The organism is Candidatus Omnitrophota bacterium (genome assembly GCA_030650275.1).
Classification (GTDB): Bacteria; Omnitrophota; Gorgyraeia; order Zapsychrales; family Fredricksoniimonadaceae; genus JACPXN01.
Genome location: JAUSEK010000015.1, coordinates 1 through 57,671, shown reverse-complemented (window position 1 = coordinate 57,671; position 57,671 = coordinate 1). Strand labels below are relative to the sequence as shown.

General features: G+C 53.3%; 7 protein-coding genes (1 of these 7 running past the window's edge). 5 read left to right on the top strand and 2 right to left on the bottom strand.

The genetic code is table 11. From position 1 onward, the window contains the following. The 4 genes from Q7K71_04085 to Q7K71_04070 form a co-directional block, all read left to right on the top strand. A protein-coding gene (locus Q7K71_04085; GenBank protein MDO8675280.1) for a hypothetical protein crosses the window boundary here: on the top strand, positions 1–1,295 show its 3' end. It extends 1,798 nt beyond the left edge of the window; 1,295 of the gene's 3,093 nt are visible here — the last part of the coding sequence; the start codon falls outside the window, past its left edge; its stop codon occupies positions 1,293–1,295. Continuing rightward, positions 1,273–1,623 (top strand): hypothetical protein, encoded by a 351-nt coding sequence (locus Q7K71_04080; GenBank protein MDO8675279.1) that lies wholly within the window; start codon positions 1,273–1,275, stop codon positions 1,621–1,623. Before Q7K71_04085 ends, Q7K71_04080 begins: the two co-directional genes overlap by 23 nt. Before the next feature lie 29 nt (positions 1,624–1,652). Then, the gene (locus Q7K71_04075; GenBank protein ID MDO8675278.1) at positions 1,653–2,507 is read left to right on the top strand and encodes a type II secretion system F family protein; all 855 of its coding nucleotides are present in this window, start codon (positions 1,653–1,655) and stop codon (positions 2,505–2,507) included. A gap of 103 nt (positions 2,508–2,610) precedes the next feature. Next, positions 2,611–3,531: a type II secretion system F family protein gene (locus Q7K71_04070; GenBank protein MDO8675277.1), complete on the top strand. Its 921-nt coding sequence runs from the start codon at positions 2,611–2,613 to the stop codon at positions 3,529–3,531. A 17-nt stretch (positions 3,532–3,548) separates the two neighbouring features. Here Q7K71_04070 and Q7K71_04065 read toward each other — a convergent pair whose 3' ends face one another. Both Q7K71_04065 and Q7K71_04060 read right to left on the bottom strand, forming a co-directional pair. Further along, entirely contained in the window at positions 3,549–4,352 is an 804-nt protein-coding gene (locus Q7K71_04065) for a nucleotidyl transferase AbiEii/AbiGii toxin family protein (protein MDO8675276.1), read from the bottom strand. Beyond that, entirely contained in the window at positions 4,349–4,987 is a 639-nt protein-coding gene (locus Q7K71_04060) for a hypothetical protein (protein ID MDO8675275.1), read from the bottom strand. Before Q7K71_04060 ends, Q7K71_04065 begins: the two co-directional genes overlap by 4 nt. A 483-nt stretch (positions 4,988–5,470) precedes the next feature. Here Q7K71_04060 and Q7K71_04055 point away from each other — a divergent pair. Beyond that, positions 5,471–57,671, top strand: a 52,201-nt coding sequence (locus Q7K71_04055) for a cysteine peptidase family C39 domain-containing protein (protein MDO8675274.1), incomplete at its 3' end; no start/stop codon positions are given.

Genomic DNA, 57,671 nt, shown 5'->3' with positions numbered 1-57,671 from the left:
ACTGGAATTCAACCAATGATGTTCGTTTCAAGACATGCAAGGATGCTTTGGATGCCCTGTCTTGTGCGACGCCCAGCTGTGCCGCCTCGTTTGATCCATGCGACGCAAGCGCCAAGGCCGCGGTACTTAACGGGATCGCACAACAAATTGCCGATGTGTCCGCCCAGATATGCACCGGCACCCAGGCACAGATCTCTGCGTGCGAAACGGCCAAGCAGAATAGTCTTGCCGATCTTCAGGCATGCGCAAGCAGCGTGTCGGGCGTTCTGTGCCCGTCATTGCCGGCGGTCTGCCAAGAATTGCCGCGGTCTTTGGTGTGCGAACCCGCTCCTCCTGAACAGCCACAAAATTGCCCCGTGCCCGCCTTTGACCCATGCGCGACCCCATCGCTGTATAAGAAATGGGTGGATGACAGCTATGATCTGTCCGGGCCGCAGTCGGCGCAATTCACGGCCAGGAAGGAACATTTAAGAACGATCAAGGGCAATACCAAAGCGGCGCTGGGAACGGTCGCTCACGGCAAGATGATGCTGGATAATTTTCTGTATGGGACCATGCTTGCCGACGGAACGATCGATCCGGACCAGCGGCCGGTGCCGTCTTTGTTCCTTGTCCTTCAGGACTATCAGCTGTATCTTGACAAGATGCCTAATTTTCTTGTGTATGGCTGGCAAAGCCCCGTTGATCCCAAAAATCCGTCAAGGGCACAGCATTGGCATATGGTCCGGGCCGAAGGCATGGGGCCTGGCAAATGCCCGGTGGCGGGCATGTGCGAGTATGGCACGGGCAACCGTGACAATCTGCCGCATATTGAAGTAGACACCGACGGGTTTTTGTGGACGAGACAACACTCCGAGTTAAAAGATTACGACGGCCGGGTCCTGACGCGCGTCACCCGCTGGGATGAAGAACGCCCGGCGACAACGACGTTCAATAATACGGTTCCGGTGTGGAATTTTCATTTTGGCAAACCCGGCACAGTGCCGGGATCGGCCGCCGGGCTGTCCGCCTGCCAGAGACAGGGTTTGGGTATTGCGGGAAATTATGTTATCAACAGCGGGACCGCGGCGGACCAACAATCGGTCGGGCAGGCGTTCATGCTCAATACTGTTGGCAGCGATCCCTTCAATACGATCCCCGCGAGTTGCTGGGCCACGGTGGATTCATTATTGAGCCAGGGGACCAAGACCACGGTATGCGCCGTGTATACAGGCAACCGGTCGACGAATCACATGGAAGTCAAATTCGTCCCCTGCCCTGCCGGAGCCTTTGATGAGAACACACTGGGTCGCTAGAAATCGCGGTCGCGCCGTCATTGAATACGCGCTTTTGATCGCGATCATTTTAGCGGCGCTGTTTTGGATGAAAGGCCCTATTGTGCGCGCCTTTTACGGACGATGGAAAACCGCCGGCGATTCTTTTGCGTTCGGCCGGCAATACGATCCCAAACGCACCGTTGAGTGCGCCCACGATACGGCCACAAGGACATGGTATGATGAGCGTTGTTTCGACAACGGCCGTCGCGCCTGCGTCACGGCTGTTGATGTTGCCGCGTGTGAAGCGGGCATTATCCAGGGATGTTCCGGCAATTGTCGCGAACCCAACAGCGACCCGTATTACTGATGAAAACACATGTTTAGGAGCGCGGTATCATGTTTGAAATGACCTTGTTTTTGTTTTTCATTTGTGCCGGCGTGCTGTCTTATACCCTTGTTCCCGTGGTCATTGCCAAGACCAGGGAAATGAATGAAAAGAACGCCAAGGACCTTGCTTTAAAGGTTGACGTTCATTTGCAGGGCCGGGATTTTCAAAAGGCCTACCGCCTGCAGATCATCGCGCCGGCCGCCCTTGGTCTGGCGGGGTTTGTTTTTTTTCATGACGCGCGGGTATTCGGGATCTTTGTCGGGATCGCGCTGGGGGCCATTATCCCGCGGCTGTATGTCGCGAAGATCATCAGGGACCGCAAAGCGAAATTCAACGATCAATTGATGGACGCGCTGATGATCATGTCCAGTTCTTTTCGCGGGGGCTTGAGCTTGATCCAGGCGGTTGAGGCGGTCACGGAGGAAATGCCGGAGCCCATCAGGCAGGAATTCGGCATCGTGCTCGGCGAGAATAAAATGGGCGTTGCGCTCGACGAGTCGCTCAACCGGCTCTACCAGCGCATGCCCTCCCCCGGCCTTCAGCAGATGATCACCGCCATTTTATTAGCGCGCGAGACCGGCGGAAATTTGCCGCTCATTTTTTCGCGCATCGTCACCACCATACGCGAACGCAGGAAGATCGAGCAGAATCTCCAGACCCTGACCGTGCAGGGCAAGATCCAGGCCGCGGTCATGACCGGGTTGCCGGTGGTTTTCGTCTTCGGCGTTTCGGCGACCAATCCCAAATTTTTTGACCCCATGCTCCACACCCCCGACGGACAGAAATTGGTGGCCCTCTGTCTGGTTTTGTGGGTGGTGGGGGCGTTGAGTATTTTGAAGATATCAACGTTCAAGGACATTTAATATTAGCGCTGTCACCCCCGAATGTATTTGTCGGGGGTCCAGACACTAATGCACTGGATTCCCGACAGAAGCATTCGGGAATGACAATTACCGGGAGATAGCCATGCTCGTCTTGTCACTGATGTTCGCCTTTTTTGCCGTCTTTGCCCTGGCCCTGGCTTTGATGCCTGTCAAGGGCCGCCCGACATTGAAATTAAACCCCGTTGGCAGTTTCACCGTTGAAGGCATGGAGCCGCCTGTTACGGTCAAGCCGAAGAAAAAAAAGCCGCTGCAGCTCATTTTTAGCATGATCAGCAAATTGGCTTTTTTTAATAAGCCGTTGGCTGTTTTGCCTTTGGGCAGGCGCATGGCCACGGACTTAGGAATGAGCAGGACCGCTATTTCCGTCGAGGAATTCTTTTTGATCAAGGAGATCCTGGTCCTCATTTTTTTGTGGACCAGCGTGTCCTACGTCGGCAAGGAGATCCTGCTGTTTTCTGTTCTGATGAGCATCGCGGCCGGATATATGCTTCCCGAGTTGTGGCTGAAGGCGCGCATCAAGAAAGTCAGGGACACGATTTTGCGCGAATTGCCGGATACGGTGGACTTGCTGGGGCTTTGCGTCAACGCGGGACTGGATTTCATGATGGCGCTCAAATACGTGGTGGAAAAGTCCCACGGTTCGGTGATCATTGAGGAATTGAAAAGCATGATGCAGGAGATCAACGTGGGCAAGCCGCGGCGCGACGCCTTGCGCGACATGGCCCGCAAATATGAGATGCCGGATCTCTCCACCTTTTCCCGCACCCTCATTCAGGCCGACCGCATGGGGACCTCGGTGAGCGAGGCCCTCAACATCCTTTCCGAAGATATGCGCGAGGCCCGTTTCAGGCGCGGGGAGACCGTGGCCTTAAAAGCCCCTTTGAAAATGCTTATTCCCCTCCTGTTCTTTATCTTCCCGGTGGTGGCTATTTTAGTGGCTGGCCCTATTTTCCTTGATTTCATCCAAAATAACCCCCTGCAGGCCTTGGGCGCCGGGAAATAATAAACAGAGACAGCGTCCTATTCTGCGAGCAATCGAAGAACATTCTCTTTCGTCAACACCTTCAGGTCTTCTGGCCGCTCGAGGAAATTGTTGACGTCCTGGTCCACGATCTTCCAATCCGTTTGTTCAACCCGCGCCGCAAGAACGGACCGCCAGTTTTCCCCGGTCACGGCCGGTCCTTTCCAGCCCGTTTGTTCCAGCGCGGCGGAAAGCAGGGCAAGATTGGGTAGCAGGTCTTTGCGCTTAGACAGATACCACGCGATATCGTAATAATCCCGTCCTTTGACGTATTTGCGGCTCAGGACGGCGTGCATCTTTCCGGCGAACAACGACGGCAGGTCATACGTTAAAAACGCCATGGGGAAGAATTTATTGATGACCCTTGTCACAACGACCGCGCCGCCGGGCGGCCTGGTATCGATCTCGATCTTGATGGAGAATTTTTCGCTCTTTAAGCGTGAAAGCCCGGCCTCGAACAACAGCCCTTCAAATTTGATAAACGCCGAATGAACGGTTTTATCGTCGCTGTAGGTGACGCTGACCTCATAGCCGGCCAGGACCAGCTCCTGTTTGATCTTGCCCAGGAGGTCAGCGAACACAAGATCGTATGGGCCGACCGCACAGAAGTCCAGGTCTTCTGAAAAGCGCGGAAGATCATACAGAAAGCGCAGTGCCGTTCCGCCGACGAACACGCAAGACCGCAGCGCCCCCGCCTCCTGCATGATGTTGAGAACATAGGCCTGCGTGTATTCCCGCAGGACATTATATTTTTCGGAAGGACCGGACTGTTGCCGGGCGAGCTCCAGACAATGGTCTTTCATAGTTTTTTCTCCGTGGATGCCGTTTTTTTCATATATGCGATGATCATCCCGGCCGCGTGAAGCATGCGCGGTTTCTTGAACCTGCGGCCGTATTCCAGCAGCCTACCGGCGTTGATCTTTTCAAAATTTTGCAGCCGCAGCCCCTCCAGATAATTTTTGGTCAGTCGCGGCGCCTTTAAATAAATAAGGTCCAGAAGCGCTTTTTCCGGATGGGCCATGGATCCGGACTGGTCCTCAAGCAGGACTGAAGCATACCCCCAGAACAATTGCGGCCGGACGTGATTGTAGCTGAACCTCCCCAGCGGTGTTTCAAACCGGCCCGGCCTTTTGGTGGTCACACATGTGACCGTAAAAACCGCCTCCGGAATGAGCCCATGGAATTCTAGGGCTTTTTCCAGGCTCACATAGGATGGCCGGGTCAGGACTGAAGCGATCAGATAGGGCGAAGGGAGAATTTTTTGAAAGTGCGGCGCAAAAGCATAGACTCCCCGTTTCAATCGAAAGAGATGCCCTGCTTTGACCCAACGCGACAGCTGGACCCGTAATAAGCGGGGATCCGTTTCTCCGGTCAAAAGGAGATCAGTATTTAAAAGCGGCAGGTTTTGGTATTTTTTGAGAAACTCATTGAATTCCATATCAAAATAATAACATAAATGTTAAATTATTGCAACAATAATTTAAGATATGATCCGATGATAGCCACTTCATTCAGAACAGCCCCATTCAAGCAATATTTCTTCCATTCTTGTAATTTCCAATCTGAATTCCACACATAAGTTTCCATTCTGATAATTTCCATTCTGGAATTATGGGGGCATAATGCTTAATTCCTAGGCTTTGATCGCTGAATTAAGTATTGTGTCCCCATAATTCCCGTAAGTCATGTGCTCACAAAGAAAACGCTTTCTTAATATTTTTATTACTTATAAGAACAAAGTTTTGGAATATATTTAAAAAATTTTGGAGAAAAGACGTAACCTATTGCAATATAAGCAAATAAATGCGTAAAAAATTTTGCAAAAATTTGCCGCTTATATATAATGTGTTATACTTCAGTTATTGACAATCCTTTATCCAAAAAATAGCAAAAACTAATGAGCCAAAACGACAGAATCAACATGAATGAGTACCCCGAAAGCGGGGAAAATTTGTCTGAAGCCGCCCAAACGGCTCCGGAGTCCGTTGTTTTGGCCACCCCCGTTGTCAGCCGCTTCCATTCCTGGATCAGGACCGTCGCGATCGTGGTTTTGGCCATTTTTATCCCGGACCAGGTCAGCTGGGCTTTCAGCTATAACCCGGCCGTGCTTTGGGGCAACAGCATCCCGGCCGTGCGCATGATCGAGCCGGGCCTGACCCTGCCTGATGCCTCGTATCAAGCGTCCCAAAGCGTTGAATATCTGCTCAAACAGATCATCAATAAACCCAACGCCCGTTTGCAGGTGAATCTGGGCACCCCCTCCCCGACCCTCCCCACAAAGGGGGAGGGAGCGCTGCTTTTGGAGGCCAATGGCACGTTCACCCGCGAACGCATCCGCGCCATTACCGAATGGCTGGGCAAGCCCGGGATCCATCCTTTTAATTGCGCTGTTTACGGCCTGAAAGATATTTTGGACCACGAAGGCGTTGTGCGTTCGGTGGAAGAATTGGCTGTGCTGACTGTTTCGGTGGACTTGGTCAGCGATGTCATCAAGGTTGGTGATCTGAAATTAAAAACTTCGCTGTATGCTCTGGATAAAGTAGCGCAGGCGCTGGGCGTTTCTTATCAGAGCGTGAAGATAACACCCGCGGATGTGGTCAAATTGCCAACGCCATTTCTGGCCCATTTACAGGATGAGCATTTTGTGACCGTGACCGCGGTCAAGAACGATACGGTGTATTTTAATGATATCGGCATCGCGGGTTCTTTGCCGGCACAGGAGTTCATTCAAAAATTTGACGGGTTCGTTTATATCAAGGATGTGAAGGCCCTTCGACCAGGCTCAGGGCAAGCCGCGGGCATCGCGTTTGAAGAAGTGCCGGAGCCGTTGAGGGCGTTTGTCTGGGGGGACAGGTGGCGCGACAATTCCAAAGATCTGCCGGGCCTGACCTGGAAAGCGGCCCTTGGGCAGATCGGCATGAATGTGGGGCTTGCCCTGGTCACCGCCGGTATCGGCACCGCCGCCAAAGCCGGCACTGATGTGGCCATGGCTTTTGCTATTTCCATGACGGCTTCGCAGATCTCCCAAGCCATCGCGACGATGTGTGTGCAGGCGGGCGTGTGCAACGGGGTGGGGGCGTTTATTTTAAGCACGGCCCTTTCGGCAGGCATCACTTACGGGATGGGGGCCGTCACGGGTCCGGCGACCGGGGTGACCCCGCCGCCTCCGCCTCCGGCGCCTACGGGATTTTTGGGCTTCATTGCCAGTTTGGGCCAGAAGATCAATACTTTTTTTAATAAAATTTCAAGCGGCATTAAACGTGTTTTTGGTTTTGGTTCCAAGGCGGTTCCCGGATCAGCGCCGGTTTCCGTGCCGCAGGTCCCGCCGGTGCCGGTAGTGCCGTCAATGACTACGTCGCAGGCCATTGTTGTATTTTCCAAGGGCTTTGCCAAGGGGATGATGTATGGGACGGTCAAAGGCACGGCGGAATATCTGGTGGTCAGGGCCATTGACAAGGCCATGGATTGCAAGGATTCCAACGGGGCCTGCGCGATCATCAAGGAAGCGGTCACGCAGGTGGCTTCCTCGTTGGCCTCCAGCATGGCGTTGACGGCGTTTGCCGAGGTCACGGATAAAATGATGCACGGCACTAAAGATTTTGAGGATTTGGGGCATTGGAAAGATGAGAAAGCGGCCGCGGACGCCAAAGCCAAGTATGAGGCCGACCATACCGGACCAGCCATTGATAACAATCAGCGGCAAGAGTGGAATGCGGGCGCGAATGAAGCATACAACAGTGCGTTGAAAAATACGCCGCGTGAGTGGGTGCCCCACAGTTTCAGCGCTGCCATGGGCGCGGGTTTGAGGAATGAATTGCCCGGCATGGTCGGGCAATTTTCGGGCATGGGCGTGAGGTTGCTCGCGCTGAAGGCCGGCCTTAAGGTCGATAGCACGGCCTCCAGGAGTTTAAGTCAGGTCATGAGTTTGGAGATGCAATCGGCGATGTCCAAAGACAGGCGGATGTCCTTGGAAGGAGCGCTCCTTGAGGGTGCCGTTCGCACAGGGATGTACATGGGGCTTGACCAGTTGGAACAGATTATAATCGGCAAGGATGACAAATCATACGCATACCGCCAGAAAAAGGCGGAGATCCGCACGCTTTTATTTTTCACCACGGCTTTGGCCGCGGGCGGGCTGGTGACTGCTTTGGACAGAGAGCCCCAATCGGTAAAGGACGAGAAAGCGAAACGTCAAGAGGCACAGGAAAAATGGTATGCGGAGGGCAATGTGGGGCCGCTACCGCAGGGTGGTGCCAAAATGGGCCCTTGGCAAACCGCGGGGCTGGCCGGCCTTACCTATATGAAGCCGGGGACGGATGCTTTGTATGGCACGCCGTATCTGGAGCAATTCATCGGCACCGGCAGTTGGGGGTCGGTCAAAAGTTTTGTTTCTTACAGCGATACGATCGGCAGTGCCACCGGCTTTACCACCCAGAACGCGCTGGCGATGGATAAACTGCGTGACAGCATTAAAGCCGACCATGCCTCCGGTGGCGACGTCAACGCGTATACGCGCGTGGCCGGCGGACTCATCGTTCCCACCTATGATCAGGGCGGCGGCCCTCTTGCCCCGAAAGACCTCGAACTTCAGTATCAATACGCCCTCATCCAGAACCATTTGCTGACGCCCGGGCTCATCAACACGGAACATGTCATCAGTTCTCTGGGCAATCCGGTCATTGATAACATTAAGGCGCTGGCAATAGAAATTCCGGTGTCGGCAAAACTGGATGAAAGAAGCGCCGGTGCCAAGAAGTTTATGGATTTGAGATTTATCTACAGGACAATTCGGCACTCTGTGAATAGTTTGGGCCACGACACTAAATTGGTTTATGCCAAATCTTTAGAGAATGGTCAGTATGTCGGAAGGGGCATCGGCAAATTCAACGGCAGGGGCGAAAACAATGATTCTTTGACCAAGATTGATATTGCGGATACCGAAGGGTTAAAGACATTGGACTTCATGATGGATGTGCCAAGTTATAAAGGAATCTGGCAATTTAATAATGTGGAATCCAGTCAAATTTTAAACGGTGTGACAGACAAAGAGGGCAGGAGCATTGTCCTAACAAGCGGACCCGATGTCCTTTTGACCGGCGGAAGCCCTCTGGGCCTGGATGAACTCGGATATTATCAGCGCCAGGGGACAAACATCAGCGTTCGTGGCAATGACGACCATGGCATAAACGTTGCTTACGCATGGACGCCTTCCCAAGGCCCGACCGCGCACTTAAACCAGGGCAATAGGAACGTGGACCTTTTAAGTAGATACGTGGGCGCGGGCGACAGCAAGCAAATATTGCTTCAGTTTTATGGTTTTGGCGGGCAGGGACGTGCCTTGACGGGCGATGAAGGAGTTACATATCAGAATGGTGTTATAAAAAATCATAATGGTTCTCTCAAATTTACCGGTGGCAATGCGGAGGACATTTTCAAAGATGTTCAAGCCATTAGAAACACGGAGCAGAAGAAGGGTAGTCAAAGCGATTTTGATGAAATGGTTAGAGCCGCATCGCTTGGTGATGAAGAAACTACAGGCGCATGGCTTGGGATGAATGCCAGAGCAAATCTTTTTCAACAGCGTTCCAACACCCTAAATAATGAAACTATTAAAACCGAAGATGGCAAGGAGCAGATTGTCCCCAAGGGCTCTGTTGCATCGCAAATTGATTTCGTCTCTTCCGGAAGTACGGGCGGCGTGGTTTATGAAACACAAAGAACGTACAATCCTTTGGCCAGAACGAGTGATTATAAGGACTGGATCGTTAGATCTCTTTTGGGAGACATTGCGACGGTTGCTCAGCCGGTTCTGTTGAAGGACAGGCCGTATTCTACGGTACAAACTCTGGCCGCCTTAACTGGACAAGACGGGAAGAAGTTTTTTGATCAGACACAGGCGTTTGTCAGCAGGACTGGTACGACCACATTTCAATTTAATACATTAAAGGCTGTGACCTTGGGGTCTCCCAGTCACGTAAGCGAAAAAGACGGCACGGCAACCAGGACATATAAAATCGACTTATCGGACAATGATTCTGTTGTGCGTACGTTTGTTCAGGATGGTGGACATATAGAAAGTAGCGGGGCTTTCCTGGGCAGCGGGGCAGTGTATAACCCACAACAGCCGCAAAAAAATTTATATGGCAATCTTTTTGCACCGACCGGACAGGCAACACCAGCAGGTCCTGGTTTCAGCAATATTAAATTAAATTTCTCCGGCGATGACAAGACACCAACGGTCAAAGCTCCAAGTTTCGTTTTGTTCGCTCAAAAACAAACGCAAATGGAAGTGACCACCCAGAACGATAGAATTCAAGGAATGAATTTTTCCGGGTATTTGGTCCGCAATGATGCTAACAGGGACGTTGGCGGGATAACCAACAGTTTTATGTTCAATCGGTCTTTCGGGGATGAAACAGGCGGGGGCGGAAGAGACGCGGCCATGACCGTGGCCCGGTACGGACTGTTGAGCAAAGATCTGTTGTTAAAGATCAACCCGACACTGGCTGTTTTGCATTTGGACCCAGAAACCCCAACCGCCCAAATCGCCGTCAAGGACTTTCAGGTTGAATTCGGCAATGGCAGCGTCGTGTATTCTAACCAGAACGGGGGCATTAATCCGAACCATGCGCCGGTATGGAATGGGAACGAATATGTCAACCAGGTGGAGCACAACAGTGTGATCAGCACCACTCAGAACGCTGATGGAAATTTGGTGCGCTATCGTACCGGTCTCAATGGAGCAACGCCGACGGCGTCTTCACTGGCTGATATTACCCGGTACAAGCTGGATACAAAGGTTTCTGTGAACCGGCAGGGGAACTATGCGGGCCAGATGGACATGGTCGAAATTGTGGATGCCTATGCCATCAAAGGTCAGAATGGAGAGACCTTTAAGTGGAAAAACGGTTCATGGGAATTGCCTGAAAGCACAACAGACCGCCGCGTGTTGGACGTGCACCGCACCACGATCGCCAAGACAAGCGACGATCTGCTTTTCAACAGTGATAAACTTCGGGAGATCAACAGGGTTTTGAAGGAAAATGGATTTTCCGAGATCGCCGGACTCGGCGCGTCCAAATATGCTCTGGCCAATGCCGGCGAGGGTTACGCGGACGCGAAAGGACTTTTATATTCAAGCCCCACGGCATCGGAAGGGGAGCGCAACACCCATCTGGATTCCATCTGGATCCAAAGTATAACGCGCGACATGATGGACAAGGCCAATCCCGAAGGACAGGTCCATACGGGCTGGCAGTTGAACATGCTGGAAGGCGGTATGAAATTCGGGGGGATAGACCAGGTGGGCGGCAACAGAACCATTGAAACGATCTTGGAGGCAAAGGCGCAGCAACCCAATAATAATTTGTCTTCCGGCGGGAATGAGAACAACAGTGTTCAAAATGCCGATCAAAACCCCGATAATATTAAACAGGACTACTTGTCCGCCGGTGAAAACGCGCAGGTCACGATCTCTCCCATATTAGACGGCTACGTTAATGAGGTCAGCGGCAAATTCGATTCCGTGTTCATTGGGGAAAGTTTTGTGTCGCTCTACGGCAATATTGCCGAACGCGGCATCACATTGAAGGACAAACCGACGGTCATTGTGCCTTGGCAATGGGCCAGCACAGACCAGAATGGCATCAGGCATGAGGGCAGGGGCGGGGTCATGTTGAAGCCCAACCAGGATATTGTCACGGGTGGCCTCAATATTGCGGACGAAAAAACAGGAGCAAGGGCATATAGTTTCGGAGCGGGATCGACAAAAACGGACGTAGTGAATAGTATTAATGCAACAGAGATCCAGATCGCCCAACCGGTAACGGGTTTTGTCAGCGGCATTGGAGAGGCCCATATGATGGGCACGGAGGATAGATTCGCATTCGATAAAAACACAAAGCAATGGAAATATAAGGGTAATGATCTGATAGATGTCGCGTTGAAAGGGGACATGGGTTTTGATAAAGGCGCGGTGCTTATAGCGCATGAGGATCAGATCGAACGGGTCAGGGGGATACAAGCCGGGTATGAAGTCAATAATAAGGATTTGATGAAACCCACAGAATGGGGACGGAGATTTGATAAAGACAGGACAGCAGAGGGAATGGCTGTCGGGATGACTGAAGATGGGCGGGTCAGGCTTTTGGTGACCCCGCAGGCAAACCCCCAGGGCAGCATGGCGCCGTTAAACCTTTCTTCGATCGCTCCGTTGGCCGGAGGCGGAGAGTCAAATAAGAAGCTCAATAGCAAGGACCCTGCCGGAATAGGCGAACTGAAGGCCGATCATGATATCTTTGGCGTGAAAGTTGTCAACGAACAGGCGTTCAGCGTTGTGGATGACAAAGTTCCCGGCGGTAATGCCATACAACGAGTTGCCCTGACACCCAACGGCCTCGAAGAAAATCCCGAATTTGTCGCGTACGCGCGCGGGATCACGCGTGATAATTCTCTGCCGGTGACGAATGAGAAGACCGGCGCGTTGAATAAAGACGGCTCGCCGAATGAAAATCCTCTTACTAACAAATATTATCATACGGAAAGCCTGTCCGCGTATGCTCAAGATGGGATGTTCCTCGTCCGTCATTCCGGTGGAGATATCCGGTGGAGCAATGGATGGAAGGCGGACGACCGTGAGATCAAAGCCGATATGCCCGGTGTTATAGAGAAGACGGACGAGAAGACCAAGAGAACTGCCAGGGTCTTAGGATATCTTAAAGATTTGGAAATGCATGGAAGGGCTGCCACTCAAGACGGGCAATGGGATTGGGCCGCTGCCCCCGCGGCTGAAGGCACGTTCATTACTGGTAAGAATACGGCGGCCATATCCGGTACCCGGCTGGTGAGCGTCGAGGGCCGAAACAAATATGCCTTGAATTTGGTTAAAGGCACGCTGCTTCATCCCGAGTTAAGCGGGTCTACGCAAGAGCAAGCCAATGCCGGAGGGGAAAGCAGCTCCAGAAATACGATCAAGGATAAATACAAAGGGAAAGAAGGGCAGGAATTCAATTCATCCCCATACGGCCCGAATACACGTTTGTTCAATGTGGGCACAACAAACGATCAATTGAGCTATGCCCTTATTCCCTCCGGCATCAATGATAAAGGCCAGATGGTCTTGGGGCCGACGGACAGCTTTAGGGGGAACACGATCCATAAAATTGATTCACTGCCTTCCAGCGTTTTGGCTCCGCCGGAGACCCGCCGCGGCGCAGAAGGCCAGCTAGTCATTGTTCCGCGCAGTCAGCCGCCGGATGAAAGCGTTCCGGTTGAATACATTGTTTCCATCAAAGAAGACGGGACCACGGACGTGAGCGCCCCCAAGGCGATCGTCAATGGTCAAAAAGTGGACGCGTATTTTTATAAGGACATCTCGGGTCATGACAGGGTATCGCTTGGAGGCAGCTATTGGGAAAGCAGGGAAGCCCTCGACAGTAATGGAAAGCCCGTTTCCATCTTTGCCCACGTGAATATTGAACACCTCAACGGTAGAACTGTCGCGCAAACCACGGATCTGATGTACGACGGCCGCCATCAAGCAGCCATTGTTAAGAATGAGAACGGTCAGGATGTGGTTTATGCGAACGGGTCAAAGGTCGGGACGTTCGTAGAGACCATTGTACGGCTGGGGGACCAAGACTCCTACCCAGGGTATGAAAAAAAGAATGACGAGGGCAAGGTCTTTTATCAAGACAGGAATGGCAATGAGATCGAAGCATCTCCCGATCAGGTCCATAAAATCCGATACACCGGAGGAGAAGTCCAGGATGGACAGGTGGTCAATTTATTTATAGGCAATGGTGAAAACCGTATCCAGAACGTGGGTTTTGACAGGGACGGAGCTTTGATCGGGACGGAAACCTCTTCGCGCAAGAAATACGCGATCGAGATAAAGACGGGCGACGGAAGGACCGTATCCAAGGAATATGTTGACGACACGGGTGACGGGACCGCACTGAAACTGGCACAAGCCAAGGTCGATGCGTTGCAAAAGGACTATAACAACTCCATAACTGCTGATACCGGCGGAGCAGGCATACAATTCGTCGAACTGAATGCGTCTTCCGATTATGTCCCCCAAAGGGATGTGCGTCTTGCTTTGAACAGTAAAGGAGATGCGCAAGTTATCGGTGTTGTGGATGATGCGCACCCCTCCACACGGGTGATCCCGGAAAATGCCGTTCTGAATAATAACGGCACCGTTGTTGAACGTATCAGCACAGTCACAAGCCGCGGTTATGACAAACTAGGCAATCCAGTTCAGGATGTCCACGAAGTACGGAATCTGTATGACTCACAAGATAGAGATAACCGCCAGCTTCTGCGGTCGGTCATAAGGGACGTCGCACATGACGGAACGATCACTAACGCGAAGATCAAGGACTTTGTTACAGGTCAGGAACGCGAGATCGCCGGCAATTACGATCACTATGTGATCACAGAAAAGACGGGAAGCGCGACAGATTTGGCGCTCAATAATGTGTTCCCGACAATGATGGCAGTGAATATGGCGGGGATTTCTTGGTTGCAAGCATCTGCCAAGGCAGAACAGCATGTCCAGAAGAACATCAATGTCATGGATTTGAATACATTGCAAGATGTTGTTGAGGGAGAAACTACCAAACCTTTTAAAACGGCCGATGGCACATCGTGGATAGCCACCGCACACGGAATAACGCAGGACCACACAGGAAACGGTGTCATCAGCGCTCTTTTTTCCAATGGTATTTGGGGCAACGGTTCCATGACCACCCTTAAGGTATATGGACACAAATGGACGGGGCTGTCCTATAACACATTGGACGCTATCGACGTAACAAATCCCACCCCCTTTGGTATTGTGACAACGGCGTTGATGGTGACCGGTATCGGAGAAATAGCCACCGGCGGGAAAATAGCACAGATGGGCACAACCGCCAAAGCAATATCAGGCGTGGGCAAAGCCGTGGCGTGGGCAGTCCCGATCGGTGCCGGCATAGGCGGGGTAGGATATGCCGCACAATATATGCTGGATCCCAGCGCGAGATTCAATGGTTATGAACTCGTCGCCGCTGCTATCGGCGGCGCGCAGTCGAACGCGAAATTCACGGCAGCCTTTGCCGGAGGGTCGGTGGCTTTAAGTCCTGTGGTCGGAGTGTTGGGCAGGAGCTCTATGGTAGCCAAGATTTCTTCTTCACAATTGTTTCCTGTTTTGTCCAGCGTAGCGGGTGGCGGCGTGGTCAACAGCGTCAGGGGAGGTATAGATTTTTACAGCAATAATTCGACAGGCAGTTATTTTACGTTGTCACATTTGGGAAGAGATTTTGGCATTGGCCTTGGGTATGGGGCAGCTTATGGCGTATTGAAATCGTTTGGCGGACAAGCGGTCAAGGGAGTTGCGGGTCAGTGGGCGAAAAATCCTAAGGTTATCAGTACTGTCAATGCTTTAAGGCCATGGACCAATGCCGCGGGGTACGGCGGTATTTCAGTTTTGGGCGGCATAACGAATAAGGGGTGGTCGAATTATTCGGGACGGATGGGGCTTTCTGATTTCGGGATCGGTTTTGTTTCCGGACGCTTGCTACAGGCGATCCCTAAATGGGCTAACGTGGCTTATAATGGAGAACAAAACGCAGGCGGCACAATGTCTCGCTTGTTGTCTCTTAAGGGGTCTGCGGTTGGCGCCGGCTTGGGCGCGGCGGGCGGGCTCACGCTTGGGTTAAGGGATTCTAATCGCAGTTTCGGCGGCGTCCTGAAATACACTGCTACCGGCGCCGCGTTGGGCGGCATCGCGGGCTCTGGAATTTTACGACTCCCATTCGGTCAGGTCAAAGTTGGTGTTAAGGGAGGCGAATTCTGGGCACGTGCTGCTGTAAAAACTTTGTCAGGCGCGGGCATAGGCGCTGCCGGCGGATATGCTGTTTCTCTTTATGATCCCAGACTCAAGGATCAAAAGTGGTCTGACTTTTCAAACCGCTGGGGTTACATTGGATTCGGGGCTGCTGCTGGCGGGTTGGTGAGCGCTTTGGGCGTAGCGCGGCCGTATATGCAAAGTTGGGCCCAGACCGGTAAGTGGGCGGCCATTGACGCGAAAAATCCGTTAGGCCGCATAGGGATCAGACATATTGCCGAGCATCCGATGATATTTCCGCGGCTTGCCCTTGTCGGGGCCGCGGATTTCGGTGTCATTATGCCGGCATGGAGCATGATAAGCGTGCCAACGCATGCGGCTGTTACCAAGATCTTGGATGGTCAGGCAAATTGGGTCGAGGCCTTTGAGCCCATGCATAAAGGCGCACAAGGCCAGGAGATTTCTTTGGCAGGAAAGTTTATCAGCGATTTCGCCGGGGGTATGCCGCTGGGTTCCCGTGTAGGACCCGGCTTGGCCGTGTTCCAACTGCCGGTGAGCGCTTTGGTTAGTCCCGGAATCAGCAACTTGGAACGGAAGGCTTTAAGATGGGTCGCTCAAGGCACTCATGGTATGTTGCCGACAATCGCACAACTGGACGTCGTTCAAGTCATTAGCCAGAGATGGTTGGAAAGACAGCCAGGGCTGCAGCAGCGTTGGATCAATGAAGGAATGAAACAGGCAGAGAGCCAGGGCATCGCTCCCGAGAATACCGCTGAATTTGTCGGAAATTACGTGAAGAGCAAAAATAATGAAGTCAGCCACAGCATTGCGTTTTGGAGTTTACCGCTTAAACCGTCGGGGCAATTGCCAGGGGATTTTCATGCCGCTGAAGGAGCACAATATTTCCGTAAAGGCGATCTTGCTAAGGCCGAGGAATCTTACAGAACCACATTGGCACTGGATCCGCATAATGAGAATGCTAAAAAAGGTTTGGCCCAGGTTTCGCATCGGCAGAGTAACGAATTATTGAGGCCATCTGTAGAAAAAGGGGCCAAACCAGCGCCTGTGACAGCCGAGTCTGCGGCCAAAGCGGCGGCTTTATCCAGAGAAGCGGTTGCTTTAGATCCCAACAATGGCGCGTATCATGCGTCGCATGCAGATGCATTGATCAGACAGCATGATGCTCAAAGGCAAGATGGTGCCGCACCGGACACGGGACTGATCGACCAGGCGAAGGCGGCGATAGAAAAGGCTGGCAATGCCAAGGACCCGGCGACAAACGGTGACTTGGCTAATCTTCATGCACGAGTCAGTGGAATTGACAATGCATCAGGTGATCACGCGGCAGCCAGAGACCATGCGCAAAAAGCGATGGATTTGGATCCTAATGAATGGAGACATCCTTTATTGGCCGCTTATGCCGAAAGTAGATTAGGTAATGACGCCGCCGCAGATGTTTTAATTGGTAGGGCCAGGGACATTGCCCAGAGATCCGATCTCAAAGGAGATGAATTACAGCAGGCCGAACATTATATTCCTGGCTTTGAACTCACACCCGCACCTCGAATGACGCCGCCGCCTGCTGCTGCTGAAGCGCCACGGCCTGCTGCCACGGCAAGACCCGTTGTTCCTGAGGCTCGTCCACCGCAGGCGTCCATACCACCTGCCGGAGTCTATACAGCATCTTTGGATGAGATCGCTAGTTCAGTTCCTGGTAGGGACGATTATGAGGAAACAATTTCTTATCATGACAAGAAAGGCACACTAAGGATCAAGGTTATGAGAGCTCTGGACGACGACGGATATACGTACACTGAACATTATGATGCCAATGGCATCAGGAGAACCCAGATTATTGAGAACTCCGATGGGACCACAGCCAAGGTCTATGATACCGCAGGTCGATTTGTCAGGAATGTCGATGGATCAGCCCGACGCGCATCAGGTACACCATCTGATGCAGCAAGGCCTGTCGATGTAAGGCCTGCCGCAGCCAGGACCGTCGAACCGGCCCAACCTTCAACAGGTTCAAGGTTCCACGAACGGGCAACGCCGGATAGTATGCGGGAAAGAGTTACACGAAGACAAAGTGAGGTAGGTGCCGCACAGGAGGAAAGTGGGCAAGAAGGTGCGGAATTATACAAAGCAAGCGAGGGTGTATCTGACCAGGATCTGCAAAGCCACCGGGCGATAAGCGAAACATTAGCAAAATATAGCCGGAGCGGAGAAATTGAGCTTGGTGTAGGAGGGGGCACGCTGACTCTTACCGGAGAGCGGGCAGAACAGGAGGCCGGCAGACTTCAAGAGCAATTGGATGTCTTAGGGCCAAAGGTACAGCGCCTAAGGCAAGCCCAAGTCAGATCTGCCGCAGCTGATACTGGTCTTGCTGAAGCGAGGGGTCGATTAGAAGAAGCAAGGGGGAATTTAGCAAGATTGGAAGCTGAACAAGTAGCGGCCACTGCCGCGAGATCTTCCATCGCTGCTGAAGCGGCAAGGCCTGCCTCTGCAGCCAGGATCGTCGAACCAGCCCGCGCTCCATCACGCGCCAGTGCACCAGCTGTTGAAACAGCGCCGCCTGCCCCCTCAACTGCCCGGCCATCTACTCCGGTTGTTGATCCACGGTTGCATGATTTGGTTTCCCGGTCAGAAGAACTGGATTTAAATCGTCTTACTCCGGAAGAAAGAACAGAATTTGAAACTCTGCATAGCAGGCTGCAGGCTTTAGATAGAGTAGAAACCTCGTCCGACGTAATGGCTCCTCTAGAAGCGCAATTGGACAGGTTATTTCAAAAGGTGAGCCCTTGGCAGATAGGAGATAGGGCTTTTGTGAGATCCAGAGGAGGAGATGCATTTGAGGGGGAGATTCAAACCGTAGACTATAATTGGAAAACAAGGCGGTATCTGGGTAGCAGTGTTCGACGTCCAGATGGTAAAATTGAAATCGTAGGATCCCAGCGATTATTCGAAGAAAAGTCTCGAGCTGATGCCAGAAATGCAAGAGTGGAGAGGCGCAGGGCCGCCAGTGAGGCTGCTGGGCGTACTGCTGTTGAAGCGCCAAGGCCTGCCGTCGAGCCTGCCGTAGCCAGAACCCAGACCCCATCGCAGAGGGCCCCGGAAGCCAGGTCTGAACAGTCGGTTCAAAGAGGGCCGCGTCCGTTGGATGCCCGTGATGAGCATTGGATAGCGGATAGTCTTACCAGAGAATGGCTGATCCCAGCAGAGGAGACTGCAACCCGCCTGGTCAACATGACACTGCCTGATATGGTTGCCGAACTCGGGAGACGGGATAAACGGACGTCAAAAGATAGGACGGCAATAAGAGATTCTGGCCGCACTGAAGAGATGGCGCGCCAGGATGCCCAGGTGACGGAGGCCATTGGCAGACGTGTCTTGGAAGGGCAGGGAGTTCAGAGTCTGGACGCGACGGAAAGCCCAAGAGAAGGGGACATCTGGATAATTCCTGGAAAGATGCCAAGAGTATTTGTTGTGGCAGAAGGAGAAACAGGGGTCTCTTATTCTCCTATGAATACTAATCTCAATGACGCTCGGTTAGCGGCGCGGGCCGATGGTAAAAGTTTGGCGCAACAAGCTCCCAATCTCCAGCGCTACCGCATCAGTAAAACATCGGACACCTTTGCTTTTAGGGATACTCCAATCACCCAGCATGTGGTGGACAGCGCCGTTGAAACAGTGCGCGGACGTATTGCTAGGACAGAGGTGAGAGATATCAATGGCGGTGGTAAGGTCATCGAGCATTATGATGCTGACGGTAAGTCAATCGCCCGCATTTGGGAAAAGGGCAATGTGCGCCTTGCAACCTATATTGCTCCTGATGCTGCCAAAATGCTGGAGGGTAGCCAGGGTGCGGGGTCATTCGGTAGGGAAGGTGGTAAGAGGGTTGTACAGATTATTCGTCCTGAAACAGGGTTGGGATGGGGCGAGGTCGGGTCGCACGAGTTTGCGGAAGCTCTTACATTCGGGTTGGTTGAGGCAGCAAGCAATGGACATCTTAAGGGCGCCGAAGGCCAGAGAGTTATGGACGGGTTAAACCGTATGTCTACGCATGACTATGCTGAGCGTGTTTTACAGGCCCCGGGCGCCGCGGATGCCGTGCGCAGGCCCGGCGAAGTGGCGTTGGAACAATCGCCTTCCCGCGCGCCGCCTGCCCCCCGCCTTTCCAATTCTGTCCAGATGTTTGCCGACAACAATTCGGTTGATACTCGCCGTGAGGAAACCCGCGAACCCTCCACCGTTGCCAGACCCGCTGAAGCACCAAGACCCGACAAAGCATTCATAGCCCAGCCAGTTTCCAAAGTACCCGCCCGTGAACCCGGATTTATAGGCACTTTAAAGAACGGTGATTTTGTCCGCAGTATTTCCGACAGATGGAATTCATTCCGTCGGATGGCGTTCGTTCCAAAATTAGGTGAAGGGTACAATCGTTTCCTGAACACCGTCCGTATCAATGAGCCGACATTTAAGGCCCGACATGAACGGGAAGCGCAGGCCGTAGAAAGCGTGTTCAACGATGTATTGACCGGAGAAAAGGGGACAAGAATACGGCCAACTGATCCGACACGTTTATCCGAAGCCAAATTCACTGAGTTAAGAGCAAAGATCGAAACTTCGTCGGAATTGAATCTCCGCCAGAAGGCGTATGCTACAAGCTTTTTGTCCGAGGCGTACCGTAAAGCCGCAAATGGACACATCTTTGATTTTGACGTTGCACAGGCGACACTCGGTTTGTCGGCACAGCACATATTTGAGATCGGTCAAGGCGCCAAAGTTATTTTCAATGATCCTGCCGGCGGCGGTAAGACGACCATCATGCTTCCTCTGTTGCCGGAGATAGCCAGCAAGAGGCCTGCCGAGAAGTTTGTGTTCATCACCTCTGAAAAGAACTATGCCGTCAATAAAGCCAAAATAGAAGATTACATCAAGGAATTTGCCAAACAAAAAGGCATTGAGGTCGGCCTGCATGGCGCCAAGACCATAGGGGAAGCCATTTTTGACAGGATATCGGCGGACAAAAGCGGGGCGTTCGATACAGCGGACATTGACACGGTCAATCATTCGGCAGAAAAGATCGAGCGTGTTTTGCGCGACACTACTCCTGAACAAAAAGACCTCGAGCTTGTTGAGGCCAAGGAAGTGGAGCAGTTAGTGACGGCAACCGGTGACCGTTTGACCCAAGCTGAAAAGCAGGTTGCCCGAGACGCCATGCATCATACCATTGAATCCGGAGATCTCAGCGAACACGATTTCAAACCCGGCATTAACGTCATTACCATTGAACAATCCAAGATGCTGGCAAGACAAGGGAAGTTCAAAGGCACTTTTGTGATTGGGGATGAACCGCAGGCCGGTTTATTGTCCCCTGTTTTGCGTATGGCTGAAGAAGGCCGCGAAGCATTCACTAAGTTGTCTGCCGCAGAACAGGCGGAAGTCGCCAAGGCCCGGACCCACGACACAGCGATCATAAAGAAGGTTATGGATTTCATCGGCCGTAAAGGCGGCATGGTGGATAAAGACGGCAACCGCATTGTGACCAGAAAGACCTACGACCAGCCAGTCATGGGGGGCAATAAGTATAAAGGACTGGACGCTCGCTATGAGTATTCCGTGAGTAGTGACGTCAAAAAGCAGATAACAGATCAGTTGAGATCCGACAAGACATTCAGGGACAGCCAATATTATGATGCTAAAGAGGCGGATGAAAAGCTGGGTAAGCTCATTGACGCGGCGGTCAACGCCATTGTGGGCAACAAAGCGCGTGTCACAGAAAGAGATGCCCAGGGCCGTATGTTGAGTTATGAGACCATGGACATGCGTGAAGGCGTGGCCCTGCGCAGGACTCATTTTGGCGATGAAGGTAAGGGTCTGAACGCCAGAGCACGCATGTTCGCGGTGCTCCATGACGCTCCCGACGACGTTTATTATGAAAATACATTGTCTGACAAAAAAGGCGGGACTTCCTATGCGGATGTCATCAGACAGGCCGGAACGTTCATAGGATTGACCGCCACGGCGCGTGATTTTCGCTCGACGTTCATTAACGATTTGAACATGAACATCATTGAACTCCGGCCTGAAGTCCAGATCAAAGATGTGTTGGGCGGGACCGTGCGGTTTATTTATGACTCCAAGAATTCCATTGAATCCGGCATTAACGCCATTAAGAGGAATGCGGCGGACGCAAAAGCCAAGGTCATCATCTTTTCGCATAACGTCACTGAGGTCCGCGATGCCATTCACAACCAGCTGGCTGATTGGGCCAAGGCCAATGGTTTTGAGATCATTCATGTCCGCAATTCTTTTGAGGCCAAGGCCCTGGAAGAGCAGTTGCGCAAGGAGCAGGAGGCATACCAGGCCTCCGGTGGCGAAAAAGAATTCAAGAAGAAGATCATTATCGGCCAGATCTACGACGGTTCGAACATTGCCAGTTATGTCAATCCTGTCTTCGGCAAGGAAGCCGTTCCCATTGAAGCACGGTTCATTCTGGGCAACGCGGCCGCCAAGGCGGACCTTTTGCAGGCCCTCCAGCGTGTCGGTATTACGGATGCCTTGGCCCGCCGCCGTATTCTCGGTCAAGCCGAATGGGTGGTTTCGGCCCATGACCAGGGTTTGACTGAAGGCGAGAAAGTTGAATTGGACCGCAAACAAAAAGAATATGAACAGGCCGTCGGTACTGCGAACGAACAGAACGCCAAGGACAATCTTGACCAGGCCATGTTGGAAGTGGCGGAGGCCATGCAGAAAGAGGCGCGATCCATGAATACCGGTGTTGTTTATGCCGAATCCGCCGAGAGGACCCGCAGGGCTGCCTTTGAACGCGCCGCCGAAGCCGATAGGCAGGTGAGAGAGGCCAACGTCCAAGGCCGTTTTGATTTGGCCAAGGCCCGTGGGTATGAACTTTCTGCCGTGAATGTGCCGCTGAGCTTCTTTGACGGTTATTTGACCTTCCAGCAGGATGAACAAGGTAATGTGAAAGCCGTCTCCGAAACCCGCCACAGCCATCAGGAGCTCATAGCCAACGATCTCAAACTTTTGACAATGGTCTATCAGCCCGGCGATGAGAAAAAGCATGGTCTGCAGGCGGAATTCAAGTCAAAACTTCTGACCATCAACGGTCAATTCGTTAATTATGCCGGACATGAAGAAGAGATCACGAAAGGGCTTGTCAAGTTGCAGGCCTCTCCTGTGGCGGAAGGAGGGCTCGTCCAGCTCAGGCCGTATCAATATGATGCGTTCAGGAACAATTTGACGATCGTGGATGTTGCCCACAAGAAAGACGGGGCGAGCATCAAGGCAATACAATTCTTTGAAGCGCCGCATAAGGCCAAGCAAGAATTTGATAGTCCCGAGAAAATGCTGCAATTCCTGGCGTATTGGACCCCGCAGAGATTGATCAAAGCCGGCATTGTCCTGGGCGCCCTTAAACAGGAGAACGGAAAGATCGTTGTGCCCATCACGCGTACCAATTCAAAGGTCCGCAGCATGGGGGCCAATCGCTGGGATAAATTCATTGCGTCGCAGATCGTCAACAACGACGAGCATGTGGGCGGCTGGCAGGATTATAACGTTCAAGTCAGCAAAGAGCGCGGCACATTGGTGGATTTAAGAAGCGTCAGCCCGGATGACGCAAAGGTAGCGGCTTATCGTCGTGCTTTGGACTTGGCCGCTGCCTATTTCAGGAAACATGATGCTGAGGGTAAATACGCAAGATTGATCGCGACCGCGCTTAACCCTGTCAAGCAGGAGGGGGATGTTTCGGTTGTCGCGTTGCCCGATTTGGATGCGAAAGGCACAAGGGCATCCATGAGAGAATATTTGGATCGGCAGGAAGAATTATTCACTGAAAATCCGGACACGGGGCTTTCTTATCTGGAGAGCATCCGCTTTAGCCACAAGATGGGAAGTTCTGTTCCCGCCGGCTATGCGGATGAAAAGAATAATCAAATCGTTGTCACGGGAGCTTCCGATCTTAATGAGGGATTTTTACAGGAGATCGGGGCGCCTATTGATCAACAAACCAGAGAGTCCAGAATCTCCAAAGCCATTGAACACGAACTGATCGGTTTACAGGACAGGACGCGTAGTCACCAGCAAAACGTCAGCATTCAAAGGAAATGGGAATTAAAAGAGAGGGTTGTCGGTGTATTGCCCTTTACCCGCAGGCCCAATGTTCAAGAACAGGTTGCCGATGCTGCCGTTTTGGCGAATACGTCAACGCCGCGTCCTGACCACGCCATGCTCGGAGGCGCTTCTGCGCAGAGAGCGCATAATTTCAAATTGGTTTTTGTACAAGCTATGGCCGCTGCTGAATCCCGCGATCATGGCTCTTTCATTACCCTCGCTGATCTGAAAAAGGGGCCACAACAGACCATCAAATTTTTGCAAAACAGCGTTGCTGTCGTCAAAACCGCCGCGCAAGACCTTGGTTATACCGGATTGGCCGGGCGCATCAGGATAAATTTTGGAGACCTTGCCTGGTATCAACACAACACCATTTTGCTTCATCCGATATTGACCGGTATGGACCCGAAAGTAGTCCATGCGTTTATCGCCCACGAACTCGCCCACGGCATCACCGGTTATCTTCAGGACTGGCAGAGATTTAAGAAAGAGCATGGGGATGAATCAAGGGCATTCAGCGAATTCAGCTTGAAACAGGAATTTAAGGCCGATCAGGTGGCGACGGATATATTGGCGGGCCTCTACGGTCCCGGGAATGCCCCATCCATCATGAGGAGCATGCTCGTGCAAGCGATGACTCACTATGTTCCCGGAGAGATCGGGCCGGCCACCCATCCTCATCCCGAAGACCGGATGGCTATCATCAATCGCCGTGCCGCGGACTTTGACCGGGAGGCCATTATAAAGGAAAACCAGCAGTTGGCTGAAAGACGCCACATGCTGGATAGGCTTAACGTTGAGCTTTCCGACGCAGAGATTGACGGTAAAGACGCCACTGATTTGCGGACCCAAAGGGACAGCCTTGAGATGTATGTGAGATCTTTGGAAGCCAGACGGTTCGGCGAGATCCACATCTCTCCTGAAGAAACATTGCTGCCCGTTGAACTTGCGACCATACCTGCCGAGGTCACCAATGCTTTGAATAGCCCTGATCCAGACAGGGCGCTGATGAGTTTGCCCAAGATAGGGCCGTCTTTCCGCGCCCGTGTTATCGGTCCACAATTTGTCTCCATTGCCGAGACCTTGCGCGCCCAACAGCCGTCGAATGTTGGTTCTTCTACTCATGTTAGTGCCGTGGCTGTCACTGATCAATCAATGATCGCCTATGACGACTTTACCATAGCGCAATATTGGAGCAAAAAACAAGACCCGGCCATGTTCATTGAACACATGATGCTGTCTTTGGACGGCCGCGTGGACGAATTCGTGGCGAAGGAAGGGGACTTCGCGATGGCTGTCACCAGGGAATCCTGGACACAGGTGCGAGATCTCATCGGAAGCGTGCTGGTCCAGTTTGGCAGAGAGCAATTGGTAGGCTTTGTGCGCGCGGCAGCGTCTCAACGCAAGGACGCTGAAGGCATTGGGATCGTTAAGAGTCATATTGCTTTATGGATCGAGGAAACCGGTGCAACAGCCACGGTTGATGAGATCTGGCAAGAAGTCACAGGGGCCGCGTCTTCAACGTCCAAGGTCCAGGCGCCTGCCGCGCTTCCGAAGATCGAGAACATCGCTCCCGCTGTCCCCGTGCCTGCCATGCCTGTTCCGGCGGTCATACCATCTACCGTCGGACCTTTGTCCGAGGTGACTATTGATGATGTGATGACTGCTGGCCGTACTGCCAAGGCCGACATCACCCCTTCGGTCGTCCCCGATGCCAATGCGCCCGTGGTCTATGCGGCGATGACAGCACAGAAGCGGGCTGAATTGGCGGATGCTCTTATCGCCCGCGGCGCGATCAGGGAAGACGTGAAGGGGGACATTGAAGATTATCGCGATATCGTTTATAGCGGAAAGCCCGCATCCGACGCTTCTGATCCCGGGATCACCCGGTTCTTTAAAGATAGAGGAATACAGGATGAGAATCATCAGGTCGAGGTCCTGAATTACGCCTTGGCCAAGCTCGATGTCGGCGACAAGGCGATGACGGTGCAATTGTCTCCCCAAGAGCGGCAAATCATCGATAAAAAAGTCGGCACAGATTTGTCGTTGTTGTTGCAAAACAATTATGCCGCTGGCGCAGGAAATAATATGAGCAGGCTCGATCCGGAGCTCATTGAAGGCGTTGAGGAGCAAATTAAGGATTATCAGAGTGGTTACAGGGACATCGATGTAGACAGATTTTTCAGAACTGGAATCGTCAAGCACCAAGGAAAAGAGATCCCCAAGGCGGACATATATCCGGACAGGGATAGCCAAAGGGGGGCTTTGGCGGAAGCGCTGGCGTACTTAGCAAAGCAGAGATCCTTCGGTGACCGGGCCATGATGGCGTCTCCGGGAATATCTGATCAACAATTGCAGGAGATCAGAGATGCGCTCAGTAAAGCGATCCAGAAAGACGGGTTCCCAGCTGTGGATAATGATCTTCGTGACGACATTATCAGGCAGGTTGTCGATATACACCAACGTAACGGCCGCCTCGCATACAAGGACCGTTATGAACTCATTCCTGAACAGATCGCTGTTGGCGTACTGACGGTTCTGCCCATACTTGATCCACAATACAGGAATTTGCGCGGTCTTAAGACAGGCGGCGGCAAGACTGCCGCGGCCTTGACCGGTATTCTGGCTGGGGTCAAGATGGGCAATTTGAAGGCCGGCGATGTCATAGAGTATTGGTCATTGCGACCGGATCTGTTTGAGAAGTTCGATGAATTCTCATTGTCTATTTTAAGGGAATTAAGAGCTGAAGGGGTGGACATATACCAGTTCCTTTATGATCCAGAAACTCCGGAGGCTTTTAAAGTTGGATCTAAACCCATCCCGGGGGTCGACAGAGATGAGGGCGCGCGCTTGCAATTGCGTTTCCTGGCCAAGGATGCTGTCCTCAATCGCGAGCGTGATTACAAAGATAACAACAACAAAAGCGTCTACAACAAGATCTTCCACGTCCTTGTTGACGAATTTCATGGATATGTGGTTTCTCCGGACCAGATCCGCGGGGTATTCGGCTCCACCGCCCACCTTAGTCAGCAGGAATACGAGGAAAAAGAGCTTCTGATGGCTTTTGTGCTGGAAGTCATCCGGGAGTTGAACAAACTCCATCAACAGGATGAATTCAAGGATTCTCTGGTGACGGATGTGAATGAACTCGGCAGGGTCGAGGAAAAAAATTTCCATATTGCCCGGGACGAGAAACATAAGAACGCCGTTTATGCCGTTCAAAGACATCTGATGGCCAGGCAGCAATTTGCCGGTATCTCAACATTTGTCACCCCGGATGATTTTCTTGAGCTGGCGGATGCCTGGGCCAAGGGCAGTCAAATGGCCGAGGGGAAGCATTTTGACGCCGTTGATGATGAGCATAGCTCGTACAGTTTGCGCCTCGAAGGTATGAATGACGAAAAACTTGTTTCATCGGACTACCTGATCGGGACGGTCCTCAACGGGCTCGTTGCTTTGCAGTATCGGGATTACGACAAGGCCGACAAAGACCAAGAGGCGCGTCAAGCCGAATTGCGCCGGAAAATGATGGAGGCCTACAACACTAGAGGCAAAGACCTCAAGCCGGTCAGTGCTGTCGAGGCCATGGTCAATCTGGCGGACCGGCTCAACGGCATGAGCGGGACAGCGCGCATTGCACAGCCAACGGCCGGCGCTCTTGGCATACACACGGCTGTTGTCAATGAAAGCCTGCCGTCAACATATCAGGAAGTTGTCGAAAGAAAATTGTCCGTCGGATTTGCCCGCGGCGTGGAAGCAGAGGCCAGAGCACTGTTTGAGAGGCTGCGTGATAGCATCAATGGTTCGCTGAATGTCGGGGTCGGTGTGGTTTATAACGACAATATCCTGATACGGATTCATCAACTCTTGCATGAGGCTGGTTTGGATAAAAACGTATACATCCCCGAACCCATTTTAGGCCGGGACGGGCAGGACAACAGGGACCGTTTCAAGGCCGAAGTTGATACCATACGGGAAAAGATGAAAGAAGGAAGAAATACAAAGGCCATCTTGCTTATGTCCGGCGACATCACCGGCAGTGATCTGCTGGGACATGTCGAGGGTGTGGCCGACGGTGATCTGAATGTCGCTGTGTATATCGGCGACCCGCATTATGGTTCTTTGATACGGCAGTTGTTCGGACGCGCGGAAGCTCCCGACGCTGAATCTCCAAAACGTTACACGAACCATGCGGGACCTGTTTGGAACCTAGTCATTGACATTGATGATTTTGACTTGAATACGGTCATCCGCCGTCAGTTGCGGGCCTTGACAGACGCGGGTGATACGCAAACAGCCGTCCGTCTGCTTTTGGATTATCTCAGGGACAAGGATAATGTCGAGTCTGCCAGTGCCGTGGCGCGCACGCTCAAGGCCGTGGCCGTGGCCAATGTGCCCATGCCCGTGGCGACTAAGCGCGAAGCGTTCAAGAAAGTCGCCGGCAACAGCGGCAGAAGCATTCAGCCCGGTGAACGGTTGGGTGTTCAAGCAACGACTGCACGGCAAGGAGAAGAGATTGAAAGATCGTTGAGGAGCGATCCGAAGTACGTGACCTATGACGGGATTTATTTAACGCCCGAGGGTGCCGAAATAGTGGATACTATTAACGCTTTGTTGTCCTTGAGCGAGAACCTGAAAATGGCCATGGGCGGATATTTAGATACCCCTAACGGGGTGATCGCCCGGGCCGAGAACATCGTCAAAGACATCAGACCGGAAGAAGTGGCCTTTGTCGCGGTTGTGCTGGCCTTGGATCTGGCCAGTGAACGGACCATTAGACATGATATTAAGAAGACGCGCTCCGCTGGTTCGTTCCTGCCTTGGGTTGAAAAGCTGTATGTTATGGCGCAAAAGAAAAGGGATCACCATATTACGCAAGCATTGAAGCCTCTGGCTGATGCGGCCGCAGAATGGCTGGTGGCGTGGGAGGCTGAGACAGGTGTGCGCTGGGCAGTTGGTAGAACGGACGGTAGTACCCATGAAGGATGGCGCGCGCGTCATACCGCCAAAAAGTCAGCAGGGAAGGCGGCCGACGCGCTCTCTTTGGCCGTGAACAATTTCTTTGCAGTTTTGGATGAATTCGACGCCGACAACCTGGGATCGATCATACAAAGCAAGAATGTCGGCCGGGCTGATGTTTTAAGGGCCTTGGGCCTGGATGATTTGGCCGATGACTTTTTACTGGAGGGCAAGTACGCAGTCGGCAAGGGCAATGATATACAAAGCGCTCGTTTGGAACGCTGGGGCAATAATATAAAAGCCGAGGTCGCTGACCTTAAGATCGACAGCATTGTTGGGGAGGCCGAAGATCTGCTCAAAGAGATCGCCGCTGATCCGCAGGCATTTAGAGACAGCGGTGACCCAGAAATCAGGAAAATGGCAAATCAATTGCAGGCTGCTGCCCAGGGTGACGTCAAATTCCCGCGGCAGGTCCGGTCCAGGGCTTTGCATTATGTCGATGCGAAGTACCGTCCGCAGGACCGGCAGGCAGCTGATATAGGGAAACAGCTGATTCGTAGCCAATGGGTGCAATACGCCAGACATGAAGATCTCAGGGAAGAGATGATAGAAGAACTAAACTCCGATGATGAAGGGCCGGTTTTACCTCATGTGCTGGCTGTTAAGGCAAAGATCGATGCGCTTAAGCCCGGCGATCTCCAGACAGGGGTGTTTGTCACCTATGGTGACGAGCCCTTGTTTGGGTATATTCAAAATGTGTTGGGCGAGTATATCAGGATCGACGAGACTAACGCGGAACATGTTAGAGGTAAAATCCTGAATCTTTTAACGCAGGCCCAGGAGAAAAACGAGCTCAACGGTGAAGACAGGCAGGGTATTGATGCCATCAGGGAGTTGGCCGATGTTGAACAGTTGACGCCGGATATCGAGCAGATGATCGATGAAGCCGCCAATAGGGTGGCGCTTGATCCTGTTGTGTTTGCACGGTTGGATGAGAGATTGGATGGCAAGGCCGATGAGTCGGCGGCGGCCCCTGCGCAGACGAACGGAAAATCTTTCTGGAAGAAGGTTATTGGCGGAAGCAAGACAGCGATCATTTTATTCGCTCTCGGGGCTGTACTTGGCGGTAAGGCCCAGGCAAACACTAATAATAGGGAAGACGGGCCTGAAGATAATGGCCGGCCGGTCAAGACATTGCCGGTTGCGCCGTTGCCTGCGGCGCCCGCCATGCCGATGCCGCAGTCCAATCCTGTGCCTGACTCAGGCGGTTTTGGTGTCGGCGGCCATGGCCCTGCGGCCCTGCCCCAGCCGGTGCAAATGCTTTTGAGCAGGGCTGGCCCTAGCGGCTCTGGCTTTATTGGAGGCCGGTTAACAGGGCCTTCTATAGAAGAACTTCAATCAAAATTCGGCGACGGCGGTCGTACGTTCTCTGTCGACCCCTCCTCGGGGGTTCGGACAGATGAAAATGCGATAAATGAGGACAAAGTAAGCGAAGTTGTTGGTACTAGAGAAGTTGCAGTAAACGTTAGAAGTTCTGGTGAAAATCCAGTATCTGGCTTAGCGCAAGCTCTGCCCAGCGAAAAAGAAGGTAGCAGCAGCACCAGTTCTGACAGGGTCCCGCTGAAGCGGGATGCCGCAGGTGAAAGTAGTTCAAATAGTACCGCAAATATCGAGCGTCCGGCAGTCGGCCCCGAAGATCCCACAAACAGGGCCAAAACCGAGACGCCATTCGTGCGTCCTGTCTTCCATGTCTCACCGGAAGCGATAGTGTGGATGGCGGGGCTTTTCTTGGCCGTTGCCGCCGCGGCATATATCCTCCATAAGATCAACAGCGGCTTCAGAAAGAGCAGTCCATTAGCCCATCGCATCGGTATCGGGGCTGTGGCCGCCATTGTTTTGCTGACCGGCATTGTTTCCGCGACGCCGGCCCATGCCAATCCGTCCAGAGTCCCCAACTGGGTCAGCTACGATGTCTGGCATGCCCAGGCATTGCAGGATGAACGCAAGGCCATCGCGGCTTTAAGCCCCAACGATATTAATCAGGCAACCTTGCTGTTATTTACAGCGCCGCATTTGATCCCGCAGGAGTTGCGCGGGGATGTTATTGATGCGTTCACGCGCGCGCGGGAAGCGTCTTTTGTTCAACCCCCGGCCCAAGCCCAGATCCAGCCAAGGATCGGACCTAAACAAGACGAGCCCGCCGCTCCGACGCAAACCAAACCTGCGGTCCAGGCCCCGACACCCAAGATCGAACCTTCGGTCCAACCCAAAGACCAGACCGTCCAGCAACCCGTTGCCCAAGCGAAGACAGTTGAACAGCGCATCAATGATTCCCTGTTACCGTACTCGGGCGTGCCTGCCATCAGCGTCACAGCCATTGTTCCTCTTGAAACACCCGACTTTACTTTAGGCGCCAATAATGAGGAAGGCCGTTTGATGGTCATTGGCCGCGCTGGAGATAAATATTTCGTGGCCGCGCCCGAGGGCTTCAAGACCGGGTTAGGCCTCCAGGACCTGCCCAAGGGCATCAAAGCCGATGACTTAAAGAACCTGGAACTGGCCGTACCCAACCCGACGGTGTTGTTCGTGGACAAGACCTATGTCATGCGCGCCGACTACGAGGCCCTGCATGAGCGCATGATGAACAATGTGCGCAAGGCCGTGTATGGCGGCAATGTTCCGTTCAAGAATGCCATCATCACCGTCGCTTCCGAAGATCCCCAGCAATTCGTCCGGCCCAACGGTGGGTATAACGTCCAAGCCCATGTGACGCAGGCCTTGAAGGCCGCGGCAACGACAGCCGTTCAGGGAGCAGGAGGTGTTGCCGTCAAGGCCGACGCAGACCTGGAACAGAAGCGGCAGGAATTAAAGACCATGCAGGACGATCTGGACGCCAGACGCGCTGCGTTGGCCCAATTCGCGCAGAACCAGGACCCCAAGGACGTGCAGCAACAGGAAAATGTTGTGAGGATGGCCTTGGATGTCAAGAATGCGGAAGAAGCGGTCGCCCTCAAGGCCCAGGAAATAGAAAAAATAGACGCGGATAATGTGGCGAAACAATTTGATATTGATAAGCGCTTCGCGGATGCAAAGGCCCGGGAAGATGCGGTCAAGGCCCCGGTGATCGAAGGGCTGGTCCGCGATGCGAACTACGGCGTTTTGCAAAGCGATCTGGCGGCCTACGGCAGTACGCCCGAAAATCTCTTAAAGGCCCTGGTCAAGGCCATGGACGAGGCCAAATTCTCCCGGAAGAAACAGGTCGGGCTCCTATTGGGCGTTGGTTTTAACTGGCAACCGGTGAATGCTATTTACAATACCAAGGAGTGGGGTATCACGTCCGTGTATCTGCAAGTGCCCAACAGCGCCAGTTTGCCTTTTGAAATAGCCCAGCAGACGGCCGGCTTGCGCAATCTCTTAAATGGCGTGAACGCGGCGGGCAAGCCGTTGAGCACGGTCGGCAAGACCTTTGGCTACATCGGTCTGATCAATGCCATCAACGAGACGTATGCGTCCATCGTGGATCATTATATCAAGGCCGATATCGGCGGGGCCCGTTATGACAGGTCCTTCCGGTGGTATTCCCTGCTCGGCATAGGCCGCGTTAATCATGGGGGCAACCCTATTCCGAAAGATGATGACAGCGGTTTTGACCCGGCCAGAAACGCCAAATCATTCCACTCCATCTGGGTCAAAGCAATCGTTGACGGGTTGAACCTTGGTTCAAAGATCCCGGGCATCGGCCAATATTTGGGTGACAAGAACCGTGTCAATGTTTGGGATGGCAGGGCCGGTTATAATTTTGGTGACATTGAACGCAATTTTAATGCCAGGGCCATGGCCGAGTCCGATCCGTATGTTTGGTATATCATCCTGCGCGGCAGGGTGGGGGATTTCGTCAATAACCGCAGTGAATTCGTCCCTGCCAATGATCCCGGGGCCATCCCTGCCCAGCAATTCATGTTCGGCTATCGCATCAATTGGAGGGAAGTCCTGGCCAGCCACGGTGACAAGGGCACGTATCAGATGTTCGCTTCCCAGCTCTTTTATGAACAGAAGCAGGCGGACGGCACATATAAAATGCAGGGTGCTTACGAAAAATTCCTGCGCGAACAGAAATTATGGACCGAACCCGGCACGCTCAACCGCCGTGTGACCAAGGCCATGCTGGAAAATATGGACCAGGAAGTGGCCTACTGGCTGGATCCGCGCGTGAATGCCATTACCAAGGATGTTCTGACCGGGCGCATCCTACATGTCTACAAGGACGACAAGTTTCCGTATACGGTTTGGGAACCGGTCTTGGGCGCCCTCAAGCCCGTGCCGACCGACGCCCAATATGCCCTGGAAGACCCGAACAATCCGGGACATGTTTTGCGTTTCAGCGACGGGGACAAACAGATCGCCCTGGGCGTTGTCAGTTATACTCCGCGCGCGGCCCAACAGGATTTTTGGTTGAAATTCAGGAACCATCCGCGCAATGACCTGGGCACCATGGCGGTTTATACCTTGAAGAAAGATGACACAACAGGAGAGCAGGTTTATGAATTCAGCGGTTATACGGCTGATTTCACCACACAACCGGCAACAACACCGGTCAAGGCCGATGAAAACATCGTCCTGCGCATGCCGGTGAGCGAGAAATTCCGTTTGACCCAAAAGGAATACAATGACAGCGTTCTGTCCACCGGATTCCCCGTGGTGCGCATCAGCAAAGACCAGATCGGCCGTTTCATCCCGGCCCCGGCGAGCGACAGCATTCCTTATATGAGGACCATCACCGAAGGCGGCATCGTGCGCATGATCTATGACAAGGCACTTGCCGAAGTGAACGCCCGTTCCGTATATACCCGCGATGCCCAAAAAGACCTGAACATCACCTTTGATTATACGACGGGCGACCGGCAGACGATCACGCACAAGGTCGCAGTGGAGCCCGGTCTGGTGAGTGTGGTGACATATCAAAACGGCGCCAATGGCATTGTTGAGTACGGCGCGGCCCTGGGGAGCATTGAAGATGAGTTGACGAGAAACAACGCGCGCGTGGCCATTTTGGGCCGGGACGGCATCACCAGCTACACCAACAAGATCCCTGTGACGGTCAAGCAGGAGGTGGACGTTCCGCTTTCGCCGGCGGTGTCCCAGGCCATCGAGGCCATAGTCCATGCCGCCACCATGCAGGACCTCATTGATTTCATCAACGGCCCTGTATTTGTTAGGGCCCCGCAGGAAGTTAAGAATGATGTTTTAAAGGCCCTTGGTGAACTTAAAGATGTGGAAAGCGCCGGCAAGGATGTGAGGAACAGATTGATCGCGGTGCGGGTGAACCTTGGCAAAGCCGCCGACGCCCTGGCCCGCGCCGAAGCAGCCAGCGGCCGCAAGGGCTTTGCCGAGCTCAATACCGCCTTGCTCGGCATTTTGAAGTCCGTCCAGGACGAGATCCTCAATATCGAAGACGGTTTCTTCCCGACCCTGAAGGCGATCAATTATGTCGTGCGCGCCCAGGCCAAACCGGGCACCAAACCGGAAGAGTATCCTGCCCTCATTGAACAGTACAAAGCCCGGCTGGCCCAGAACCCCAATATTCTTTTGGATGACATCAACCGGTATTTTGGGGCCAACAGCGCGCTGTTCCAGCAAACGGACGTGGACGCCCTGGCCAAAACAGTCGCCCAGACGCGAGCCAACCAGCAGAAACTTAAAGAAGCCATTGCCGACGCCATAACCCTGCCTATGAATATTAAAAAATTAACGATTTCTGGGGTTGGCTTAAATGGAGCCAAGATCTTAAACGAATTAATACAAAGAGGTATTTTAATTGAAGTTTCTTCAACAGAGGTTCGCTTAAACCCAAGTAGAGATTTAAATAGAACAGAAATAGAAGAAATTGTAAATGGTGCAAAAGGCGCAAAGGGTGATGCCGATGCGATCTGGACCATTTTGCAGCAGTCCATCCCTTCACTGGACAATCCTAATTTCGACAAACTGCCATTTTTCTCAACCAACCCCGAGCAGGAGCACAATCTGCAGGAAGCGGACCGGTATGTGACGCAACGGCTGGAACAGATCAAAACAGACATTGATTCCCTTAACCGTGCGCTGTCTTCCAGTATTTTAAGTGCGCAGGGTCAAAGCGATGTTACCAGCTTGATCGCTAACTTGATGACCGATCGTGATTATTTGAACGGACCCTGGCGCAGAGAGATAGACCTGCAAGGCACGCTGGGCGTGGACATTCGTTTCGGCAAGAAAACCCCGCGGGCGGCGTTTGAAGAGATCACCGCTTTGATGACGAGCAATATCAATACGGAACTGGCTATTTATACCGAACGCCTGAATATCCTCAATCGCATCAACGATCTCAAGGCCAGGGGAGAATTATACACCGCGGAGGTCACGGCCAATTTGGCGCAAGTCACCCAATTTGAGAAAGAAAATTATACCCAGGCCCTGGACAATGTCCTGCGCCGCAGGGGCGCGGGCGATCCGCTGCAGGGCTTGATAGACAACTCATTGCGCATGGGCCGCGCCCAGCAAAGCAGGATCAGGGACAATATTGCGCTCAACGACGCGCGCAAGGCATACAACAGTTTGCTGGCGCAGGCGCAGGAAACGGTCAAGACCTTACAGGGCAAGGCCGGTGAATTTACCGCGAAGGCCGGGGCTGTTAAAGCCAAGATCACGGCGTTGGCGGACCAGGGCAGGATCAGCGCCCAGGACCGCGGGGCCGTCGGACAGGCCATGGATGAATTTTTCCTCAACCATCCCGCGCCGGGCGCCGGGGTCATGGTCATGGGTGACGCCGTTTACCTGCCTTCCGGCGCTTCGTTACCGACGGATGGCCACAAGACAACCCTGCCGGCCCTGGAGGCATCCACTCTGGAGATCAGCAAGGACTTCAGCAACGCGGCTTTCTCCATCGGCGATGTCAACAATGCCTTGAGCGCCCATTTCGGCAAATTGACCACGGTCAACAAGGAATGGCAAAGCCAGTATTGGCTGGGCGGGGTCAACAGCGCCATCGGCGAACGGGTGCTGAATACCTTTATCGGCGGCGGCGTGAACGCCAATCAATATCTTCTTCAGCCCGACGGAAGCGTCCAGGCCGTGACCCAGAAATACGGCCTGATCATGAACGTGCTGGGCTACCAGGGACAGAAGGTGGAGTTGACCGTCGCCGGCGTCATGAAGTTCAACAGCGGCAACAACGGTCAGATCTACGGCTTGAGCGGCATTTATGAACATCAGCTGTCGGGTAGCAACAGGTTCATTGTGGAACTCGGCATGGCCCAGGGCAGCGACCGCAAGGACGATACGCTGACCTTCTACGACACCCTGTCCCAGCAGCCGGTGGCCGCCGAAAAGATCACTCTGGATGTGAATGACAGATACAATTTCCAGAACATGGGCTTTGTGCATGACATCAATAAGAATTTGATGGTTCGTGCCGGCGTGACCCGCCGGGCAGAGAATGACACGATCTTCGGCAAGCGTTCCGAAATATATCCTTCCGTCGGTGCCGGAATTAAAGCCAAGGGCGGGCTGGTGACATTCAATTTTGACAAGGCCCTGAACAAGAACAAGACCGAATTGAACGCCACCGTGTACCGCGTGAATCTCCACGGGGAATATGATGAAGGATTTTATGCTTACAGCGTCAGCACCAAGATCATTGACCGTAACTGGATGAGCCTTTCCATCGGCCTTGACCGCGGCAGACAGGGGCCGCTGGCCGCCACCGTGAACGTGAACACCCAATTTAAGGATGTGACCGTCTCCGCCGGCAGCAGCACCAGCGGCCAGCCGCGCGCTTCGGTTGATCTGGACATTATGCGTCTGCTGGGCAAGGGCCCTGACACGAACAAGAGTGTTCTCCAGCGCCAGGGCGTGGCCCGTCTACTGCCTTTTCTCTTATCCACCAACGTGCCTTTTGACAGTATCCTCAAAGGCAACGGCACAATACACATCTTCGTCAAAGGCCCACTGTTGCGGCCGCTGGCGGACGTGACCCTGGATGGCGAGATCGTCATCTACTCCTTCGAGTTTATCCGCGACATGTTGGCCCTCACAGAACGTTCCTATGCTTTGGGCAGACATACGGATGGACGGGAGCCGGCGGGGCTTGATGAGGTGGTCTTTAGCCGCGGCGTCCGCAAAGACGACCAGTTGATCTGGGTGCTGGAAGCGCTCTACAAAAAAGACCCGCAGAAGGTACAAAGGAACCACATCACCTTCGACGGCACCCGATTCTGGTTCAACCCTCCGGACGGCTCGGTGCGCATTCCGTTGGGCGAGGGCAAGATCATGATCGTGGTGGGCGAAGACACGGAAAAATTGGCCCCGGCCTACAAGAGCGACTATCCTATCATCATTGAGATGACGCCGTCAGGGGCCATCGGCGAATACGCCAAACACGTGGTAGAATTTGAGAAATATCGGTATCTGCAGAACAATTTCCGGGCCGCGGGTATTTTCTTCGATGGGAAAGTCCCGGCGGGCATCAGCACAGAAACTTTCCGGAAAGCTGCGGTTGGAGCCGGGGCGATCATTAACCAGACCCGCCGCATTGAACCCGCGGACCTGAAGACCGCTACCCCGGCCATTTACGTCGGCGCCGACGGCCGCCATAAGTTCCTTAAAGGGACACAGGAGATCGATCTGGGCGACAATAATACAATGCTCACCTTGTCCAAAGACACGCCGGCCCTGTTCGGGCCTGCCCTGGCCAGTCCATATCCCGTTATTATTGACTCGACCCGTCAGGGGCTGATCGAAGGCCTCAACGATCTCAACGCGTTCATTGAGACATATTTTCGTGTCAACAATCTCAGCGCGGCCGCATATAGGGCCGCTTCTGATGATACACCGATCATGTTCACATTGATGGCCAACCCCGGTGAACAGAATGATCCTGATAAAGTGGTGATCGGCTTTGTCATCAAAGGCCAATTCGAGCGCGCCTTGCGTCTATCGGAGGCGGCCAAGCGCGGTCCGTTCGCCCAGGTCCATTTGCGGGAAAGATCAAAGGGCTATCCGTATTACAGGGATGCCAATGGGAACGGCCAGCCCGATCCTAGCGAAGAGATCGAATACGCCGAGGTCCGTAACAATGCGGCTTGGGCAGCCAGGGGATACAAGCCGGTGTTAGCTAATGTCCTTTTGGTGGACGGTCCGCTGAATGCATCCATGATCGATGCGGAGGAATTATCCAGCCCGGCGATCTGGGACAGAATGGACCAGTATTGGCAGACACATCCCATGGCCTATAACAATGTTACCGGAGCTTTCGAGTTCTTTAATTTCCGTGATCTTGGCGGTGTCGGTCCGATCCCGATGCTTCCCACGGCTCCACGTACCGTGGCTCCTGTGCGGCGGACCCCCATGCCGATACCAGGTGCCATGGCCGTTCCAGCCATACCGGCTGCTGCTGCGGTTGTGACCACACCGACACCTGCGGGCGGACAAGCCACCCCTGTCGCCGCCGCACAACTGCCAGCGGCATTACCTGATGCGGCGTCAGGCCGTCAATTCCTTCAGTTCTTTACCAGCAGGGTCAACGCGGCAACAGGCATGCCCAACAGTTTCTACGGTGATCCGGCCCTTTATACCAGCAACAACATTTATACCTATGATGCCTCTTTGCTGTTGATCGCCGGACAAAACAGGATACTCAATGCCTATGCCCGCAACCTGACAGCGGCCAACGGGGCCAGCAATCCGCAGACCATGCCGCGTCCGGGAGATTATCAGCCCAACGGGGCGGTGTTAAATAATATCCGTACCGGCAATTTTGTTGGTCAGTGGTATACAAATTGGGACTTCTCGGCGCATGCCGGCCCCAATGCGTGGATCGGGATGGGCGGTGTGCAGAACTATAACAGTACACGCAGCGCGGCGGCCCTGCGTTTTGCCAGAGAACGGGCGGCGTTCCTGATCAGCATGCAGGACACCGACGGCGGTATCCGCATGGGACCCAGGGGACAGTTCAGTCCCAATAGCGACCGGAACTTCTACTGGAACATCAAGTCCACCGAGAACAATGAAAGCGCCGTGGCCTTCTTCGATATGTTGTATCAGGCGACCAGGGACAATCAATATTTGCAGGCGGGCAATAGGGCCTATGGCTGGGTGATGGGCATGTATAATCCGGCGACACACACCTTCTCCAGAGGTGCGGTGTGGAATGGTAGCGCTTGGGTGAAAGACGCGGAATCACTGTGGGCCAGCGATACCAGCAGCTGGTCACCGCTGGAGAGAATGCTTAACGACGCCCGCTTCGGCGCTACCCGTGCCCAGCGTTTGACTGAGATCGAGCAAATGCTGCAAGTGGTGGAACAGCGCGCCGGTGTTTATAATGGCACGACCCTGCTTGGCATCGATTACCGCAACAGGAAACAGGTCATTTCCATCGAATGGTCGTCGCAACTGGCCTTGCGTTATCTTGCCGTGTCTCAGGAATTTTCCAGTGTCGGCAACACAGCCAAATCCCAGGAGTATAAGGCCAAGTATGAAGGCCTGGTACGGTCGCTGGCCGGGTTCTTTAAGACCAACGGCGGTGCACTGACAGCTTCTTATGCGGTGGACGCCGCCGGTAATACTGCCGTCGTTAGTACCGGATTTGACACGATCACCTCCAGGGCCTATGCGGCCTTAGTCAGCGGCACTTATTATAGCTTTGCAGTGTCTGGATATGATCCCATGTTATTGGGCGGGCACAAGGTCTCCGGTGCTACCCCGGCTGCTCCTGCCGCCCGACCGGCTGCCGCCGTTCAACCGGCCATGTCGCCCAGTTTGTCATTCCCGAATGCTTCTGTCGGGAATCCAGAGCATGTCGTTGTTCCTGCGCCTATTACCGCGCCTGCGAAGTCACAACCGTTCAATCTTTTAAGTCAGATCGGGCGCGTTCTTGGTGACATATTTGGTCCGTTATCTGCTTATGCGCAGACGCCGCCGGCTCCTACGGTGAACGCGGCTATGCCTTTGCGCGGTATCACCTATAGCCCGATCCCCAAAGGGGAAACCCGCAGGACCGGCATCAATTGGGACCGTCATATCAACGACGTCAAATGGATGAAGTACGCGGGCATGACCGTCATCCGCACCTATTATCCGATCACCTCCAAAGCGTTCCTGGATGCCCTGGCCCAGAACGGTATCAAGGCCATCATCGGGTTCCCGTCGTTCGATGATCGCTTTATCTCGGCGGCTGATAAATATGATATTTCCGGCGGACGCTACAAGGACTATATCCGCACCTACAGGAATCATCCGGCGATCGCCATGTTTGAATTCGGCAATGAGTACAACTATCATCCGGAATGGTTTAACGGCAGTGTCAACAACTGGTACAGGATGTTGGAGCAGGCGGCACGGGAGTCCAAGGGGATCGCCCCGGCCATTCGGGTTTCCACGGCCCATGGCGAGATCCCGACCATTGGCGTTGTCCGTCAGGTACCGTCGGTGGATGTCTGGGGCGTCAATATGTACCGCGGCAGGGATGATTCCGGCGTCATTGATCAGTGGCGCGGCATTCTGAATACTCCGGGTATCAACAAGAATTTGAAGATGTACATCTCTGAAGCTGGGACGGATTCGTATAACGCACGGACCCGGCGTGAAGACCAGAACATGCAAGCCGGTGCCTTGCGCGACATCCAACGGACGCTGATGGCCAGGGCTGATCCCAGCATTTTCTTAGGCGTCACCTATATGAGCGGCGGCCGGGATGAATTGTGGAAGGCCAATGAGAATGCCAATTTAAATATTCAGGATACGACCGGTCTGCCTTTACCCGGATTACCGGACGATGGTGTTGCCAATGAAGAATGGTGGGGGATCATTGATGCCAACGGCACGCCCAGGGAGGCGTTCTGGACCTTGCGTGAGTTGTTTAGCGGTGCGGCCAAACCTACAGGTGCGGCCTTACAACAGGCGATCAGGGACTTAGGCATTACGGCAGTCCAGACCGCGCCGGCACAATCTTCTGCACCCACGACGGCACAGTCGATCGCTCCCGTGGCACCGGTCATTGCCCCGCCGCAGGCCACCCGGATTGCCAGTACAGCGTATGATGTCCTGCGCACCAAGTACACGACTTTCACGGTGTTTGGCCCGGATTATAAAGTCAGGCAGCGTTATTACTTTGCGGCCAACAAGGAAGCGTCCCGCCGGGAAGTGGTATATGCCGACGGAAGCTCGGACATTTATCCGCTATATGGGACCAGGAGAGCGGATGGTCAATACCCTTACGCTGATTTTTCCATTCACATTGGCCACAATCGGCCCTTGACCTTGGCGGAGGCGCGGCGTTTGGACCCGACCGTAACAGAGGGCAATCGTGTCATTGCCAGCCAGAATTTCCAACAGGACACGGTGACCATTGACATTTATCCGGACGCAACCGCCGACAAGCCCATACGCCGCATCGAACCCATGACCCAGTCGATCGTTTATTTGAATATTCCAGGCGTGGAGATCCGCGTTCGTGTCCCGGCCGCCCAATGGCCGGTTGTTCGTGATTTCGCGCGCGCGGCCACGACGCCCAGACGCATTTACTTAGACAATTTGCATGAAGACCACCAAGGACTGGATCTGACCGTCGGTAATGTCCAATTCAAGGACGCGATCTCCGTGGTCCGTATCGGTGAAAACAACGGCCGGATCATTGTTGATGATGCTCGGCTTAATGGCGCAAGACCTGGGGAATTCATCTTAGTCGTGAGAATGGTCTTTACGCCGGACGGCTTGAAACTGCAGGAGACCAAGGGGATCATGCGTTTGCCCGGGACGCTGAACAATGCCGATCAGGTCTGGGCAGGCCCGGTGCAGATAGACTGGTTTGAAAATGATGACCGTGTGTATGACCAAAACAATGTGCTTCAAGAACGCCGGGTTTCCGAGCGCCGGGATACGACGTGGATGCCTGTCCGCAAGATCCTCGGCGAGGTGGATGTGGAGGCCGCCAGGGACGGGATGGGGTATGAGCGTTTGATGAAATTCCCCGAGATCGTTCGGGCCTTTGCCCGTTTCGGGATCAATGCATTGACGGTCATGGAGCGCATCCCGGTCGTCAGCGTGGAAGGCAAAGAATTCAGGGATTTCAAGAAGAAATTCGACGTGCAGGAACGCCGGTTCGTGACCGTGCATTACGATGCCATGGGGAATATTGACCAGACCGTGGTGGCGCTTGACTTTGACGCGATCACCGGTGAGGTCACGCAGTCCATCACCTTAAACAAGAATTACGAGATCGTGGAGAAGAAAGATTTCTTGAACGGCGTGGAACGCCGTGACATCCGCTTGAGCCGGGCAGCCAAAGACATATTCACTCCGGCGGCGGTCAATGCCATCAATGGTTTGACCGGCAGGGACCTATGGAAGGACCTTGAGCAGGAAGGCATAACTCCGGACACCTCACTGATCATGATCCGTGACCAGAACCAGCCCCGTAACCTCGGCGGCACCATGGCCGGGGTGTGGACCAGGCCTTCGTTTCAGGTCCTGCGTCGTTTCGACAGCAACGGGCGTTCATTGGCCGTCATCACCTCCGCCGGGAACATGACCATCAATACCTGGTGGATGCACCGTGCTACGGCGGACCTGCGCAGTATCGTGTCCTTGACCGATCTGCCTTCGTCCAACATCATGCCGCAGAACATTCAACTGTTCCGTAGCGGGGAAGGCCCCACGCGCGAGGTCTTCCGGGGGACTACCGAGGTCGGTGGGAATAAACTCCTGGCTTATGATGTCCGTGGCGACCGGTTCAAACGGGCCGTTTACTATAATCTTTTCACCGGGCGCAAAGTTCTTGAAGCCGGTTTGCACATTATCACGCCTCTGGCTGTATTCAATCAGGGGGCCCTCATTGATCCTTATAAGGATGAGATCACATATATCAATGAATTTGAGAACCCGGTCTTTTCCGCCCTGGTCCTCAAACAGGCCGCGCCTGCCGATGTTGGACAGATCTTAGAAACGGACAAGGTCAAAATTTATCGTCACTCCGAATATGCGGTTACGGCCCATACCGACCAGGGTGATCCCAATCCGCTGGCGCTTCCTTATGCCGATCTCGGCAGGACCGATTTTGACATGGCCACCGCCGTCCAGGTCTATGAAAAAGAACCTGTTTCGGGGGGCGTCAATATCCAGGGGGTCTGGCATGAACAGCAATACAGGTATATCAACGGAGAATTGGCGAAAGAAAATCCCAAAGTCCGCACCGATCTGCGCAGCAGCTGGATAAAAGAATTACAGGAGCAGGGCACCGTTCTGCTGACGCTCGTTAAAGTGCTGGTCGCAGCGGCCGCAGCCGCCTTCCTTCTCGGCTGGCTCGCCAAGCATATAAATCGCATCAGAGGGGCCCGTCCCGGCAGAAGGGTTTCATTCCGGCAGATCTCAACCGGTGCGCCGTTGGAGCCCAGCTTCGGTTTGACGCCGTCCCAACATTTCGGCATGGAAATGAAGGTCAGAAAGACGCTTGGTGAGCGGATGAGCGCTCCGGCCGTGATGACGAACCACACGGTTTCCCCGGATCTGTTTGAACGGTATTTGTGGTTACTCAGGGAGGTCATGGGCATTGATGCGAGCGGCATGGTCTTTACCCGTGAAGATCTCAGGATTTATTTCGCTGTGCTGATGATCGCGGATGAAATGCGCGCTTCCTCCGACGTCACATGGTTCCTGTTCCACCTGGCTCGCCACATGGTTGCGGAAGGACGGTCGGTCCAGGTGCGCGCTGCGATCGAAGCCGAAGCCCGGAGATGGTCGGTGTGGATGCGGTCCCAACCGCAAAGAGGCGGTTATCTGCCCGGATATGTCAATCATGACAACATGGAAGGCCTTTTCAGGACGCCTGATTATATCAAAGCTTATTTGGCTCATTATTGGAACGGCGGCGTTCATTGGGACCCGGCCACCACCATAGCCCAAGGCAATAATTTTCCGGCCCACCTGACGCCTTATAAAACCTACAATGAAATGATGGGCGGGGCCTTGAGCTGGAAGGGCTGGATTCAGACCACCCTGGCCAACATCGGGATTTATGAATACGCGGCGTTGACGTTCATTGCCGCCATTTGGCACAATGCCGGCCAGGGTCCGGCTGTCAAGATCGCCGTGGTCCTAGGCGGATTTTATGCTCTTTTCAAGGTGATCGAACACATATGGCAAGCGCCCAGAAGTAAAACGGCCGGTACAGGACTTTATGGTAAACCGGTCCCGCCCTACCAAGGCATCCCCGCCCCGAAACAATTCTGGAACACCCTGACCATGGTCCTCGTCTGGGCGGCTGTTTCTTTTGTTCATTATGAATGGAACAATTATGTCATTCCTTACGTCCTGGATGCGGTCAATGCGGTTGACTATTTTGCCTACATTGATTTCCCGGGACTTCTGCGTTATCTGCGGTCGCCTTCGAATGGCATCCTTTTCTTTTTCGTTTATATCCTGCTGAAAGTTAAGATCGCCCAGAATTTTGGTTGGGACCAAAAGAAGGGCGTGGCATGGGCCGTTGTGTCCCTGATCGCCCCGTTACCGGTGATGGCGTTGGTGTTCGGCAGCTGGTTCGTGCTCGGATATTTCGTCGGCGGCACCATGGCCAAGGTGATCTTGTGGCTGCCGTTCATTTTCTATCACGTCCTGTCTCTGTATTCTTTGTTCCAGGCGGCCCAGGCCATTCTCGCTGCCGGAAAACTGGCCTATGTCGGTAAACACATCTTCCCATTTTGGTGGAGGGTGCGGCTGGCCATGCACAGCGGCACTTTGCGCAGGAATTTCGTCACCAAGGTCTTGCCGGGATCCGTCGGCCGCTTGACGCCCCAGCAAACAGACATTGCCTTTGCCATCTGGTGGAATGCCCAGATGAGAAGCATGAATATCAGAGACGAAATGTCCGAAGGTCAGCTGGCAGCCTATTTATTCAAGATTAAAGGGGAAGGCCTTGGCAATGACAGGCTCAACGGTGTGATCATTCAATGGCCCGATCTTAGCAAGGCCCCGAAGGATGCGGATGTCTATCGCAGGATATATGCGATCTATGAACAGCTCACCATGGATATGCCACAGGCGCCGGATTTTGATGAGATTTCCATCGGTGTGGGAATACCCAAATATGCCAATGAAGATCTCCTTTTGGACCAGCTCAACATTCGTCGTGACAAAGGCCGGCATACGAATTTGACTTACATGATCGATCTGACCCCGAACCAGTGGCGCAATGTGATCCGGCGTTTGTCCAGAGGCATCAACATGAGAGGCCATAACGATGCTCCGGGCGGCAGGGACGCCAATGGTTTTGTCACGGATCCGCAGATCGTGCGGGATTTGGAGAATATGGAGAATTTAAGACGCGGACAGCCGTTGATCATTCAACATCCGTGGGTGAAATTTGAAGTGCAGATGTGGGCCGCTTCCCGGTTCCAGACCATCGGCCGCACCGTGCGCGGCATCATGCATTATGAAGAGGCCCTCACGTTTTTGGCTGAGATCAATTACCACGACCGCAGCATCTATGCTTCCGAAGCGGCATGGCAGGCGATGGTCCATCAGCGCGTGCAAGACCAATTCCAGCCGCTGTTGGGCTTCCAGGTCTGGGAAAGCATTGCTGGAAATCCGCGTGAGGGCATTTCCGCCAGACCGGAATTGCTGGCGCATTATCTTCGCCTGTTTGAGATCTATTCCAATCTGGAAATCGTTTATATGGAGACGGTCAACAAGATCGCCAACAGCAACAGCGTTTATTTCAGGGCAGGGGACATCGATGCCTTGGGTCAGCCGACGCATGTGATCATGCGTTTGGAATATTCGGGTAGGATGGTTTCCTTCCAGGGCAAACCGGCGAACCAGATCAACATGCAGCCGTTTGTCCGGGTTCGGCATATGCAGGGCATGGATGAGAACCAGGATGTTTACATCGAGGACGCGTTCCTGGCGCCTAATGTCTCGCAGGAATTCAGACACAACAATGTGATCAATGTGGGGCTTCCTGAATTTATCTTTACCGAGCACATTTCTGTCGAAGGCGCCGCTGACGCGCATGCTGACCGCACCTTTAACCTGGTCGTCCAAACCAGCCAGGACATGGTTGGTAAGCAGAGGTATCAATATGGTCACCCGGATTGGTGGGACACCAATTATACGGACATGATCGGCCGCATTACCAAGGCCTATGTGGTCAATGAAGACATTCCCTCCGGCTATGAATGGACGGCCAAAGGCAAGCAGGTCAGGCTCATTTACTATACCAAGGCCGGCAAGGCCCGTGAAGTCAGCCTTATGGGGGTTGCGGCCAAGAACAGCAAGTTTGGCGGCGGCGGCGCGCAGCAATATCATTCTGAACCGGCCAGAAATTTAAGGGACGCACCGGTCTATGGCAATCTTGTGACCCGACGCCTGCGCAATTTGACGCACTTCTTCGGCGGCACCGGCTTCTACACCAAAGAGCCGCACGTGCACAACTCGAACCTTTCTTATGCCGGATTCCTGGTCTATCTGGGCTTAAGCGGTTTTGCCGCGTTCATTCTTGAAATATCGCTGGCCATTGTCGGCATCATCTATTCCCAGGCCGCGACGTTGACGGGGCTGGTACGGCTCATTTTTGACCACGGGCTTTTGGGTACGATCGAGAAACGAAGAATGGTCCCTCTGGCGGTGCAGTGGTTTATTATTGGCAAGGTGGCGGTCATGATGTTCGGGACAGCTCCACTGTGGATGACGCTTCTGGCAACCTATGCTGTTGCGATCCTGGTCGTTCATTTGGGCAGGATACAAATGAGAAATTATGTACCGTTCCTGGCCCAGTTGGCTGTGTTATCAGGCCTATACTATTACGGGGCCATCTCTTTGCTGGCTTTCACGCCGCTGGCCATTATTCTGCTTAGCCCAGGATTTGATCAATGGGTCACATATCTTCTAATGACCTCACCATTCTTCCAGTTCTTCGTTTCCGTCCACAAGCAGGGCGTGGACACGGCCCAGAGAGGCGATGCCAAATACGTGGGATCCGGCAGGACGCTTGGCCTTGAACACCGCTATTTTGTTCTTCATGACGCTGTTAATGAACAGCAGCCGACAACGTATGAAACGTTTGAGAGATCGCATCTGTCACCGGCTTTGCTGGGCATGGCATTTAGCGGCCTTGGCTTGTGGCTTTATCACAATGATTCGCAATGGTTGTCCTGGCCGGTGTTTATGTATTTCTTGTCCACGTATTATTCGGCAACATTCTACAATCCCGGTTCCACGCCGTACGATGTCGGCCTGTTCGGGTGGTTGGGGATCGTGGTTAATGAATTTAGAAACTGGGGCAAGGTTTTAGTCAGCGGCACGACTGTCCGTGTGACGGACGGGAAACGGGTGACCGGAGGCATTGACCGGCTTCTGATCTTTATCCATGGGCTGCTGACTTTAATGCCGTTGGTCCTTATAGGTATTATTCTGACACCCTTTGGTTTATTGAAAAATGTTTCTTATGGATTGAAAGGTTCTTATGGTCGAGGGGCCCGCAATGACCCGACCCGTGGTTTGCCGGGTACAACGCCGTTGACCCAAGAGGAAGTTGACCTTGAAATGGCCCAGCACAACATCGATACCTTCACTGTGCTGGATGAAAATAATGCCGCAGTAAGATTAGCCAGCCGGGCCTTGGAAGCCATCGGCGCGCAGCATATGGCCGAACGTTTAAGACAGATGGCCAGAGACCACATGGTCCGTGCCGGCCCTGTCAAAGGATTCTTAGCTACTATTGTGACCCGCAACGGTCAGCAATACCTCATCATCAGCGACCATTATTCCGACTACAACCATACCAACTACAACACCCTCGAAGAACAGGTCTTGAGCCTCGCCCATGAGATCGGCAGCGCATTCGGCTACGATGATGGAACTAATACTATCAGAGAAGACAAAGCTAGGGGATGGCTGGAAGCGGAAGCAGACCAGGCATCAATTAGTTTGGCTGATGCTGAAGTTAATATAGGATTTGCTGCCGCGAGAATTCGCAATGGCTATGATCGCGCCGCGGCCAGAGAGGGCGCGGATGGAACAAACATCCATCCATATGATGCCTCCACTGATGTGGAAATTGTTTCTACAAATGGCGTCCGGTTCGTGCTGTCCTTCCTGCCGGGCCGGACATTGGCAGGTAATGGGCAGCCTGAACCAACAACGGTTGACATGCTCCATTCCGACACTGATTGTTCGTTGTGTAATTTTGATGCGAAACAACCTTGGCAGATCATGGACCGCGCGGTCGGCCCGGTGGGGTATGAGTACGTTATTTCCACAGTTATCGGTGAATATGGCCGTGAGATGGTCATGGCTGTTGCCAAGAATAAAGTCACCCAGGTGTTCGTTGATGCCGATAGATTGCGCGATTTGCTGCTCTTTACCGCGGCACGCGGCAGCGATCATGAAACTTGGGCCAATGCCCCAGGGGGCGGCGCCAGACAAGGCAAGCATCTGCATTTTCATTCCGCCGCGCTCCGTTCTCCGCTTTGGAAGGCCATTGATAGCGGTAAGGTCACTATTGTGAATCCTGGATTTTTCGGATCCGATGTGGTGTTCGGTGAGATGGAGGGATGGCCGGCGAGAGTGAGGATATACAGAGGTAAAAATGTCCAAAAATTGGTCCAGGTTGCAAGTAGAGATCTACGAGATCTATATAATCATAATAGCACCCCCGCCATCAATGCCCGTGTATTGAATGATGGGACTTATGAACTGGTGATCGGTCCAAGAAAATTGGGTGCCATGTCCGGTGTAACATACCTGCTTGAGCAGCCGCTTGGTCCGGAATTGATATCCACCCGCAACGGATCTTCCCGGATCCCGGGTGGTGTGGCGTATGCTTTTGGTCCTGCCCAGGAATTGGATGGAACACAACGCCGGATCGTGGCGGACCGGTTCGAACAAATGATGCGCAACGCTTCCGATTGGGATTGGCAGCCGCCCGCGGTTGAAAGTGATCGCCGTCAGACATCAATTGATCTGGCCCGCGCCAGACACAATGTCGGTTTTGCCGACGCGGAGATCCAAAGGGGCTATGAAACAGCCGCAGAGCAGATGGGCCCCGATGGTGAAATGATCCATCGGTTCGATCATAGCAATGAAGTTGATATCAGGACTGAAGACGGCATTCCGCTGGTCCTTGTCTTCCATCCTCACCGCACACCGACCGGCATCCTGGTCCGCTATGCCACACCGGCGCATGAAGCCGCAGCGCTGGCTAAAAATGCAGAAGCCCAGAAAATAAGAGCGCTGGAGTCCGCAGATGCCGGTGCGTCGCGGGTGAGGGTCAATGTTCCTCATCCGGACACAGATTGCCCCATGTGTGATTTTAATGTGCGCAGAAATTTTCAGGTCATCGGTCCTGCCAAGGGCGGTACAGGCCATGAATATTTCATAACGACGGTGATCGGCGAGTGGGCCCGGGGACATATCATGCTGCTGGCCAAGGACAGAGTTGCCCTGACTTTTGATGATGCTGATAGACTGCGCGACTTTTTGTTGTTTACTGCCGCCCGCGGTAAAGAGTTCGAATCCTGGGCCAATGGTCAGGGCGGTGGGGCCAGCCAGGGAGGGCATTGGCATACTCATTCAGCTCCGATGAGGAATCCGCTCTGGAGAGCCATTGATTCCGGCCTTGTCACCTTCCGTCGGACCGGAGCGGCCGGTCAAGATATGGTTTATGGCGAATTGAACGGCTGGCCGGCCAGAGCGCTTTTTTATCTCGGAAAAGATCTGGAAGCGATCGTCTTTAAGGCCCATCAGGACATTTTGGACATGTATCGCCACGGTCTTACGGCATTGATCGTGGCGCGCATTCACGAGGACGGCACCTTTGAGATGGCGATCCAGCCGACCATCCCGCAGTTTGGTCGTGGAGTTTATCACCTTTTGGAAGAGTCGGACCTCTTGATGGGGGCCGCGGGTTGGGCAAATTCCCTGGGCGGCCTGCCGTTTGCCTTTGGAGAAAAGAGGCCGTTGACAGCAGAGCAGGAACAGACCATTGCGGAAAACTTTAAGAGAATAATGCGTGAAAGATCCGATTGGACCTGGCAGCCGTCTACAACGAACGATCCTGCCAAACCCCGTCCCGGCCATACAGCTGGTGAAGTGGAAGCGGAAGCGCGTCACTTGATCGAAAGCAACACGATCCACGGACATGGTTGGAAGGCGGTGTATGAGCAGATGGAAGACGCGCAAAAGGTATTGTTGTATCATCAGGCTGCCGGACAGAAAGACAAAGCCGATAAGTTGCGCGCCTTAATGCAAGCCGGCCGTGTGCGTGCGGGTTCCATGGGAACAGCCTACGGGGCGCATGTCCGGGTCAATGGTTTAGAGTATATTCTGATCGCCATTAACGACAATTCTTTCTTTAGTTACACTCTTGTTCACGAAAGCAACAACGGCACCCACGATCAGAATCTGCACGAAGAACATCTGTTTGCTCAATACGAGCATCGGCTGGAAGCCCGCACGGACTGGGTCGGTGCCGGCGTGCGATTCATTTTAAAATTCAAGCAGATGACGGAGTTAGGCATCCGCGGCGCTGTGAGGGAATCCTATCGGATCATGCAGGAGCAAAGGATCAACCGCGTAGCCCGGTACATAGAAGAAGACATGAGGCCGGGTTATGAGGCGGCCATGCAGGAGCCGGAAGGCAGTGAAGTGCGCATAGTGTCCGAGAATCTTTTTAGGGTGTTCCAGGAAGGCATAGAACAACGCGCGCGCTTGGCCAGGGAAGGGAAGATCAACGTGTTTGCACCGGTGAGTTTGATCAAGCGCAACTGGCTGGTTGAGTGGTTGACTAAGATGTTCTTTATGCTCGTACCGCTCAAAGAAGCGACAGTGGCGTATTTTCCTCTTACGGCTAACCCTGAAGTATATGGTCACCCGTGGGTGTTGTTGGCCAGCGGTAATCAGGTAATGGCGGATAGATTGGTCAAACGCGGTCAGGGAGCGATTCATAAGCCGATGGCCCCGGAGGACTTGGCGCCCAAGAAAGACCGGCATAGGCTGTTGCAAGAGGATATCAGGGAAGGGTTGCGGCCGGTATTTAGTTATACGAGTTTGGGCAGTGAAGATCTGCCCATTGATCCTAGGACGCAAAAAGAAAGAGTGGTGGAAGGCTTTGAAGAGATGTTTAATCTTCTTGCGATGAACAAATACCGCAGGCTGCATATTGTGTATTTGCTCAGCACCGAGACAGAAGTAAGGGTGGAGCATTACATACGCCTGCATTATGAGATGTTGAGCAAGAATTTACATCGGTTTGATAGCAAGCGGCATCGGATCTCCATGGGCTGGATCCAAAGAGGCTTGTATGGGGAATTCGTGGAATTAACAGATGTGACGTTGACTGCTGATCAGCTGGCAAAAAGAAGCGCGTATATTGCTACAGAAAAAGCAAAGGCCAAAGCAAAGGCAGAGAAATCTGGTCTTGAACCGGTACAAATAGAGGAAGCTGTTCAAAAAGCTGAGCATGACGCTAAGGCAGGGATACCGCTGACCAATGGGAGCGGCAGACCGAAGACATTAAAAGGGATCGATACGATCCACAGCGCGGTCAAGGCTACGCGGGAGGATATGGGTAGTGCTTATGCGACCTCTGACATCCCGATGTTTTTGATCAAAGGTCCGGATGTGGACTTAAACATCTCCTCGACCTTGTTGCGGGAGAAGTTAAAAGAGGGCCACCCGGCAGCAAGTGCCTTATTGCCTTCCCGTTGGTATAAATATGCGATTGAGCATGAGATGTGGGGGAGCAAGAAGCCGGCTGCACAATCGGTCATCGCCCACACCCCTGCCTTGCCCAGCACAGCATCCGCGGATCCATCCGCGGCAGCATTGGCTCCTCAAGGATCTTGGGAGCAGAGGGTGGTTTTCGTGATCGTGTCCAAGGAAGGACATCTGATCCATTATATTCGGGGCCAGGGCACCGCAACAGCCAAGGGGCGCCGCACATTCTTCAGCGCGCGCGGGACAGATCCCGGAATTCTGGCAAGGTCCTTAGGGATCGATATGTGGCTTGAAAACAACACAATCTCGGCCGGGACGCATCTTAAGGAAGGAATACCAGGGCATATGGATGGATTTGTAGATGACATATACCGGTATTCGCATGAGCATCAGGGTATTGTGCGTGAAAGTGTGGATGTTTACATCGTGCAGGTGGAAGAGAATGCTGACGGTATCATCAGGAAGATGACAGATATGGGTGTTGTGGACGGGAATTTGGTGGCGGAGATCAAGGCGGCAAGTGTGGACGAATTGGCCCATGCAGCGGGCGGCAACAGCACCATGAGGATGGTGTTTAGTCACAGAGATATCGTCAGGACCATAAAAAGTGTTGCCGTTGATGCTGCCAATACTACCGGCGACCCCACCCGCCGTTTACCGGACACAGAGCTGTTGAGCCAGGAGGAAGTCGACCTCGAAATGAGCCGGCACGACATCAATACTTTCGCAGTTTTGGATGAGAACAGCGCTGCGGTGAAACTGGCGATCCGGGCTTTGGAAGCCATCGGTGCCGCGCATATGGCCGAATGTTTAAGACAGATGGCCATAGCCGGCCTGGTCCGCGCCGGTCCCGTGAAAGGGTTCTTAGCCACCATTGTCACCCGCAACGGTCAGCAATACCTCATCATCAGCAATAACTATCCCGATTACAACACCCTCGAAGAACAGGTTTTGAGCCTCGGTCATGAGATTGGCGCGTACCCTGAATTCAACCTTAGTGAGGGAGAAAACACTTCCCGGCAACAGGAGATCGGCCGTCGGTTAAGGCGAGGATATATCGATGAAGTGCACAAACAGGCCCTGTCCGGGGATGAAGTGGTATTAAGGGCGGTCACGTATGCGAAGACCTTCCGGGGAGAAGTGATGCTGTATACGAATAAAGACCAGGATCAACAGAATTGGAGGCAGGAGGGTGGGCCGCTTAAGTTTGTAAGGGAGAGAAATGGACAGTTGATTTATGAGACCACAGTTAAAGTCAACAAAGGCTTCCAATATACGTTTATCTTTGTGACTGATGGTATTTGGGAATGGGCAGACTTGCCGTTTGGCAATGGGCGTGTGGACATCAGTTTGAATTTGGAACATCGGCAGGAAGAGGCCGCGAGAGCGGTGGAGTCGGTGTGGGCACATATCCGCGGTGAGATTGAATCAGGGACGAATGGCCTAAGGGAACAAGTCAAAGAGATCAGGCGTCTCTATGAAGAGAACCCCGGGCGAACAGATTGGACATCCAAGCACTTCGTTCCACGGTTGTATATAGCGATGGAAATGGCGCTAAAAGGTTTGGCACAAAAGGCCAGAGAAGGCAAGACGGAGCCGTTTGTCAAGTTTAGAACGATGAAGTATGGGACAGACGTGCAAGACGAGCGGCTCTATGAGTTAAGAAGCAGGCCATTGCGGGTAGGATATTTGCCGATCACAGCGAATCCGCTGGTCTGGGGCCATCCGCTGATCGCATTGATGTCAGCGTATGTGTTGGGCCTGGATTTTGTGGTCATGAGGATCCAGGGGAAGATCGACTACAAGAAGGTGAGCGCGGACGCACAGGTCCCATCGGCGGACAGACACAGATTGGCGCAAGAGACGTTCCGCGATACCTTCCCGATCTTAAGGTATACAGATTTAGGCAGTGAAGAGGATAGTGAGATAGAAGGATTCGAAGAGATGCTCCGGTTGCTGGAGTTAAATACCGGCCGCAGGGTAGAAATAGTGTATTTGTTAAGTACGGAAGAAGAAAAAAGAGTAAGGCATTATACAGCGCAACATTTAGGGAAAATGGATGTGTATAAAGATGCGATCAACCATGGGATGCATCAGATCATAGATGGATGGATGCAGCGAGCGCTGTATGGGGAGTTTGTGGGGTTACAGGATGTGGAGTTGGACCCGGGGCAGTTACAGAGACGGCATGAGTACATAGAGCGTGAGAAGGCAAAAGCGGAGCAGAGCGCGAGAAAAGATGCCAGGAAGGCGGGCGGAGATGAAGAAGCGGCCGCAGCTCAGGCCAGAGATGCTGTGGAGATAAACAAGATACCGCTGGTGGCGAATGGAGCAGGCAGTAGGACAGTCCTTAAAGGGATCCTGTCGATCCGCGGTGAGATCCAGCGGCGGATGGTTAGCGCAGGAGATCTCTCGGCGGATGAGCGGGTGAAGCTCGATATGCATTTGATCCAGAATCCGTGGATCGATCTGGATGTGTCTTCCAGCTATTACCGGGAGACACTGGATGCGTCGTTCTTGCCGGGCAACTGGCATAGATTTGCCCAGAGACATAGCTACTACGGACATAAAAAAGACCCCACCCGCGCCCTTCCCGGCACGGCTGGCGTAGAGGCTGCCGATGGACCTAAACCGATCACGTCCGCTGTTGTTTATGCTTATGCGAAGGAGATAGAACTTACCAATCCATCCGCGGCAGAAATGCTGCGCCGTCACGCCGGGGTCCTCGCAAGGAAGGAAGCGGAATTGCGCACCCAGCACCCCAATGCCCCGCCGCAGGACCATTTGGTGGCGTATTATGACCCGCCGCAAAGACGCATCGTCATCAATGTCCGCCCCGGCGAAGTCCCTGCCGACACATGGGCGTTTATCAACGAACACGAAGATGAGCATGCCGCTGATCCTGATGCGGATGAGCGCGCGATCTTGGAAATTCAGGTCAATCGCATATCAATTGATTTAGCCGATGCCGAAGGGAATATCGGTTTTGCGGAAGAGACAATTAGAAAAGGCTACGAGCGGACCATTGGTAATGTTTCCCCCGACGGCGAGGCGATTTATAAGTCCGATACGGGCAATCATATCACCCTGGTCGGAGAAGATGGCATCAGTCGCGTACTTTCGTTTAATCCGGGACGCAGCGCACAGGGGATCCTTGCGGCCGGCACAGCAGGACAAAGGGCCGCTCAAAACGTTTTGAAAGATGCTCCTAAAGTACAGATGCTCAAGGTGGATCAAGAACATCCTGATCAGCAATGCCCGATGTGTGATTTCGGCACGCGGCGTTCGTTCCAGATCATTGGCGAGCTGGTGGGAGAGGCCGGTGAATATTGGCTGACGACCGTTATCGGTGAGTTTTATGATGGGCACATCATGGTCGTTTCAAAAGACCGCGTTTCATTGAATTTTCGCGATAAGGCGAGGCTGTATGATTTTATTCTCTTTACGGCGGCCCGTGGGCCGAAATACCAGCACTGGGCCAATGCCGTTGACAGCGGCGCGAGCCAGGGCGGGCATTATCACACACAGAGCGGCCCCTTGGTGGCCCCTGTCTTTACGAGTTTGGATGCCGGGAAGATTGGATTTACTGATGTCCACCGACCTGGTCAGGATGTCGAGTGGGGTGAAATTTCCGGTTGGGATGCTCGCGCGCGATTGTATCGCGGCCGTGACTGGCGAAAGGTCGCGGATGCGGTCCATCACGATTTGGGATCTTTGTATGACGCAGATCTTTCCCCACCATTGATCAGCCGTGTCCATGCGGATGGAACGATCGAGATCGTTGTGGGTATTAGAAAACGTGGGGTGTATCAAGGAGTGTTTTCATGGTTAGGCGAGCAGGAAGGCGCTGAGCGCGATTTTATTCAAGCGGCTTCGGGCGCACCCCAGGTTCCCGGTGGCGCGTATTTCACCTTTGGGCCTATGCCCACGCAGGCCTTTACTGCAGAGCAGATCCGGATCATTTCCAGGCGGATGCATGAACATGCTCAATATTTATCCGATTGGGATTGGCAGCCGTCCTCTGAGTACGACCCCGTGCGTTCTTTACCCACGCCTGATGAAGAAAATACAAAACGCGAGCTAGTCTTGCGCGTTAAAGAACGCGGCGCCGACGTTGTTGCCGCAATGCCGAAAACTGAGGATGAGGCGCGCCAGATCATTGCTGAGGCGCCGCCGTTATCGCATGTCGATAAGGGGGCTCAATGGAATATCTATACGCATCCCGATTGGCCTTTTGTGCTTCGTATACCGATGACGCGGGAGCAGACCAGAGAGATTTTGTGGGGAGATAGGGAGGGGCAACGGAGCTGGGGCGGCACCTCAATGCCTACCGAGAAATTTGAGGCGTGGGTGGATAGGGTAGATCGCGGAAAAATCGAGGGTCCGCGCGTGGTGCAGGAGTCACTGAGTAGTTCCCAGGCCATTTATCCATTGATTGCCGTGACCAATGTGGCCTATTCCGTTATGGGGCCTGATGGACGCTCACAACAGCGGACAGCCCAGCACGCCGATCTCCAATGGAAGGCCTCGGAAACGCTTGGCGTTATTGTTCATCGGCTCTTTCACGAGGGATCTGTTGAACAGGTTAAGGCAGTCCTCATTCAAGCCCTTCGTACGATCAAAGAAGAGTTCTGGGCCTATGGTGTGTTTGATCAGACATTTTCATTGACCGTCAATTGGGGCGTGGAAAATCTCGGGAGCGAAACGCCGCGGGTGAGATTGTTTGATCCCGGTGAGCTAACGAGGAATAGGGCGACGGCCCTCGAATTTTTGCGGGAGCGGCCCTACGGAGATGATGGGGGAATTCTTAGTGATCACAAAGACTCCATTGAGACGTTGACGAACAAAGAGATCGCGCAGTGGTTTTCTCAGCGGGTACACGAAGAGTTGACGCCGGAAGAACTTGAACGGTCCTGGAACAAGAAACGGGCAGGCGATCCAAAGAAAGACGGTGGCTATACGGGCTTGAGCCCTGAAGCAACCGCCGCGCAGTTGGCGGAATACAGGGCGCTAGGTGTCCCAATGACGCCGGCCACGCAGCAGTTCCCGCAGGCCCAGGAAGCGCTGGCGTATCTGAAGTCCATAGGCCGCGTCGAGGCAAGCCGCGCGCCGCCGCAGGTTATGATCATTGAAACGGGCAAGATTACGTTTGGCGCCACGTATGTCCCCGCAGAAAAGACCGTTTATATTGAACAGGCCTTCCTCGACCACATCCACAAGTCAGGTAATCCCATGAACATGCTCACACGTGTGTTCATACATGAATTGAACGGCGGCACGCATCATCAGAACAGATGGGCGGAATATGAATACGCCAAACAATATTTGACCGATGAAGTCATTGGTATGTTGGATGTCAGCATTGAACAGATCATGCAGAATATTAAGGACAACCTGCCCAAAGAGCACCGCGATGAAAAGCTCGCCAGGCAAATTTTAGACCATGCCTGGGGATCCCTGGTCTGGATCGCCGTGCGCGTCATGAACAGGGAAATTAACCCCAGGGCGCATGTCCGGGGCAGCGAACAAGACCCTTTATTTACACACGGCGAACATATGTCAGCGGCGCCCAACCGTGTTGGCATGTTGGGCACGGCCGGTGAACCCCTGCACTGGCCCCATTTATTAACGCCTTTACGGGCTATGGCGGAACACAGATTATCTAAAGTTTTCTTTGTCATCGCCGGCCACAGTAAACGAAAATCGAATTTGTCACAGACGGAAAAAGACCGCCATGAGGTGGCGGAAATTTTGCTGAAAGAGATCTTCGGCGGATTGCTGGTTTATTCCGGCATATCCCGCGGCACGTCCCATGACGCCGAGACAGATGTTTGGAACATCTTGCGCCTGAACAAAGAAATACCGTTGACCGTTGTCTATCTGGTGGGGGATGACCACAAACATTATTATGTTCCGGAAACGGGAGAAGACGGCATACAGCGTCCCAAGATGGACGAAAACGGGAAAACTTCGCTGGACACGATAGGCAAATTTGACCTGGCCACGCATAGAGAGCATATTTATCTCACCCACCATGGGCAGGCCGTTGAAGTTTTGTTCATGAAAAGGGCCGATCTGCCTTATATGGAGGAAGAGGCAGATATGGTCAGGCAGATCACTTTTGAGATCTTGGAAATCGACGCGCCCGAAGAATTCAATAGAATATCTTCCACCAGGATCCGCCGGGCTTTAATGGGCCATTTGCCCCGGGAAGAATTGACAGCCCTGCCTTTATTGGAACTAAAGGAAATAGAAAACAGGGCGGATTATTTTGCCGCTATCGTCCGATCTTTACGCAGCCACCTGCCAGCGCATATGCCGTTGCCCATCTCCGCCGCCGCGGTCGGTTCTTACGCGCAGGAGATCAAGGAAACGCATCCGGCCCAATCCGCGTTGCTGATGCAGGACGAAGGGCGGCTGCGTTATCTTGAAGCCCAATTGCCGCCGCAGCAGACCAATG

Excerpts from the sequence above, each read along its gene's own strand:
- Q7K71_04070 (MDO8675277.1), top strand. The coding sequence starts at position 2,611 with ATGCTCGTCTTGTCACTGATGTTCGCCTTTTTTGCCGTCTTTGCCCTG.
- Q7K71_04065 (MDO8675276.1), bottom strand. The coding sequence starts at position 4,352 with ATGAAAGACCATTGTCTGGAGCTCGCCCGGCAACAGTCCGGTCCTTCC.
- Q7K71_04075 (MDO8675278.1), top strand. The coding sequence starts at position 1,653 with ATGTTTGAAATGACCTTGTTTTTGTTTTTCATTTGTGCCGGCGTGCTG.
- Q7K71_04060 (MDO8675275.1), bottom strand. The coding sequence starts at position 4,987 with ATGGAATTCAATGAGTTTCTCAAAAAATACCAAAACCTGCCGCTTTTA.
- Q7K71_04080 (MDO8675279.1), top strand. The coding sequence starts at position 1,273 with ATGAGAACACACTGGGTCGCTAGAAATCGCGGTCGCGCCGTCATTGAA.